The organism is Arthrobacter sp. Y3222053, from assembly GCF_059092805.1.
In genome coordinates this window covers 782764-836104 of the sequence record NZ_JBNHIA010000001.1, presented here as the reverse complement: position 1 = coordinate 836104, position 53341 = coordinate 782764, and the positions used below count along the sequence as shown (strand labels likewise).

The window sequence follows — 53341 nt, the reverse complement described above, 5'->3', positions numbered from 1 at the left end:
CTGGAACCCGGAAACGTACCGGCAAACGCTGGCCCGGTTCACTCCGGAGCAGGCCGCTGCGTTGCCGCATCCGGTGACCGGGTCCGGCTCGCCGTTTCCCTTCCGCCTCTGGGTCCTGGATGCCGAGGTTCCGCTGCCGATCATGTTGCACCCGCATTGGGAGCAGGCTCTCGCGGGCTTTGTGCGGGAACAGGCCCGCGGCGTGCCGCTGGGCGCCGGAAACCGCAACTACAAGGACCGCGAGCCGAAGTGTGAGGTCGCCGTGGCCCTCACGCCCCTGCAGGTGCTTGCCGGGGAACGGACCATGGAGGAGCTCCAGGCCATCGCCGACGGCTTGGAGCTGCCCTGGCTGCATTCCTACCTCCGCTTCCGCCATGAGACGGCCGTCCACTCCGTGCTCCGCATGTCGCCGGGCGAACTGGCTGCCGCCCTGCGGGAAACCGCCGACGCCGTGGAGCGGGCCCAGGGTCTTGACGGACCTGCCGCGGAGGCGGCGGCCGTGGTGCGCCGGCTGCAGCAGCTCTTCCCCCGGGACCGCGGCATCCTGCTGGCCGTCTGCATGCAGCTGATCCAGCTCGATCCCGGCCACGCAGCCGTGATTCCTCCGGGATGCCTGCACACGTATCTCTCCGGCCAGGCCGTGCTGGTGATGGGCACCTCGGAGAATGCGCTGAAGGCCGGCCTGACCAAGGAGTACGTGGACCTCTGTGAACTCCAGCAGCTGACCGGCGGCGGACAGCCGAACCCTTCCCCCCTGCCCGTGCCCGACGTCGGCGACGGCGAACAGCGCATCCCTCTCTGGAGCGGCGGCCTGGACCTGCGGAGGGTGGTCGTGGCCGAGGATCCCAAGCAGGTGCGGGTAGGACCGTTCAGCGTCCTGCTGGCGGCGACGGCGCCCGCCGGAGTCACCGTCCACGGGGCCGCCGCGGACCTGGAGCCCGAAGCGAAGGTCCTCTACGTCGGAGAACCCGCGACGGCCACCTTCACCGGGCCGTCCCAGGTTTTCGTGGCCTCGACGCTCTGATCAGCGGGAAACCTCCGCGAGCCGGAACCGCGCGCCGCGGTGGGTCGCCGGCAGCTTGTCCCCCGCGCCGAAGAGCTTGTGCCGGAGCGTGCCCGGCTCATACGCCGTCCGGTACGCGCCGCGCTTCTGCAGCTCCGGCACCACGAATTCGACGATGTCCTCGAACGTGCCCGGAGTGATGGCGTAGGCCAGGTTGAACCCGTCCACGTCGGTGTCCTCCACCCAGCGGATCAGCTCCTCGGCCACCTCGGCGCCGGAGCCCACCAGGCGCGGGCCCAGTCCGCCGATGCCGGCCGCGGCGGCGATGTCGCGCACCGTCCACGGTTCCGCGCCGTCGTCGCCGGTTTGGAAGTTCGCGACGGCGGACTGGATGGCGTTGGACTGCACGTCACCGATGGGGGCGTCCAGGTCGAATTGTGACAGGTCGATGCCCATCCACCCCGACAGCAGCGCGAGCGCGCCCTCGGTGCTGGCGTAACGCTGGTACTCCTCGTGCTTGGCGGCGGCGGCCTCCGCGGTGGCGTCGGTGATCACGGTCAGCAGCGTGTAGATCTTCACGTCGTACCGGTTCCGGCCGGCGGCCTCCACCGCGTCGCGGATCCGCTGCACGGTGGCCTTGAGCTTCGCTTTGCTGTGCGCGCCGACGAACACCGCCTCGGCGTTCTCGGCGGCGAACGCGACGCCGCGCGGCGAGGCTCCGGCCTGGTAGATCACCGGGGTGCGCTGCGGCGAGGGTTCGGTGATCGCGATGCCCGGCACCGTGAAGTACTTGCCCTCATGGCGGATCGGATGCACCTTCGCCGGGTCGGTGAACACGCCGGTTTCCGGATCGCGGACGACGGCGTCGTCCTCCCAGGAGCCTTCGAGCAGCTTGTAGACCACCTCGAGGTATTCGTCGGCGTGGTTGTAGCGCTCGTCGTGTTCGAGCTGGTCCGTCTGGCCCATGTTCCGCGCCGCGGAGGGCAGGTAGCCGGTGACGACGTTCCAGCCCACCCGGCCGCGGGTCAGGTGGTCCAGGGTGGCCAGGCGCCGGGCGAAGGGGTACGGGTGCTCGTAGGCGGTGCCGGCGGTGACGCCGAAGCCCAGGTGCTCGGTTACATGCGCCATGGCCGAGACGGTCAGCAGCGGATCGTTGACCGGCACCTGCGTGCCCTGGCGCAGGGTCGCGTCGTTGGAGGCGCCGTACACGTCGTAGGTGCCCAGCACGTCGGCGATGAACAGGCCGTCGAACAGGCCCTTCTCCAGGGTCTGCGCCAGGTCCGTCCAGTAGCCCAGGTCCGTGTAGCTGGCCGAGCGGTCCTGCGGATGCCGCCACAGGCCGGGCGACTGGTGGCCCACGCAGTTCATGTCGAAGGCGTTGAAACGGATCTGGCGGCGCGCGGAAGCAGGCATGAGATTCCTCCATCGGTCCTGGCAGTAGCACCGTCCCTGCGGAACAGGGGGTTGCTGCGGCGTCGACGAGCCAGGTCTCTCGGCCGCTCCGGATGGGTACGCGTCCCATCGTGGGCCGATCCCGGCCCGGCTGGCAAACGTTCCGGGTCACAGGCCGTAATGCCCGACGCCGGGCAGCACTCCTCTGCGCCGGAACGACGGCCGGCACCGGGCCGGGCAGGTGCAGGAAATGTTACGACCGGACTTGCCGGATCCCGGGGCGGGGGCGTTTAGTGGTCTCTTGACCATCCCGAGCGGCTGAGAGACCTGGCTCCGTGACGCCGCAGCAACCCTGGTCGCCGTGCTTCCTCCTTGAGGCGCGGTGATAACGAGGAGACCGCCGCAGGAGGCCCGCACTGCGGGTCCAGGGCGATCTCCGTAGGGTGCTACTGCCAGGATCGATGGAGAAATCTATGACACCTGTGCTGGCATCCCAGTCCCCTGCCGCCGCCGAGACCCGGCGCGGCTCCGCCCTTCCCGTCACCTTCAGCGCCCTGGAACGGACCTTCGGCTCCGGGCCCCAGGCGCACACCGTGCTCCGCGACGTCGACTTCGAGGTCCGCGCCGGTGAGGTGCTCGCCATCCTCGGCGCCTCCGGCTGCGGCAAGTCCACCCTGCTGCGCGCCGCCGCAGGCCTGGACCACCCCACCCGCGGCTCCGTCCTGATCGACGGCACCCCGGTCTCCGGCATCGACGAACGCTGCGCCGTCGCCTTCCAGGAACCGCGGCTGCTGCCGTGGCAGACCCTGCAGGCGAACATCGCCATGGGCCTGCCCCGCGGCATCAGCGCCAGCGCCGGCAAGGCCAAGGTGGCCGAACTGCTGGAGCTGGTGGAGCTCGGCCGGTTCGCCAAGCACCGCCCGACGGCGGTCTCCGGCGGCATGGCCCAGCGCGCCTCCCTGGCCCGTGCACTCGCCCGCACCCCCGGCGTCCTGCTCCTCGACGAGCCGTTCGGCGCCCTGGACGCGCTGACCCGGCTGAAGATGCAGGACCTCCTGCTCGACATCCACCGGGCGACCCCCGCCACCGTGCTGCTCGTAACCCACGACGTCGACGAGGCACTGCAGCTCGCGGACCGGATCATCGTCCTGGGCCGCGACGGCGGGGCACCCGGCGCCACCATCACCCGGGTCATCGACGTACCCGGCGAGCGCCCGCGGGACCGCGCCTCGGCCGAGCTGGCCCGAATGCGTGTCGAGCTGCTCGAAAGCCTCGGCGTCGAACGCCGCTAGGCCCCCGACGCCACCGGATCCCTCCGCTTCCCCTTCCTTCCGTCCCGCCGTCGTCCTCCCGACGCCGGCTCCGGGACCTTCGTGTCCCGACCCCAGCTTCAGCACGTTCCCAGCAAAGGACTCCCATGAACAGCCGTTCCCTCCGCCGCCCGATCACCCTGCTGGCCGCCGCGGCCGCCGCCGTCTCCCTGGCCCTGACCGGCTGCGTGGCCGGCGAGGACGCCGCCGATCCCGCCGCCGCGGGCACCGGCGACGGCGGCACCCTGAACATCGACTTCGCCACCTACAACCCGCTGTCCCTGGTCATCAAGGACCAGGGCTGGCTGGAGGAGACCCTGGCCGAGGACGGCGTCGAGGTGAACTGGGTGCAGTCCGCCGGCTCCAACAAAGCCAACGAGGCGCTGCGCGCCGGGGCGATCGACGTCGGCTCCACCGCCGGCTCGGCCGCCCTGCTGGCCCGCTCCAACGGCTCCCCGATTAGGACCATCAGCATCTACTCCCAGCCGGAATGGGCAGCCCTGCTGGTGGCCCCCGACTCCGGGATCACCTCGGTGGCGGACCTGGCCGGCAAATCCGTGGCCGCGACCAAGGGCACCGACCCGTACTTCTTCCTCGTCCAGGCGCTGGAGGAGGCCGGGCTGGAAACCTCCGACGTCACCGTGCAGAACCTGCAGCACGCGGACGGGCGCACCGCCCTGGAGAACGGCTCCGTGGACGCCTGGGCCGGGCTGGACCCGATCATGGCCGGCGCCGAGCACGCCGGCGCCGAACTGTTCTACCGCAACCTGGACTTCAACACCTACGGGTTCCTGAACGCCACCGAGTCCTTCCTCGAAGAACAGCCCGAGGTCGCGCAGGCCGTGGTGAACGCGTACGAGAAGGCCCGCGCCTGGGCTGCCGAGAACCCGGAGGAAACCGCGCAGATCCTGGCCGACGTCGCCGGCCTGGACCTGGAGGTGGCCCGCACCGTGATCCTCGAACGCAGCAACCTCGACGTCGACCCCGCCCCGGGCGAGGCGCAGCGCACCGTCCTGGAGAAGGTCGGCCCGAGCTTCGTGGAGACCGGCGACGTCGCAGACCAGGCCGCCATCGACGAGGCCATCGCCACCCTGCTCGATGACTCCTTCGTGCAGAAGGCCGATCCGGCCGCGGTCAAGGACTCCTGATGGCGCAGATCGGCAACCCCTACCTGACCGGCGACAGCACGGCACCGGCTTCAGCGGCCGGGACAGTGGACGGCCGGCCTGACTCAGCGCAGCCCGCCGTCGCCCGCCGCGCTCCCGGTGCCGGCCTCCTCGGCAGCCGGTGGGCCCGGCTGGGCCTCGGCCTGCTGGTGCCCGCCCTGATCCTCGCCGCCTGGCAGGCCGTCACCGCCGCCGGGCTGTTCAGCCCGGTGCAGCTGCCCTCCCCGACGGCCGTCGCCACCGCCGCCTCCGACCTCATCTCCCGCGGCGAGCTGGGCCTGCACGTGGCGATCTCCACCCAGCGGGTCCTGATCGGCTTCGCGATCGGCGCCGCCCTCGGCCTGGTGCTCGGCGCCCTGCTCGGCCTGTCCCGGCTGGCGGACGTGCTGCTCGGCCCGGCGATCGGCGCGCTGCGGGCGGTGCCGTCGCTGGCCTGGGTGCCGCTGCTGATCCTCTGGATGAAGATCGGCGAGGACTCGAAGATCACCCTGATCGCGATCGGCGCGTTCTTTCCGGTGTTCACCACCGTCTCGCTGGCCCTGCGCCATGTGGACGCGAAGCTGGTGGAGGCCGCCCGCGCCTTCGGCCTGAACGGGCTGCGGCTGCTGCGCACGGTGCAGCTGCCCGCCGTCGTGCCCTCGGTCTTCTCCGGCCTGCGGCTGGCCCTGGCCCAGGCCTGGCTGTTCCTGGTGGCCGCGGAGCTGATCGCCTCATCGATGGGGCTGGGCTTCCTGCTGACCGATTCGCAGAACAACGGGCGGACCGACCGGCTGCTGCTGGCCATCGTGCTGCTGGCCGTGATCGGCAAGGCCACCGATGCGCTGCTGGGCATCGTCGAGCGGTGGGCGGTGCGGCGATGGGCCTGAACCTCACCGATGCATTGCAGCCCGGCCACGCGGGCGTTCCGGCGGCCAGGCCCGACGGCGCCGGCGGCTTCGGCGGCTTCGGCGGCTTCGCCTCCGAGGCGGAGCGGATCGCGTTCTGGGAGGACGCCGCCCGCCGGCTGCAGTGGGAGACGCCCTGGCACACCACGCACACCTTTGACCGGCCGCGCCGGCTCTCCGGCCCGGAGGTTCCGGCGGCCGACGCCGAGTACACCGTGCCGACGATCGAATGGTTCGCCGGCGGCACCCTGAACGTGGCGGTGAACTGCGTGGACCGGCACGTGGCCGCCGGGCGCGGGGACAAGGTGGCCCTGCACTTCGAGGGCGAGCCCGGCGACCGCCGCACCGTCACCTACGCCGACCTGCAGCGGGAGGTGTCCCGGGCCGCCAACGCGATGCTGTCCTTGGGCATCGGCCGCGGCGACCGGGTGGTCATCTACCTGCCGGTCATCGTGGAAACCATCGTCATCACCCTGGCCTGCGCCCGGATCGGGGCCGTGCATTCCCTGGTCTTCGGCGGCTTCTCCGCCGAGGCGCTGAAGTTCCGGGTGGAGGACACCGGCGCCAAGCTGCTGGTCACCACCGACGGGCAGTTCCGCCGCGGCGCCGCCGTCCCGGTCAAGGCCAATGCCGACGAGGCGGTCTCCGGCGACAACGCCATTGAGCACGTGCTCGTGGTGCGCCGCACCGGCTCGGACATCGCTTGGACCGAGGGCCGGGACCTGTGGTGGCACGAGACCGTGGACACCGCCTCCGACGTCCACGTTCCCGAGGCGTTCGACGCCGAGACGCCGCTGTTCATCATGTACACCTCCGGCACCACGGGAAAGCCCAAGGGCCTGGTGCACACCATGGGCGGCTACCTCACCCAGGCCTCCTGGAGCCATGAGTACCTGTTCTCGCACCCCGGCCCCGCGCAACGGGACGCGGATGTGCACTGGTGCACCGCGGACCTGGCCTGGGTCACCGCGCACACCTATGAGATCTACGGGCCGCTGTCCAACGGCGTCACCCAGGTGATCTACGAGGGCACCCCGGCGGTGCCGCACCCGGGCCGGCATTTCGAGATCATCGAACGCTACAAGGTCACCAGCTACTACACCGCGCCCACCCTGGTCCGGTCCCTGATGGGCGCCTTTCCCGACGGCGTGCCGGACACCTGGGACCTGTCCTCGATCCGGCTGCTCGGCACGGTGGGCGAAGCGGTGAACCCGGAGGCGTGGCGCTGGCTGCGGCAGAACCTGGGCCGCGGCGAGGTGCCCATGGTGGACACCTGGTGGCAGTCCGAAACCGGGGCCACCATCCTCTCCCCCCGTCCCACGGACTCTTCGTTCAAGCCCGGCTGCGCCACCCGCGCCCTGCCCGGCGTCTCCACCCGGATCGTCGACGAGGCCGGCGCCACCGTCCCTGCGAACACCCAGGGCTTCATCGTGGTGGACCGGATCGGCCCCGCCATGGCACGCACGGTCTGGGGCAACCCGCAGCGCTACCTGGACTCCTACTGGCGCGCCTACGCCGAGCAGGGCTGGTTCCTGGCCGGCGACGGCGCGAAGTACGACGACGACGGCGACACCTGGATCCTCGGCCGGGTGGACGACGTGCTGAACGTGTCCGGGCACCGGCTGTCCACCATCGAGATCGAGTCCGCGCTGGTCTCCCATCCCTGGGTGATCGAGGCCGGCGTCTGCCCGGCCGCGGATCCGCTCACCGGGCATGCGGTCGTCGCGTTCGTGGTGCTGTCCGAGGACGCCGAGCCGGAGAACGCCACCACGGTGCTGCGCGCCCACGTCGCGAAGCTGATCGGCCCGATCGCCAAGCCCGCCGCCGTCGTGCCCGTGCCGGACGTGCCGAAGACCCGTTCCGGCAAGATCATGCGCCGGCTGCTCACCCAGCTGTTCGAAGGCAGCACGCTCGGCGACACCACGAGCCTGCAGAACGAGCCGTGCATCCCGGCGATCGCGCGGATCTGCGCGTCGCGGCGGGCCGGCGGGACGGCGGCCTAATGCCGGCGCGCCAAGGTCACCCGATCCATCACCACGGAGCCGCCGACGAGTTCCTGCACCCGCAGAAACTCCGTGGGCGAGACCTCCAGCACCATCGTGTCGGCCCGCGGCGGCAGCAGCTCCTCGTGCCCGCCCTCCATCAGTTCAAGCAGCAGCGCGGTGGCCTCCGCCTGCGGCATCGGATCGGTGAAGGTGATGGTGTGCGTGGCGGCGGCCCGGCGGTATCCGGTCTCAATCACGATCACGTACTCGTCCATTGCCGGTTCCCCTCGTCCGTGGTCCGTCCGCAGGGGCTGCGGCCCTGGCCGGCCCGGCCCCGTCCCCCATTCTTGGCCGCACCGGAGCAAGTTGCAACGCCTGCCCCGCCCGCAGCCGCCCAGTCCCCTCAGGAAGGAGCACTCTGCCATGAGTGACCGCCCATTTGGTTTCCGCACGCGCGCCCTGCACGCCGGCGGCACCCCGGACGCGGTGCACGGTGCCCGCGCCGTGCCCATCTACCAGTCCACCTCGTTCGTGTTCAAGGACACCGACGACGCCGCGAACCTCTTCTCGCTGCAGAAGTACGGCAACATCTACTCGCGGATCGGCAACCCGACGGTCGCCGCGTTCGAGGAGCGCATCGCCGCCCTGGAGGGCGGGATCGGGGCGGTCGCGACGGCGTCGGGCATGTCCGCCGAGTTCGTCACCTTCGCCGCGCTCTGCTCCTCCGGGGACCACATCGTGGCGGCCTCCCAGCTGTACGGCGGTACGGTGACCCAGCTGGACGTGACCCTGCGCCGGTTCGGGATCGAGACCACGTTCGTGCCCGGCACCGATCCGGCCGACTACGCGGCGGCCATCCGGGAGAACACCAAGGCCGTGTACGCCGAGGTGGTGGCCAACCCCTCCGGCGAGGTCACCGACATTGAGGCCCTCGCGAAGGTGGCGCACGAGGCCGGGGTGCCGCTGATCCTCGACGCCACCCTGTCCACCCCGTACCTGGTGCGGCCCTTCGAGCACGGCGCGGACATCGTGATCCACTCCGCCACCAAGTTCCTGGGCGGGCACGGCACCACCTTGGGCGGCGTCGTCGTCGAATCCGGGCGGTTCAACTGGGGCAACGGCAAGTTCCCGGCGATGACCGAGCCGGTGCCCTCCTACGGCAACATTTCCTGGTGGGGCAACTTCGGTGAGTACGGGTTCCTGACCAAGCTGCGCTCGGAGCAGCTGCGCGACATCGGACCCACGCTCTCCGCGCAGTCGGCGTTCTCGCTGCTGCAGGGCGTGGAGACCCTCGCCCCGCGGATGGATGAGCACCTGGCCAACGCCCGTGCGGTGGCCGAGTGGCTGGAGGCCGACGAGCGGGTGGCGTGGGTGTCCTACGCCGGGCTGGAATCCCACCCGCATTACGAGCGGGCAAAGAAGTACCTGCCCAAGGGCCCCGGCTCGGTCTTCAGCTTCGGTGTGAAGGGCGGCCGGGCGGCCGGGCAGGTGTTCATCGAATCCCTGCTGCTGGCCTCGCACCTGGCCAACGTCGGCGACGCCCGCACCCTGGTGATCCATCCCGGGTCCACCACCCACCAGCAGCTGTCCCCCGAGCAGCTGGCCGCCGCCGGCGTGCCGGAGGACCTGGTGCGGATCTCCGTGGGGCTGGAGGACCTGGAGGACATCCTCTGGGACCTCGACCAGGCGCTGACCGCCGCCGCTGCCGCAGGTGCGGCTCCCGCCGTCTCCGCAGCCGATGCGCCGGCCGCCGCGGCGTCCTGCTCCCTGCCCGCCGCCGAGACCCAGGAGTCCGCCCATGTCTGAGAACACCGCCACCACGGAGCGCACCTGGACCGGCCCGAGCGCCCCGGAACGCCTGGCGCTGCTGCGCCGGGCGAAGTCCATCGCCATTGTCGGCGCCTCGGACAAGCCCTCCCGGGCGTCCTACTTCGTTGCCACGTATCTGCTCTCCTCCTCGCCGTACCGGGTGTATTTCGTGAACCCGGTGGCGAAGGAGATCCTCGGGCGGCCGGTCTACGCCTCGCTGGCGGACCTGCCCGAGGTCCCGGACATCGTTGACGTGTTCCGCCGCCATGACGACCTGCCCACCGTGCTGGCCGAGGCGAAGGCCGTGGGCGCCAAGGCGCTGTGGCTGCAGCTGGGTGCCTGGCACGAGGAGGTGGCGCGGGACGCCGAGGCCGCCGGCATGGACGTGGTGATGGACCGGTGCGTGAAGATCGAGCATGCCCGGTTCCACGGCGGCCTGAACCTGGCCGGCTTCAACACCGGGGTGATCTCCTCGAAACGGCAGCTCACCGCCTGAGCCGGCGGGCGGAGCGCCCGGGGATCAACGCCCCAGGCCGCTCCGGCCGCCGTAGACCGCGGCGGGCCCCTGAGACCCGTTCTCCGACTGGCGGACGCCGCCCCGGTTCTCCTGGGGACTCCGGCCCCCCGGGGCTGCACCCGGTTCCGCCCACGAGGCGCCGGGGCCCTGCCGGTGGTCGGCGTCCCGGCTTCCGGGCCGTCCCGCGTTGCCGCGGTCGGCAGCGTGGTCGGGCCGTTGTCCGGCGCCGGGATTCCGTTCCGGGCCGTACGGCCGGCCGCCGCCGGGCTGCGCCGGTTGACCGCCGCCCTCGCCCCGACCGCTCCTGTCCGGGCCCTGGCCGGCTCCGCCCGGACGGTTCGCCGGGCCTTGACCGGCTCCGCCGGGGCGGAACGACGTGCCGTGGCCCGGTTCGCCGGCTGCGGGTGCGGGTGCCGGCCCGGTTGTCTCGGGCGTTTCCTGCGCCGGCTGAGCCGGTGCCGTCTCCACGGGAGCGGGTGCCGGCTGGGAGCCGGTCTCCTCGGCCTCGCCCGCGGAGGCGGAGGCTCCGGGAGCTGCGGAGGCGTCTGCAACGGAGGTCCCCGCGGCCTCGCCCGCACCCGCGGCCTGTTCAGCCCCGGGCACCTGTTCCATCGGCGGGAGCTGGGAGGCGGTGTCCGCGACGTCGGCGGTGACCTGGTGGTCCCGGAGGGTCGCCGCGACCCCGGAGGTCCCGGCAGCCATGGCCCCGATCAGGGCCGCGGTGAGCAGGAAACCGCGCCGCGGCCTGCGCTGGCTTGGACGTTTCGGCCCGTCAACGGAGCGCAGCCGGGGCGGGCGGCCCAGCAGCTCGGCGAGTTCACCCTGCGGCTCCGGCGCCTTTCCGGTGTCGGCCTCCTGGAGCCGGCGCAGGGCATCGAGCAGTTCGGGGGACGGGTCCACACCGCTTTCGGCCAGCAGGCGGCGAAGGTCGTTACGGGCTTCGTTGCCGCTCATTCCACCGCCTCCTTCCGGGTCAGCTGTTCCCTCAGTGCCAGCAGCGCCCGGCGCTGCAGTGTCTTGACCGAACCGCTGGTGCGGCCCATGATCCTTGCCGTCTCCTCCACCGACTGATCCGCCAGGACCCGCAGCAGGAGAACCTCACGCTGGGGGTCCGGCAGCCCTTCCAGCAGCGCCGCCACTGCCGCGGCCCCCATCAGGGTGTCCTCCGCGGAGGCCGTGCTCCTGCGGTCGGCATCCGGATCGTACGGTGCGGGCACGGGCTGCCGCTGGCGGCGGCGGATGTCATCGACCATCCGGGCATGGGCCACGGAATACGCGAAGGTCCGCAGCCCCTGGGTGCCGCCCCGGAGCTCCGGCAGCTTGGTAAACAGGGTCAGGAGCACGTCCTGGGTCAGCGCTTCCGGATCGTCGCAGCCCTTGGCCGTGAGATAGGCCAGCACCCCGGGCGCCACGGCGTCGTATACCCGGCGCAGCGCGTCAGGATCCCGGGAACGCGCTTGGCCGAGCGTGTGCTCGGTCAGCGAAGTCTCCACGGAAGGCGCCTTTGGGTTCGAGGGGGGGATCAAGCAAATCCTACCCGTCCGCCACTCCCGGCGCATAAGCAACGGCCGCACCGATGCCCGTTGGGGGGATAGGCCTCGGCGCGGCCGTTGCACAGGGGTAATCGTACGGTGTCTGCCAAAAGTTTCATTCAGGCGCATATTTTTTTCTCAACGCTTCCCCGGAACCGCCGCTGTCCCTCTCCGCAGCCCGGCGGCGGACCGGCGGACCGGCTGCCCTACACTGGCGCCCATGAAGGAAATCACGGGCCCGCATAACCTGGCCCTGCCCCGGGGGACGCTCAATCCGGCCGCGGTGGGATTCACCCGCCGTCCGCTGCACCTGACGTCCCTGCCCGCCGGGCCGCGCCACGGCTGGCGGACCAAGCGCTGGGAGTACTGGGGCGTGATGACCGGTGACCTGGTCCTCGGAATGACCATCGCCGGGCTCGACTACGCGGCGGTGCTGCAGCTGTATGTCTACGAGCGCTCCACCGGCCGGGAGATCAGCGTCGATCCCCTGAAGCTGCTGCCCTCGGGAACGGACCTCCGGCTCCCGGACTCCCTGCCGCCGCTGGAGGCCCGCGCCGCCGCCGGAGGCCTACGTCTGGGTTTCCGGGATGACGGCGGCGGCACCCGCCTGAGCGCCGAGTCGGACCGGGTCCAGGTTCAGCTGTACGCGCCGGCCGGCGGCGACAGCCTCGGCGTCGTCGTGCCCTGGTCCCGGACCCGGTTCCAGTACACGCTCAAGGATGTCGCCCGCGCCGTCTCCGGGACGGTCACGGTGGAGGGACGGCGGTACGACGTCGGCCCCGGCGCCTTCGCGGTACTGGACCGCGGGCGCGGCCGCTGGCCGTACGCGAAGCGCTGGAACTGGGGGGTGGGTTTCGGCGAGGTGGACGGCACGCAGCTGGGCCTGCAGATCGGCGGCGGCTGGACCGCCGGCACGGGCTCCACGGAGAACGCCCTGATCGTGGACGGCCGGCTGCACCATTACGACGGCGAGCTGGACTTCAGCTACGACCTCTCGGCGCCGCTGTCCCCCTGGCATGTGCGCGGGCCCTGGCTGGACGCGGTGCTCACCCCGTTCCACCGCCGCCATGCACGTACCAATGCCCTCGTCGTCGCCTCGCAGACCTGGCAGGCGTTCGGCTCCTGGTCCGGCCGGGCCCGGACCCCGGACGGCGCCTGGCGTCGGCTGGAGGGGCTGCAGGGCTGGATCGAGGAGGCCCGGAACCGCTGGTAGCCGCCCTGGAGAAGGCTGATCAGCCCCGGCCGGTGGGCAGGTCCTGCGGCAGGAGCAGCGTCGGCTCCGGCACCGGAACCGGCGTGATCTCCGGCACCGGCGGCTCGGAACCGCCGCGCAGGAAATCCGGAGCGGGCAGCTGGCCGAGGCCGTCCAGCCAGTCCCCGCCGCCGGTGCCGCCCATCAGCACGACGGCCCCGATCACCACCATGACCAGCGGGCACACCAGGGCGAAGTTGATGAAGTTGTCTCCCGAAATGAGGACCCGCCGGCCGGCCCGGACCGCCAGGCGTTCCCGTACCCCGCGCCGGGCGTCCTGCGCCGGTGCCGCGGCCAGCAGGAGGAAGAGGGTGTGGAGGCCGCGGGCAAGGAGCAGGACGCCCGCCGTGACCGCGGCGGCGCCCTCCAGCGGCGAAAGGTCCCGCAGCTGCGTCAGCATCGGCAGCAGCGCCAGGACTGCACCGCCGAGGAGGTACCAGACCGGCCGGGCATATATGCCCACGCGCCACTTCCGGTAGTCGGCGAAACCGGGGCTGCCGCGGCGGGGCACCGATCCCCGCTCCGCACCCTCCAGCAGGTGGACCGCGGCGGCGGACGGGACCGCCGTCGCCATCAGCAGGAACAGCCCGGGGCCCGCACCGCCGTCGGCCGCGGTCCACAGCGTGCCCGCGGTGGCGAGCGCGAAGGCCGCCAGGGCTGCCGCTGCACCCGCCCACGCCCGCCGGTTCCGTCCAAGCAGGTCCCGGGCATAGCCCGGCGGGAAGCGCCTGAGGTGCGCGGCCGCGCGTACGGCAGCCACGAGGAACAGCACGACGGACAGGGCCAGTGCCGCCGCGGCGCTGACCTCCGGGCCGGGATCAACCACGTGCGGGAGGACGGCCAGGATTCCCAGGCCGGCCAGGCCCGCGGCGGCGCCGCCGACTGCGCGCAGGTTGCCCTCTAACAGGGTTCCGGCCTGTCCGGGAGCCAGCCGGCGCGCCTGCCGCAGCCGCTGCACGAATCCCACGGCGAGGAGCAGGCCCAGCAGGACCAGCGCCACGGTCGGGCTGACGCCGCCGCCGAGGGAGCTGGCCAGCAGCCCGAAGAACAGCACCTGCAGCCACGGAATGAAGGCCAGGCTGATCAGCCGCTGGAAGAACTCGGAGCGCAGGGACCGGTGCGCGTCGTCGTCCAGCGGATTGACGGCCAGCAGCGAGGCGAACAGCTCCGCGCGGTCCGGGCCGGTGGGTGCGTCCCCCAGCGCCGCGCCGGCGAGAATCAGGCCCCGATGGCCGGGATCCAGGGCCAGCCCGTCCTCCAGGTAGCGCCGTCCCAGGGAGACGGGTCCCCCGACGGCCAGGTTCGCGTAGACGGCCACGACGTAGTGGTCGGGGTCGTGCGGATTCAGCTTCAGGGCGTGCCGGATGTGCCGCCAGCCTTCGGCGGCCTCCTCGTCGGTGCCGGACACGATGAGGATGGCGGCCGCAATGCGGTGCGCGACGTCGTCGTCGGGATACAGCGCGACCGCCTCCGCTGCCGCCTCCTGCGCATCGGCGAAGCGTTCGCTGCCCTTCAGGGCCAGGGCAAGCAGGAGCAGCGCGTCACGCCCGCCGGGTTCCAGCGCCAGCGCCTGCCGGGCGGCCCGCTCGGCGTCCTCGGGGCGGTCCAGGCGCAGGTACTGCTGGGCCAGGTCCGTGTACAGCCAGGACTCGTCAAGGTGAACTGGCGCCTGCTCCTCGAGCAGGGTGGCCGCTTCGGCGCTGCGTCCGGTGGCGGCCAGCACCTCGACGCGGGCCCGCAGCGCGTCCCGGGTGAGGTCGGCGCTCACAGCAGCTTCCGCGAGCGCAGGTAGTCGGCCAGGTCGTTGTAGCGTCCGTCCCGGTTGGCGAAGCGAACGACGTTGCGCGACTGGTCCAGCCAGGATCGGGTGGAGGCGGAGACCTCGGCCAGGGCGGCGTTGATGTGCTCCATGCTGATCGGGCGCAGCTCGCCGCCGCTGATGGATTCGGTCATCGCCTTCTCCGCCGCGGTGACGCAGATATGCTCCAGGTCCGCGCCGGAGAAGCCGTCGGTGCGGTGCACGATGGCGGGGACGTCGATGCCCGCGATGGGCCGGTTGGCCAGGTGATAGCGCAGGATCGCGTCACGGGCCGCGGGGTCCGGCGGGGTGACCAGCACCATCCGGTCCAGCCGGCCGGGGCGCAGCAGCGCGTCATCCAGGTCCCAGGGGTGATTGGTGGCGGCGAGGACGTAGAGCCCGTCGTTGTTCCCGGCCGTCGAGTCCATTTCGAGCAGCAGCTGGTTGACCATCTGCCGCAGCCAGGCCGATCCGCCGCTGAGGCTGCTGCGGCGCAGACCGAGGGCGTCCACCTCGTCCAGGAAGAGCACGGCCGGCGCCCGCCGTCGGGCCGCCATGAAGACCTCGTGCAGGTTCTTTTCGGTACCGCCCACAAAGGAATCGAGCACGTCGGTCATGGTGACGTTGACGAAGGAGGCGCCCAGCTCTCCGGCCACGGCCCGGGCCAGGAAGGTCTTGCCGCAGCCCGGCGGCCCGTAGAGCAGCAGGCCGCCGCGCAGCGACTTTCCGAAGGCGCGGGCCACCTCGGCGTGCCGCATCGGCTGCAGGAAGGACTCGTTGAGCCGCTTCTTCACCGCTTCGAGGCCGCCGACGTCGGCCAGCGTCACGGGCGGGCCCGCGGGCTCCAGGGGCGGCGCGGCGTCGGCGCCGGGGCCGGGGTCGCCAATCCTCAGCTCGGCCTCGAGGAACGGGGGCGGCACGTCGGCGCCGAGGTCGGCTTCGGCGCGCTCCCAGTCGAAACCGGCGGCTCGTCCGGGGTCCCCAGCGGGCTGCCCGTCCTCCCCCGGAAGCGGGCCTGCCGCCGGCGTCCCGTCGGCCAAGGCCGGATCTGCCGGAAGCGGGTCGTCGCACTCCGCTGCGGGTTCCCCGGGTTCAGGGGACACAGCCGGTGCGGCGGTCGTTCCGGCCGAGGCGGGTCCGGCGGTGGGCGCGGCGGGGTTGAGTGCGGCCGCGGTGCGGCTGAGCAGGGCCAGCGCGGCGATGTTGCCGGGCTCGGCCGTGAGCGCTGCGTTGACCTCGCCCAACGCCTCCACGGCCCGGTTCGCGTTGAGCAGCAGCTCCGCCAGGTGCAGCCTTAAGGCGATGTCCTCCGGGCTGGCCGCAACGGCGCGTTGCAGGCTGGCGACGAGCTCTTCACTGATTCCCCCCATGCCGAAAATCCTAATCCCGCTGCGGGCCGGCCGCGCACGGATTAAGTCCGAGACAGAGGGTTGGCTACGCTGGCTCCATGCGTGCGCTTCGTTTGGCCTTTTCCGCCGCCGCCCTGCTGGCGGCCACCGCCTGCTCGTCCGGGGACGGCGCCGCCGACCCGGTGCTAGGCAACCACGGCCTGGAGGGGGCCGACGCCCGCCAGGTCGTCGAGCAGCTGGACCGCACCAATGAGGACCGCGCTTCCGGCCTGGCCGCGTCGGTCACCTATGACGAGGTGACGCTGACCGATGAGGACGGCGAAGCCGTCCTGCCGCTGGACGAGTTCTACCTGGCCGTCGCGCCCTTCTCCACCACGACTCATGACTGCTTCCACCACAGCCTCTCCGGCTGCCAGGGCGAACTCGTGAACGAGCCGCTGCAGGTGCGGATCACGGACGAGGCCGGCGACGTGCTGGTCGACGAGGCGGTCAGCACCTATGACAACGGGTTTGTCGGTTTCTGGCTGCCCAAGGACATCACGGGAACCCTCGAGGTCAGCTCCGAGCGGGGTACCGCGGCCCAGGACTTCAGCACCTCCGCCGACAGCCCGACCTGCCTGACCACCCTGCGCCTGGCCTGAACCCCCACGCGGGCGCCTCCGCCGGCGTGGGAACCTTTCTCCTGCGGCGTCGAAACCGGCTGCCGGCCCTGCCCGCCGCCTCCGGAGCCGGCGCATACTGGGCCGATGAAGGGACTGACCTTCCTGGGCATCGCACTGATGGTGGCCGGCCTGGTGGGCTGCGGGTTCTGCTTCATCTTCTGGGCGAACACCCCCTCGCTGCAGCCGCCGCCGGGCATCGTCACCCTGTACGTGCTGGCCTCCGCCGCGTCGGTGGCCTGCATCGTTGCGTCGCTGGTGATCCGGCGTCGGCTCCGCTCCGGGGCGGGCTGACGCCGGACCTTCCGCCGCCCCTGTCGCCGCCGCTGCCCTGATTGCACCCGCCTCGGCCCCACGAGGGCACACGTTGACGGCGCGTCTGCGGCGCTGTTAGCTTCGGGCAACGCTTTTCCCGCCCAGTCAGGAGTTCCGCCATGCCCAGTGCCATTTCCTCGATCGCCCTCGACGCCGTCGACCCGCCCCGGCTGGCGGAATTCTGGACGCAGGCCCTGGGCTACCGGATCGCGGAGACGGACGAGGACGGCGTGGTGTCCCTGATCCCGGCCGACGGCGGATCCGGCCCGGACATCGACATCATTCCGGTGCCCGAGGAGAAGACGCTCAAGAACCGGCTGCACCTGGACCTGCGGTCCTCCGGCGGCAGCACCCAGCAGGAGGAAGTGGACCGGCTGCTGGCCCTGGGCGCGGTCCACGCCGACGTCGGGCAGGGACCCGACGTGACCTGGGTGGTGCTGGCCGACCCGGAGGGCAACGAGTTCTGCATCCTCCAGCGCTCGGCCGAGCAGGCCGCCCTGGAGGACGGCCGGGCCCCGCAGCGGCTCGCCTAGCCCGGAAACCGTCGGAGGCCAGCACCCGCTTCCGGACGCGGAAAGGCCCCGCAGCCGTACCGGCTGCGGGGCCTTTGCCCGTGGTGGAGCTTTACTCGCTGATCAGGTCGCGGACCACGATGGTCTGGTCCCGGTCCGGGCCGACGCCGATGGCGGAGAACCGGGTGCCGGACATCTTCTCGAGAGCCAGCACGTAGTCGCGGGCGTTCTCAGGCAGGTCGTCCAGCGTCTTGGCGCCGGTGATGTCCTCGGTCCAGCCGTCGAAGTACTCGAAGATCGGCTTCGCGTGGTGGAAGTCGGTCTGCGTCATCGGCATCTCGTCGAACCGCACGCCGTCGACGTCGTAGGCCACGCAGACCGGGATCTTCTCAATGCCGGTCAGCACGTCGAGCTTGGTCACGAAGTAGTCGGTGAAGCCGTTGACGCGGGAGGCGTGGCGGGCCAGCACGGCGTCGTACCAGCCGCAGCGGCGCGGCCGGCCGGTGTTCACGCCGAACTCGCCGCCGGTCTTCTGCAGGTAGAGGCCCATGTCGTCGAACAGTTCGGTGGGGAACGGTCCGGCTCCCACGCGGGTGGTGTAGGCCTTGATGATGCCCACGGAGCGGGTGATGCGGGTGGGGCCGATGCCGGAGCCCACGGACGCGCCGCCCGCCGTCGGGTTGGAGGAGGTGACGAACGGGTAGGTGCCGTGGTCGACGTCGAGGAAGGTGGCCTGGCCGCCCTCCATGAGGATGACCTTGTCCTCGTCGAGCGCCTTGTTCAGCTCGTACGTGGAGTCGATGACCATCGGGCGCAGTCGGTCGGCGTAGGCGAGGAAGTACTGGACCGTGTCCTCGATGTCGACGTCGCGCCGGTTGTAGACCTTCACCAGCAGCTGGTTCTTCTGCTTCAGGGACCCTTCGACCTTCTGGCGGAGGATCGACTCGTCGAAGATGTCCTGGACGCGGATGCCCAGCCGGGCGACCTTGTCCATGTAGGCCGGGCCGATGCCGCGGCCGGTGGTGCCGATGGCGCGCTTACCGAGGAAGCGTTCGGTGACCTTGTCCATCACCTGGTGGAACGGGGCGACCAGGTGGGCGTTGGCGGAGATGCGCAGCTTGGAGGTGTCGGCGCCGCGGGCTTCGAGGCCGTCGATTTCGGCGAACAGGGCCTCGAGGTTCACCACGCAGCCGTTGCCGATCACCGGGATCGCGTTGGGGCTGAGGATGCCGGCGGGCAGCAGCTTGAGCTCGTACTTTTCACCGCCGACGACGACGGTGTGGCCGGCGTTGTTGCCGCCGTTGGGCTTGACGACGTAGTCGACGCGGCCGCCGAGCAGGTCGGTGGCCTTACCTTTGCCTTCGTCGCCCCACTGGGCTCCGACGATCACGATTGCTGGCATGGGATCCTCCCCCACTTCGATACGGAGCCAGCTGCGCCGCCCTGGCGCATTACCGCTGCCGTGCATGAGAACGCCCTGCACGTTCCGTTCCGAACGGGTCGGAGCGGTGGTGCGGGGCTCTTACCTGTCAAGTTTAGCCGATCCGGGTTTTCAGCGCTCCGTGGGGCGTGCCGCCGATCATACGCCTGGACGTACGGTGGAACGCATGGACCGTTTCCGCGGCTACATCGCCGGGGTGGGCGCCGCCTCGGGCACCCGCCTGGTGGTCGGCCACTGGCCTGAATCCCCGCTGGGCCCCTTCACGGATGTGATGGTGGAGAACCCCTTCGGTTCCCGGCTCCTGCTGGCGCCGAGCGACGCCGTGGCCGAGTATGTGTCCGCCACCTACTCCTTTGACGCCGTGGACGTCGTGCCGCTCAGCGGCCGGCTGGACGACGGCGTGCTGAGCGTGGCCGGCGGACCCCTTGAACTGCGCGCCGAACTGGGGCAGGTGACGCTGCTCGGCCGGATGCTGGAACTGGTGCCGCCGGCGGTGGCCGTCTCCCCCACCTGGCTGCGGCTGATCAGCCCGCTGGCCGGGCTGTTCGTCCGCGGCGTGCGCACCGCCGGCCGTTCCGGCGGCAAGCTGGAGGTCTACGGAATCCGCTCCATCCGCGCCATCACGTCCGCCCGATGTTCGTGGAACGGCCAGGACCTTGGGGACCTGGCTCCGGTGCGGCCGCCGGTCCGTTTCGGGTTTTCCTCGGTACCGGCCCGCCCCCAGATCCTGGCCGTCACCACCACCATCCTGGACGACCCGCGGGCCCGCCGCCGGACTCGCCGGAGCTGAACCCCAGGGGCTGAACGAGCCGGGGCTGAACCCGCCGCAGCCGCCGAAGGCGGATTATTTGGGGTGCAACTGATTCAAAAACACTCTTGACAAGTCCAGCCCACCTCACTCCGTGGCTACTGTTCTGTCCGTCCGGCTCCGCCGGGCACCCTCCACACCCCCAAGAGAAGAGGGACACCATGAACAAGCGCATTGCAGGCCTATCCCTGGCGGCAGCTGCCGGCTTTACCGTTCTGTCGGCCGCTCCGGCACTTGCAGCCGATGTACCGGCCCTTTCGTATCCGGCACCCTTCGAGAACTGTGACGCTGCAGCGGCGGCCGGTTTCTACAACATCCCATCCAACCATCCCAGCTACGGCACGCACCTGGATCGCGACATGGACGGCCTCGGCTGCGACGATCCCAGCCAGCCCACAATCCAGTGGCCACCGGCAGAACCGACACCGCCCACGGTTCCTCCAACTCCCCACGTGAGCAAGGTTCCCACCGGCGGGGCCGGCACCGGCATCACGGAGGAACCGCAGCAGGCCGGCGCCGGGGTCATCGCCCTCGGCGGAGGGCTGGTCCTGGCCACTGCGGCCGGTGGAACGTATGCCGTCCGTCGACACCGCGCCCTGCAGGGTTGAGGCGCGCTGTGAACGGACAGCGATGAGCGGAGTCACCAGCCGCTGCAGCCGTCTTTCGGCGGCTGCAGCGGCTGCCTTCCTGCTCCTCGCCGGATGTGCGGGCCCGGGGGCAGTCAGTGGCGCCCCGACGGCGGGAGCCACCACCTACGCCCCCTCACAGGGTGCCGGGGCGGAAAGCGGCGGCGGACAGGAGACGCCGCCCCCGGTGACTGAGCCTGCCGACCCTGCCGGACCGGCTTTGCCCGCCCCGCTGCCGGAGTCGGATCCTGTGTCGCTGAACCTGCCCACGCTCGGAGTGCGCAGCGACCTGCTGCGGCTCGGCCTGACGGCGGAACGCACGCTGGAGGTGCCGCCCGGGGACCCAGGCTCACCGGCCGGCTGGTACCTCCATTCGCCGACGCCGGGTGAAACGGGGCCGGCGGTCCTGCTGGGCCATGTGAACGCCATCGGCGGCGGCCCGGGCGTCTTCGCGGACCTGCGCCGGCTGCAGGCCGGTGACGCCGTGGAAGTGCTCCGGGAGGACGGAAGCACAGCGGTCTTTACGGTGCAGCGCGCGGAACAGTATGCGAAGGACGAATTTCCCACCGCAGCCGTCTACGGCAATACCGCCGGCCCCGAACTGCGGCTGATCACCTGTGACGGCTTCGACCGGAACAGCGGAGAGTTCCGGGACAACTACGTCGTCTATGCGACGCTGGCCGCCTCGAGCGCAGGCTGACCGGACCGGGGACGGTGATTCCGCCGGAGGTGAAGGCGCCGGCCGGAGGCCGATCAGGAGGGAAAGGAGTGCCCGCGGCCGGCGCTTCGCTGGACACCGTAGGAGGATGACCCGGCGCGTCGCCAGCGCTCCGGGCAAAATCAGGCGAATTACCGCAGGAAAGACAAATCCGGCGGGCAGGAAATAATTACACCGATGTCAGTAACCGCGTTTACCTGCCCCCTTTTCCCGGCCCGGGCCGGCGCATTTCGGGCCCGGTTCGCAGGCCGTGGGAACCGACAAGCGTAGCAGCGACCCAACAGCATGAGTAGCGTGCGCTGTTTTTTTGGTCGATTCGGCCGAAACTGCACCGATCAGGACCCGTGACCCTTGCTTGGCGATCGCAATCTGGAATATACAAGCCTGAGCCGTCCGCTACCTCATTGCACCCCAGCCACACTCACCCCTTGCAAGGAGCGACATGAGCCTGACAACGCACGCACAAGTCCGCGGTGGAAGGATCTCCGATGGTGGAGAGGTGACGCGCACCGTCATCACGACCCGCGTCCCGGGGGATACGGAGGCGGACCGCGCCTGCTCGCTGCTGCTGACTCCCCTGGCCGCCCAGGCCCGGCAGTGGCAGTCCCACTGCTGGCATTTCTCCAGGCGCCCCCAGCGCCAGGGGGTGGTCCTGGAAACCCAGTTCGCCGGCACCCGGGACTCCGGCCGCCGGCTCACCGGCTTCCTCGCCGCCCTGCTGGACCAGACCGACGCCGAGCTCGGCCGGCCGGAGACGGCGGTCAAGACCTATCAGGGTGCCCCCGGCACGGTTGCCGCCGAGTCCTCCGGCGATGAGGCGGCCCTGCTCTTCAGGCTCGGCGGGCCCGACGGGCTGGCCCTGGCCGAGGAGGTCTTCGAACTCTCCTCAGACCTCTCGCTGTGGGCCGTGGGGCGGTTCACCACCCCCGCCACGCGGCGCGCCCTGCTGGCGCTGCTGATGTTCGACGCGGCGGAAGCCATGATGCGCGGCCCACGGTCCACCGCCTGGCCCGATCGGCGCCGGGTGTCTTGGGACTTCTTCTGGGACACCCACCTGGACGCCGCGCTGCGGCGGGTGGCGCCGACCAGCGGGCATGCCAGCCGCATCTTCCACCGCAACATCGCCTCCCAGCTGAACCAGGACCACGCGGTGATGCTGGCCGCTGCGTCGGAGCGATCCGTCTACAACTGGCGACGCCGGTGGCAGCGGGCCATCGACCGTTACCTCTACCGCGCGGACAAGTCCGGGGTCAGCCGCTGCGCCCAGCACCTGACCCTGCACCAGATCCACGAAACAGCCGGCCGCATGGGGCTCGGCCCGCATGCTGAGGCTGCCGCAGGAATCCAGGCAAGGCACTGGGCCGTCGAACGGGAGCGCACCCTGCAGCTTTAGCCGTTCGTCCGCAGCAGGCGGATAAAACATGAAATTAACAATAGATGAAATCACAACACGTGCGATGAGCAGCCAATGATCAAGAGCCGCAACTTTTGGTGAACACCGGAAAACGGAACTTCGGGAAATTACATTGCGGATAGAGGCGTCGGAAAACCGAGCCGGCCCACGCAGATGCAGGCCAAACCCACTTCAGCACAAGGCCGAAAAGGAAAACGCCTCACACCGCCCGGCTGTCGGGCGCCGCATATTCACGCGGAGACGAAAGGGAAGAGCCGGGCGGGACGCGAAAGGGGGCCGACGGGCTGTTGCCCGCGGCCCCCTTATGCGTCTGAAGACCTAGCCTTCGCCGTTCTCGATCGCGGCCTTCGCCTGCGGATCGGATTCGTTGAGGAAGGTGCGGATGCGCTCGACCTCGTCGGCCTCGCCGATCGCGCCGGCGGCCCGGCCGAGGGCGTACAGCGAGCGGAGGAACCCGCGGTTGGGCACGTGCTCCCAGGGGATCGGTCCGGCGCCGCGCCACCCGGCACGGCGCAGGGCATCCAGTCCGCGGTGGTAGCCCACGCGTGCATAGGCGTAGGACTCCACGTTGCGTCCCTCTTCAAAGGCCTCGTCCGCCAGGGCGGCCCAGATCTGGGAGGAGGTGGGGTGCTTCGCGGCCAGGTCGACCGGCTCGTCGCCTGCTGCCAGCCGGGCGACGACCTCGGGTTCCTCGGGCAGGTAGGTGGGCTCGGGGCCGAGCAGGTTGGTGCGGAAGGCGTCAGACATCCCTAGACGGCCTTTCCGGCGGAACCGAGTCGCTCGGCGGCCTCAACGACGCGGGCAGCCATGCCCTTTTCGGCGGAGGCGCCCCAGACGCGCGGGTCGTACTGCTTCTTGTTGCCGACCTCCCCGTCAACCTTCAGGACGCCGTCGTAGTTGCGGAACATGTGGTCCGCCACCGGGCGGGTGTAGGCGTACTGGGTGTCGGTGTCGATGTTCATCTTGATCACGCCGTAGGACACGGCGTCGGCGATCTCCTGCGCGGAGGAGCCGGAGCCGCCGTGGAAGACCAGGTCGAACGGGCGCTCCTTGCCGATCCGCTGCCCGACGGCGTCCTGGATGTCCTTGAGGATCTCGGGGCGCAGCTTCACGCCGCCCGGCTTGTATACGCCGTGCACGTTGCCGAAGGTCAGGGCGGTGATGTAGCGGCCCTCGCTGCCGTCGCCCAGGGCCTCGATGGTGGCCATCGCGTCCTGCTCGGTGGTGTAGAGCTTGTCGTTGATCGCGTTCTCCACGCCGTCCTCTTCACCGCCGACGGTGCCGATCTCCACCTCGAGGATCATCTTCGCGGCGGAGGTGCGGGCCAGCAGGTCCTTGGCGATGCGCAGGTTCTCCTGCAGGGTTTCGGCGGAGCCGTCCCACATGTGGGAGTTGAACAGCGGATCCTCGCCGCGCTTGACGGCCTCTTCGGAGGCGGCCAGCAGCGGCAGCACGAAGTCGTCCAGCTTGTCCTTGGGGCAGTGGTCGGTGTGCAGCGCGATGTTCACGTTGTAGCTCTTGGCCACTTCCTTCGCGTAGGCGGCGAAGGCCAGCGAGCCGGTGACCATGTTCTTGACCCCGGCGCCGGACCAGTAGGCGGCGCCGCCGGTGGAGACCTGCACGATGCCGTCGGATCCGGCGTCGGCGAAGCCCTGCAGCGCGGCGTTGAGGGTCTGCGAGGAGGTGACGTTCACGGCCGGATAGGCGAAACCGCCGGCCTTTGCCTTGTCGATCATCTCGGCATAGATCTCAGGGGTTGCAATAGGCATGCTGACTCCTCATTGAAGGTCGGTATCCGGCGGGCGTGTGCCCTGAACAACTCCTCCCATCCTAGCCATATGTGACCTCCGCACAGCAGGGAGTGCTGCGCTCAGCCGCCGGTCTTCTGCCCGAACACGTGGCGGCGGACCCAGGCATGCATGGCGACGGCGGCCGCGGACCCGGCGTTGATGGAACGGGTGGAGCCGAACTGCGCAATGGACAGCGTGGCCTCGGCCGCCGCGTGCACCTCCGGGCTGAGCCCGGGACCCTCCTGGCCGAACACCAGGACGCAGTTTTCGGGCAGCTCGTAGGTTTCCAGCGGCACCGAATCGGGGAAGTTGTCGATGCCGATCACGGTCAGGCCCTCGCTGCGGGCCCAGGCGGTGAAGTCCTCCACGCTCGGGTGGTGGCGCACGTGCTGGTAGCGGTCGGTGACCATCGCCCCGCGCCGGTTCCACCGGCGTCGTCCGATGATGTGCACCTCCTTGGCCAGGAAGGCGTTGGCGGTGCGGACCACGGTGCCGATGTTGAAGTCGTGCTGCCAGTTTTCGATCGCCACATGGAAGGGATGCCGGCGGGTGTCCAGGTCGGCGACGATCGCGTCATGCTTCCAGTACCGGTACTGATCGGCCACGTTGCGGCTGTCGCCGCCGGCCAGCAGCTCCGGGTCCCAGTGGTCGCCTTCGGGCCAGGGCCCCTCCCAGGGCCCCACCCCGACCGGCGCGGACGGCACGGCGGAGGCACCGGCGTCGGGCTCCACGGGCTCGACAGGTTCGGCTGCGGAAGCCGCAGGCTGGGGGGCAGGTGCACGTTCGGTCACCGTTCCAGCCTAAGCTGTGAAGCACCGGCGCAGCGCGCCGCTGTGAAGGCCAACACCTGTCGAGGAAAGGGTCGGACATGGGCGAAAACGAAGGCATCGAATGCTGGCTGACGGACATGGACGGCGTCCTGGTCCATGAGAATCATCCGATTCCGGGCGCCGCGGAACTCATTGAACGCTGGGTGGCGACCTCCAAGCGGTTCCTGGTTCTGACCAACAACTCCATTTACACGCCGCGGGACCTCGCGGCCCGGCTGCGGGCCAGCGGGCTGGAGGTGCCGGAGGAGAACCTGTGGACGTCGGCGCTCGCCACGGCGGAGTTCCTGAAGGACCAGCTGGCCGGCTCCCCCACGCCCGGGCGTGCCTTTGTGGTCGGTGAGGCGGGGCTGACGACGGCGCTGCATGAGGCGGGGCTGATCCTCACCGACACCAACCCCGACTACGTGGTGCTCGGCGAGACCCGCACCTATTCGTTCGGCACCATCACCAAGGCCATCCGGCTGATCCTGGACGGCGCCCGCTTCATCTCCACGAACCCCGACGTCACCGGCCCGTCCGCGGAGGGGCCGCTGCCGGCCACCGGGGCCATCGCCGCGCTGATCACCGCCGCGACGAAGCGCGAGCCCTACGTCATCGGCAAGCCGAACCCGATGATGTTCCGTTCGGCGATGAAGAAGATCGACGCGCACTCGGACACCACCGCGATGATCGGTGACCGGATGGACACCGACATCATCGCCGGCATCGAGGCGGGCCTGCGCACGGTCCTGGTGCTGACCGGCATCACGCAGCGCGAGGACGTGAACGCCTATTCGTTCCGGCCCACGCAGATCGTGGACTCGGTGGCGGACCTGATCCCGACGATCTAGTACACGACCTTCCGGCCGCCGCCGAGCGGCGCCGGGGAGAACCGGCGCAGCACCTCCGAGACCGTGCGCTGGTAGATCCGCGGGTTCCACTGCGGGCTGGCGTGGGCGGGCCGGGCCCCCTCGGTGACGAGGTCGTTGCTGACCAGGTTCTGCGGAAACAGGTCCTTCCAGCGGTTGCGGGCCTCGGCGTAGTTCACCGTTTCGTCGTCCGGGTTGCCGATGAACGCCATCCGGGTCTCCCCCAGCCCTCCGTTGAACCGCAGCGGATCGAAGTGGTAGATGTACGAGGACTCCGACTGGATCAGCACGCTGGAGGGGGCGAGCGGAGACAGCTGCTCGAGGGTCTGGTCCAGCACGGTCTGCCAGGAGCGTTCATTGCGGTTCACGATCCGCTCGCCCAGCTCATAGCCGCCGCGCAGCACGCTGGGAATCCGGTAGCCGGCGTCGTACAGGAAGACCACGCCCTCGAACATCCGCCGGTCCAGCACGTCCTGCCGGGTGCACGGGGAGGAGTCGAGCAGGATGAACTCCACCGCCACGCCGCGCTCGCGCAGGGCCGCGGCCACCTGCACGGCCAGCATCCCGCCGAAGCTGTGCCCGTAAAAGTAGACGCGGCGCAGCTGGTGGTTGCGGATGTACCGGTAGACGGCGGCGGTGATCTCCGCCGGGTCCAGGCCGCGGTTGGAGTAGCCGACGGCGGCCATCCGGCCCCTGGCGGCCAGGGCCGGGCGCAGCGAGTTGAGGATCCAGACCGCTTCCTCCCAGCTGGTCTTGTAGCCGGGGAAGAGGAACCAGCCGGCGGCGGGGAAGCGGCGCTCCGCGGCGTCGTCGCGCACCCGCAGGATCTCCATTTCGTCCCGCTGGCGCTGGATGAGCCGGGTGACGCCGAGGTCGGCGGCCAGGGCCGCGCCCAGCACGGAGCCCGCGAGGAACTGCCGCCGGGAGAACCGCTTGAGGTCAGCGGCCCGACGCAGGTACTCGGCTGGGTCGTGGGTCATGGCTTCCCCGTGCCGGGCCGCCGTCCGGCGGGAGGGTGCGTCGGCGGCTGCGGGCTAGTCGAGCCCGAGTTCGTCCTTGCCGAACAGGGCCAGGTACGGCACGCCTGCTTCGGCTTCGATGCGTTCCTTGGCTCCGGTGTCCCGGTCCACGATGACCGCCACCGCGCGCACGTCGCCGCCGGCGTTCCGCACGCCCTCGACGGCGGTCAGCGCCGATCCGCCGGTGGTGGAGGTGTCCTCCAGGACCACCACGGGACGGCCGGCGACGTCGGGGCCCTCCACCTGGCGGCCCATGCCGTAGGACTTCTGCGCCTTGCGGACAACGAACGCGTCAACGGCCCGGCCGGAGCGGTGCGCGGCGTGCATGACGGCGGTGCCCACCGGGTCCGCGCCCATGGTCAGCCCGCCCGCGGCGGCGAACTCGATCCCTGCGTCGTCGAGCATTTCGAGCATGGCCTCGCCGACCAGGGCCGAGGCCTCATGGTGCAGGGTGACCCGGCGCAGGTCGATGTAATAGTCGGCCTCCGCGCCGCTGGACAGGGTCACCTTTCCGCGGACCACGGCAAGGTCTCCGATCAGTTCCAGCAGGCGGGCGCGGGTGGCGGTACGGCTCGGCGTCGTCATGCTTCAATCCTAGCCGCGGCGGGCCGGGCGGACCGGGCCGGGGCGCCTGTGTGACTGCCCCGCCGTCGTCGTCCGCGGTCTCCGTTGTCCCCCATGGTGTCCCTGCCGCGGAAATACTGCTCCGCAGCTGCGGGCCGGTTGGATAGGGTGGGCCACATGCGCGAACTACAAGCCGAAATCACAGCTGAAATGGGCGTCAGCCCCGAGATCGACGCCGCCGCGGAGGTTCGCCGCCGGGTGGAGTTCCTGAAGGAGTACCTGCTCGCCTCGCACACCAAGGGCTTTGTGCTGGGCATCAGCGGCGGGCTGGATTCGACGCTGGCCGGCAAGCTGGCCCAGCTGGCGGCCGAGGAGCTGCGGGAGGTGGGGCACGAGGCCGAGTTCGTGGCGCTGCGCCTGCCCTACCGGACCCAGCACGATGAGGAGGACGCCCAGGCGGCGCTGGAATTCATCGGCCCCGACGTCTCCTGGGTCTACAACGTCGGTCCGGCGGTGGACGGCTTCGAAGACGCCTACCGTGAGATGGCCGGCGGGAAGATCAGCGACTTCAACAAGGGCAACATCAAGGCCCGGGTGCGCATGACTGCCCAGTACGCGGTCGCCGGTGAACGCAACCTGCTCGTCGTCGGCACCGACCACGGCGCGGAGTCCGTGACCGGTTTCTTCACCAAATACGGCGACGGCGGCGCGGACATCCTGCCGCTCTTCGGCCTGGACAAGCGGCAGAACCGGCAGCTGCTCGCCGAGCTGGGCGCGCCCGAGCGCCTGGTGTCGAAGGCCCCGACCGCGGACCTGCTGGACGAGAACCCCGGCCAGACCGACGAGACCGAACTGGGCATCAGCTACGACCGGATCGACGACTACGTCGAAGGCCGCGAGGTGCCCGAAGAGGCCGCAGAGGCCATCGAGAAGCGGTTCCTGATGACCCGGCACAAGCGCACCACCCCGGTCACCATCACCGACACCTGGTGGAAGCAGGCCTGAGCCGCCCGCCGCTGGCGGCAACACGGATTCGGCCGGGCGCAGGCGCCGTAGGAGTGCCCGGCCGAATTCGGTAACGTAGCAAGGGTGAAGATTGCTACCTGGAATGTGAACTCGATCCGTGCCCGTGCCGACCGGGTGGAGGCGTGGCTGCGCCGCTCCGACGTCGACGTGCTGGCCATCCAGGAAACCAAGGCGAAGGACGAGAACTTCCCCTGGGAGCTGTTCGAAAACAACGGCTACGAAGTGGCGCACTTCGGGCTCAGCCAGTGGAACGGCGTCGCGATCGCCTCCCGGGTGGGGCTGGACGACGTCGAGCGCACCTTCCCCAACCAGCCGCACTTCGGCAAGACCGAGGCGACCACGGCTGCGGAGGCCCGCGCCATCGGCGCGACCTGCGGCGGGGTGCGGGTCTGGAGCCTGTACGTGCCCAACGGCCGCGCGGTGGGCGATCCGCACATGCCGTACAAGCTGGAGTGGCTGAAGGTCCTCAAGGAGGAGGCGTCCGCCTGGGTGGCCGCCGATCCGTCGCTGAAGCTGGCGCTGATGGGTGACTGGAACATTGCCCCGCAGGACGAGGACGTCTGGGACATCGACTGGTTCCGCGCCCAGAACGCCACCCACATCACCGAGCCGGAACGCGCCGCCTTCCAGGCCTTCCTCGACGCCGGGTTCACCGACGTCGTGCGCCCGTACACCCCCGGTCCGGGCGTTTACACCTACTGGGACTACACCCAGCTGCGCTTCCCCAAGCGGGAGGGCATGCGCATCGACTTCGTGCTGGGCTCCCCGGCCCTGGCCGAATCGGTCACCGGGGCGGTGATCGACCGTGAGGAGCGCAAGGGCAAGGGCGCCTCCGACCACGCGCCGGTGATCGTGGAGCTGGACTAGCCGATGGCCGGCCCGCAGCCCGCAGCCGCGATCCGCACGTTTCCGTACGTCTCGCATCTGCGGGTCTACGAGCCGCTTGACGCGTTCGACGACGACCAGCAGCTGGCCATCCTCGAGCAGCGCTCCCGCGCCCGCCACGAGACCGAGGACCTGGAACGCACCGGGGCGATGCGGCGGCTCGTGCGCACCGTGTCCGATCCCTTCCCGCATGGCGGCACCGACCTGGTGCGGGTACTGAACCATCCCGGGCCCGACGGCGTCCCGCAGCGGCTGTACTGCCCCAACCAGCTGGCGGTGCGCACCTCGCTGGCGGCGGAGTCCCTGGGCGAGACAATCCGGGGGCCGCTGGTGGACGTGCTGGTCCCGGAAGTGGCGCGGCAGGCGCACGCGGACCGCATGGACCCGGACCGGTTCGCGGATTCCCTCGCGAAGCTGCATACCCGCTCCGCCACGTGGGGCGTGCCCTTCGGCTGGTTCGTGCTGCTGCACGAGGAGGACCACACCGAAGTGGTGGAGGACGACGGCCGGGTGCTGACGGTACGGATCAGCGCACCCATCCAGCAGGCCGTACACCGTGCCCGGCAGACCGCCGCGGCCCTGGCACTGGCAGCCCCGGAGCTGGACCTGCTCGACGAGCTGACCGAGCTGGCGACCTGGCTGGAGGTGTTCTCCCCGCGCGCCGTCGTCGAACTGGATTATGGCCCGGTGGCGGACCTGGTGTTCCCCGACGACTCGCCGTCCGACGTGCGGATGGGCATCGAGGCGCTGGCCGACGGCGACATGACGGGCGCCGCTGCGGCCTACCGGCGGCTGGCCGGACGGTGGATTCCCATCCGGCAGCTCGCGCGGGCGTCCTAGGCACGGCCGGCGGGGGCCGCCAGCGGCCGGGACCGGCGGGGCGGCGGCAGCGCCGCTCCGGCAGCTGCCGGTCAGATACCTGGTTTCGGGTCTTAACCACTTATGTGGACAGTCCCCGGAACGGGCCAAAAGTGTCAGTGGCGGGGCATGGAATTAAGCCATGGAAAAGCCTCCCGAATACCCTCCCGATGGCCCCGGGCCGCTCGGACGCGGCGGCGTCCCCGGCTCCTGGCCTGCTCCCGATCTCCGTGAGCTTCCCTGGCCCGTTGCGGCTTGCGCCAGCGTGGCGGGAATGGTGGCCGCCGATGCCTCCACCGTCACGCTGGACCAGTCCCTGGCCGGCCTCGCCGCCCTGGCGCGGCTCGAAGCCTGGGCCTCGGCCCAACAGATGCACCTGGTGTACCGAACCTCGTGCAGCCTGCTCGGATCCATCCGCCGCGGCCGCCCTGCCCCCGAGGGGGAGGCCCCGGCACGCCGCAGCCAGCTGGATGAAGCCAGCCGCCGACTGACCGCAGAACGGCTCTGCGCCGCGGAGATCGGCGCGCTGCTCCGTGTCCCCGAGGTGACCGCACTCGCCCTGGTCCGCGACGCCGAAGCCCTCCACGGACGATGCACCGCCACGCTGCAGGCCCTCGAAAACGGCCGCTTCAGCTTCCGGCACGCCCAGGTCGTCACCGAGTTCACCGAGGGACTGGAGTCACCGGTCGCGCGGGAGCTGGAAGCCAGGCTGATTCCTGCTGCCGAGGAAAAGACGGTTGCCCAGCTTCGCCGCCTGGCCAGACGGCTGCGGGAGGAAGCCGACCCTTGTACCGCCGAGCAGCGCCATCAGGAACGGTTGGTCAAACGAGGCGTTTTCCTCGATCCGGCCCCGCACGGCATGTGCATGCTCTCCGCCTACCTGGCGGCGGACCAGGGCACAGGCATCTTTGACGCACTGACAGTCGCGGCCCGCGGAGAACAGCAGGCCGGCGACCCCCGTCTCCTAAACCAGCTCCGGGCGGACATTCTGGTCTCGCTCCTAGCGGGGACCCCTGTCCACGCGCCGGGGACTCCTGTCCACGCCCCCGGCGCAGCAGCAGCCTCCGGCGGGCCGGGCAGGCCGGAAATGCCGGGCAGGCCGGATACCGCGGCCGGCGGTCTCAGGACCGAGGTGATGGTCCTGATCAGCGCCGATACGCTGGCCGGGCTGGACGAGAACCCGGCGGAGCTGAACGGATACGGCCCCATCAGCGCGCAGACGGCCCGCAGGCTTGTTGCGGAGGCAGCGGGAATCACCGGACTCGCGCTGGACCGGTCGGGCGCTGTCGCTGACGTCCGACGACGCCGAAAGGTACCCGCCGAACTCAAGCGGTGGCTGCAGGCCAGAGACGGCACCTGCCGTTTCCCCGGATGCAGCCGTTCGGCCAGGAGCTCGGAGATCGACCACACCCACCCCTGGGCTGCGGGAGGGCTCACCGAAGAGGCCAACCTGGCCCATCTGTGCCGCAGCCATCACCGCCTCAAGACTCTGGGGTACTGGCGGGCGGCCCAGGCAGGCGGCGGCACCATCCGGTGGACCAGCCCGGCCGGACGCACCTACGTCACAAGCCCCCAGCTCCGTCCTTCACAATCTGCCGTCGATTCACAATCCGCCGTCGATGCGGTCGCTGCCCTGGGAAGGGGCTGGCCGGGAATGGATGAAGAGCCGGGGGCGGATAAAGAGAGGGCGAACGAGGACCCGATGGCGGGCTGCCCCTTCTGACCAGCACAAACCCAGCCGGGGCGCTTCCCGGGCGGCCGCCGACACGGCCGCGCAGCGCTGCTGTCAGCGGACGCGGTCCTCGCGTCCGAGCCGGAAGCGCGAACCCGCCTCGATGCTGACCAAAACGGGTTGCCGGCTGCCGCCCAGGGTAAGGTCCAGCGCCTCCACCAAATGGGTGGCATCGGCGGCCACGAGGTGCGGGGCCGCGCCCTGCCGCGGTTGGATCCGCACCTTGAGGGCGGTGCCTCCGCCCGGCATGCTCCACGTGCTCACTGCTGCACCCACGACGTCCGGGTCCTGCAGCAGCGCCTCACGCAGCGCCTGCTCGGCCACCGCACCGCTGATGCTCACCCGGCCCGGGGCCCCCTCGTCCACGCTGTACACAGAGACGAGAGTGCCTGTGCGGCCGCGGCCCTGCAGCGACATCCAAACCGCCAGCAGCACGATGACGCCCAGCATCAGCAGCACCAGCAGCGCCCAGAGCCAGCTTGGCCCCTCACCCGGCATACTCGTCCCGGCAAAAACACGTTCCAGGCCTGACAGGACATTCCCGGTCGCCCGGCGCCAGGCCTCGGCAGCGGCACTGGACGTGCTGATCAGCACCAGCACCGCACCGGCGGCCAGCAGCAGGAGACCCAGCAGGGCCAGCAGCGTCCGGTTCAGCGCCCGCGGAGTCTGATTCACGCTTTCCTCCTCGCTGGCTGTCCCGCCGCCATGTGCCGCCCCGTGCCCGTGTGCCGTCCCGTCGTGCCCGTGTGCCGCCCCGTGCTCAGCTGTCGTCCCGTCATTGCCCGATCGCCCCGATCGCGGCCACCTGCACGGTGACCTGCGGCTGGGGTTCCAGGTTCGTCAGCAGCAGCTCATCCTTCACGGCCCGGCGGACGGCGCCGGCATCCACCGGAATACCCGACGTCGGGCGGATGGAGACCTCGACGGTCCCGCGTCCGACCGTCACGAGGACCTGTTCCTGGCTGACCCCGGCCGTGATCCGGGCACGCCGGGCCAACGACGCCGCCAGCACTTCCGCATCGACGACGACGGCGGCGCGCGGGTTGGGCAGCGCGTAGCGGGCCCGGTGGCCCGGCAGCAGGCCCTGCAGCAGGAACCAGATTCCCAGGATCACGGCGATCACTCCGACCAGGCCCACGACCAGCGGGTCGGCCGACGGCAGGTCCGCCAGCCACTGTCCGATGGCGGGCGGGTCCAGGAGCCACTCGTCCTGTCCCAGCGCCTGGAGCATCGCTTCAAGGAGCACATACAGGCAGAACAACAGTCCAAGGACAGCGGCGACGATCGACGCCGCAGTTCGCGGCGAGTGCGTCTCCCGCCGGACGATGCGGGCCGTCAGCGCCGAAGTCTGCGCATCCAGAGGCGGGTCTTCAGATCCGGCGGCAACTCCCAGCTCTGCGGACAGCCCGGAAGCGGAATGATCTGCGGAAGCGGGACGCGCCTCGGTCATCGGACCCGTGCTCCTTCCTGCACCCTGACGCCGGTAATGCGGATATCCACCCGGGAGACGATCGAACCGGTCAGCTCCGTGACCCGGCTCCGCAGGACGGGCTTGGCGGCGCTTGCCCGTTCCAGCACCGTTTGTCCGGGCCCGGCGAGGTCCGGGCGGCGGACCAGCTTCTGCAGCGGCTGTACAGGAATCGGCAGGGAGATCGACAACGCCAGCAGGCCCCGGTCGTCGGACCAGGTCACCCGGATCAGCTGCGGGGCCACTCCAAAGAACTCAGCGGCGGCAGCGGCCGCCGTACTCGACAAAGCCTGCGTGCTGATGCGGGTGCGGCCGGCCAGGGGCGGCAGGGTCACGGCGGCCCGCGGCGGAGCCACGGCGGTCATGACGAGGAGCGCCGTCCGGTCAGCGCGTCCCGGACCACGCGAAAGTCGACCTTGCCTTCGGCGGCACGACCGAGCAGGGCGCCGACGGCCAGGAAGAGGGCCATCAGAAGGAAGCCACGGAAATCGAACACCAGGGCCGTGAAGGCCAGCACGGCGCCGGTCAGCATTCCCACAATCGTCGGGCTCATGGTTCGCCGCCTCACTTCCACTTCGTTTCGGGCCACATGCGCTCCTGCCAATCTATCCCCCGGGCCCGTTCCGGACGGCATCGCGCTACCCGTCCTGCTCGACGGCGGTCGCCCCGGCGGGACGCTCGGGCCTGGATTCCGTCGTGTCGGGCAGGTGCACGTCCGCCACCGTGACGTTGACTTCCACGACGCTCAGTCCGGCGACCTGCTCGACGGCGGCGTAGACCGCTGCCCGCACCTCGTCCGCGACCCGGAGCAGGGACACTCCGTACACCGCTACGAGCGTGACGTCGATCGCCGCCTCCGTTTCTCCCACCTCGGCGGAAACACCCTGCGTGCCCCCCGAGCCGCCCACCGCTTCCCGAACCGCGCCCAGCGCCCGTGAGCCACCGGACCCGAGAGCATAGACCCCGTCGACCGACCGTGCCGCGACTGCCGCCACCCGGGCGACGGCCTGCTCACCGATGACAGTCCTGCCGCCGATGTCGTCCGGACTGATATCCAGCACAACATGGATGGGCGGCGCGGGGGCCGGCGTCGCGCCCGCAGGTGCGGCCGCCTCAACAGGCACGCCGGTTCCGCTTCCCGGAGTCCCGGCGGCGGAGGGGCCGGGACGGCCCTGTGAGCGGCCGGCCATGCCCTGGCCGGCGGCAGGCTGCCCTCCGGTGGCCTCGGGCCGGTTGGCCGCCGGCCCGGGCTGCCGGCCGGCATGGGGATCAGGGACGCTGGGGGTGCTTGGCTGGTCCATACGGCCAGCCTAGCCGTTGCGGCCCACGCTGGGCAGGGCGGTTGGGGCAGTACGGTCAGGGTCGGCCAACGCGCCGGCCGCTGATGGTCCGGGGGTCAATCCCGACGAAGACGTCGCGGCGGCCGCCGCCCCACGGCTCCGCCATCCGGCGCCCCCACAGCTGGGTCAGCAGCAGTTCATCGGCAACCCGGCCGGCCTGTCCGCTCACCAGGACGGACCAGCCGGCCATCTGGTCGCTGTCGTGCCCGTCGATCTGGAACGACGCGTTGCGCGGCGCGGCCCCCGCCGCCCCGAGGAAGCCGTCCTCCGAAGTGCGGAAATAGACCGCGTTCCCGTGCACAACGTAGTTGACGGGGAACACCATGACCCGCCCATCGTCCAGGAACGCCACGCGTCCGGTGCTCCTGTCCCGCAGCAGCGACCAGCATTGGGCTTCGCTCAGGTCCTCGCTGGTGTGCGGGCGGGCGTTCTCCCACTCGTACTGCTCTTCGGCCGTCATCATTGACCTCCCCTTCGCTTGCCTCCACATGGTTCCCTATGGAGGCGGCGGGGAAAAGAGTGCGGGAGGCAGCCCGGCCGGGCAGTACGGACAAAGAAAAACCCCGGACCCATGGGTCCGGGGTTCCTAGCTGGTGGCTCCGACCGGCGTCGATCCGGTGACCTTTCGATTTTCAGTCGAACGCTCTACCAACTGAGCTACAGAGCCTTGGCATCATCAATGATGATCACCGAGATCTTCCAAATCGCTTCGGAAAACCGAGCGACCCTGACGGGACTTGAACCCGCGACCTCCGCCGTGACAGGGCGGCGCGCTAACCAACTGCGCTACAGGGCCTTGCTTTTCACGAGTATCAACTCTACCAGACATTCTCCGGTGTGATTACCACTCGTTGTACCCCCAACGGGATTCGAACCCGTGCCGCCGCCGTGAAAGGGCGGTGTCCTAGGCCGCTAGACGATGGGGGCCCGAACACACTGGACGATCCGGATCCGGGCTCGCACCCGTTCGTTTCGCTCCGTTGTGGACTCTAAAACTATAGAGGGTACTTTCGCGAATTCCAAAATCCGTCCGCAAACCACACGCCCGATGCTTCCCGACGGGCCCGCCGTAGAGTGGAAGCGTGCCCATAGAACTGGACGAAGACGCCTTCGAGGCCGCCGTCACCGACGCCCTGGACTCCATCCCGCCGGACCTGGCGCAGGCCATGGACAACGTAGCCGTCTTCATCGAAGACGAGTACGTCCCCGCGCCGCATGAAGACCCGGAAACGGAACTGCTCGGCCTCTACGAAGGCACCCCGCTGACCGAGCGGGACGGCTGGCGGGACGCCGGGTCCCTGCCGGACCGGATCATCATCTTCCGCGGCCCGCTGCAGCGTCTCTGCGAAAGCCGCGAGGAGCTCGTCGCCGAAATCCGCATCACCGTCATCCACGAGGTCGCGCACCACTTCGGCATCGACGATGCGCGTCTTCATGAACTCGGCTGGGCCTAGCTAGCCTTAAGCCATGGGTGCTCACCACGGACACAACCACGGCCTGCCGGCGGCCGGAACAGCCACCGGCCGGCATCGCCGCCGCCTGCTGGCGGTCTTCGTCATCACCCTCTCCGTGGTGTTCATCCAGGTCGCCGGGGCGCTGCTGTCCGGCTCACTGGCACTGCTGGCCGACGCCGGACACATGCTGTCCGACGCCGCCGGCGTCTCGATCGCCCTGCTCGCCTCCTGGATCGCCACCCGCCCCGCCAACACCCGCCGCACCTACGGCTACCAACGGGCGGAAGTCCTCGCGGCGCTGGCGAACGCGGTCATCCTGATCGTCATCGCCGTGGTGATCTTCGTGGAAGCGGTCCGGCGGCTGGGCTCGGAGCCCGAGGTGGGCACCGGTCTCATGCTCGCCGCCGCGATCGTCGGCGGGCTGGCGAACCTGGTCTCCCTGATGATCCTGCACTCCGGCCGGCGGGAGAGCCTGAATGTCCGCGGCGCCTATCTTGAGGTGCTCGGAGACCTGCTGGGCTCCGCCGCGGTGGTGGTGGCCGCCGTCGTCATCATGCTCACCGGCTGGCACGCCGCCGACTCCTGGGCCTCGATCGTGATCGCGCTGATGATCCTGCCGCGCGCCTGGTCGCTGCTCAAGGAGGTCATCGACGTGCTGCTGCAGGCCACGCCGCAGGGCGTGGAGGTGGAAACCATCCGGGAACACATCATGCGGGTGCCCGGCGTAGTCGACGCGCATGACATCCACATCTGGACCATGACCTCCGGCATGCCGGTCTTCTCCGCGCACGTGGTGGTCGATGAGGACCTGCTGCACGCCGACGGACTGGACCGGGTGCTGGACCGCCTCACCGGCTGCCTGAGCAGCCACTTCGACACCGAGCACAGCACCTTCCAGATCGAACCGCTCCGGCACGCCAGCCACGAAGGCCACCAGCACGCCTGAGCGCGGCCGGCCGGGCGGGACAGGTCCTGCGCGCCTACTCGTCCATCATGGAGCCGAACGTGGCCCGGTCCTCCAGCCGCGGGTCGTGCCGGTCGGGAACGACCAGCACCGGGCCGCGGGCGTGGTGGAGCACGTTCTGGCTGGTGGAGCCCAGCAGCATCCCGGCGAAGCCGCCGCGCCCGCGGGTGCCCAACACCATCAGCTCAACGGCGCCGGACCGCTGGATCAGCACCTCGGAGGGCACGCCGTCGACCAGTTCGACGGTCATCTCCACGTCCGGGAAGTGGCTCTTCAGCCAGGCCCGCCCCGCGCGCAGCGAGGCGTTGATGTCCGCATGCAGCGCCTCCACGTCCATGGGCGCGGGAACCCAGGCCAGCGAGCCGCTCAGCGGCGCCAGCGCACAGAGGATATGCAGGGGCAGGCCCATCCGCCGGGCCTCCTCGGCCGCGGCCAGGGACGCCGCGCGGCCCTGCTCGGAACCGTCGACGCCGACCAGCACCACCTGCTCCACGTCCCGCGGGTCGCTGGACCCGGGAGGGGCGGCGACGCCGCAGTCCTGCAGCCGCCCCGCCGTCCGGAGCGGGATTACGACCGTGGGGCACTTGGCGTGCGCGGGCAGGGCGCTGGACACCGAGCCCAGCAGCCGGCCCACGAAGCCCCCGCGCCCGCGCGAACCCACGACCATCAGCTCCGCCTCCTCCGAGAGCTCCAGCAGCACGGCGGAGGCGTCGCCGGTCTCCAACCGCGGCACTACCTCGATGCCGTAGGAGGAAACCCTATCGACCGCGGCGTCGAGCACCTTCTGCGCGCCCTCACGCACCACCTCGTCATCGAAGGTGGTGTAGCCGGCATCCATGGAGGAGGCGGCGAAAATCGGAATCGTGTAGGCCGTCACGATGTGCAGCGGCGTCCGCCGGCGCTGCGCTTCCCGGGCGGCCCACACCAGGGCGCAGATGCTTTGGTCGGAGCCGTCAACTCCCACCACGATGCCGGCCGGTTCAAGTTCACCGGCGTGGTCTTCCCAGCGTTCCTGGCCCATCGTTCCTGCCTCCCGCCATCGGGTCCGGTCCGCGCTGCGCGGCCTGCATGTTCAGCGTACTCCCGAACCCCGGGCCGGTTCCGGGACTGTTACAAAGCCGGAATGCCCGGCAGCCACGGCCGGTCGGCGCCGCGGGCCGGATACCCTCGGTCAGCTGCCGCCCGGTCCGCGGACCCGGCGGCGGACCAGCAACGCGACAACCACCAGGCCTGCCGCCACGACCACACCGATAATCCCCAGAATCCAGCCGCCCGGCCCGGTACCCGGGGCCTCCTCGGCCGCGCCGTCGTCGGCAACGCCGCCATTGGCGACGCCATCGCCGGCGGCGCCCTCGTCCGCGACGCCGCTATCGGCCGTCCCCTCAACTGCCCCGCCGTCGCCGCCAGTACCGTCGCCGGGGGCCGACGTCGCGCCGGAGCCCACGGTGAAGCTGAAATTCCCCTCGATCGGATGGGCGTCGGAGGAGACCACGCGCCACTGAACCGTATATTCCCCGTCAGGCATACCCGTCCGCAGCTGCTGCGTGGCCACGTTGTTCAGCACCTCGACGTCCCCGTCTGCCCACTCGGCGCCGTCGGGCCCGGTGACCCGCACCTGTGAGCCGATGGCCGCGGGGTTGTTGCTGAAGGTCAGCTCCACCCGGGCCGGCGCCTCGGCCAGGACCTCACCGTCCGCAGGGGTGCTGCCAGTCAGCTCGTCGTGGGCCTGCGCAGCCGGTGCACCGGCAAGGCCGGCGCACAGCACCGCCCCCAGGAGCATCAGAAGCGCCACCCACGGCCGGGCGGACGAAACAGCGGGGACACGGGTGCGGGACGCTTTGTTACTCACCCGGCCAGCCTAACCGGCGGGTGACCTGCCGGGAGGCGTCATTCTGCAGGGCCGGGCAGCGCGGCGGGTTTAAGATCGAAAAGGCGAAGTGTCCCGCCGCGCCCCCGCCTGACGATCGCAAGAGGAAGCACCATGCTCAAACAGGGTTCCAAGCTGGACCGATACTTCGAGATATCCAAGCGGGGCTCCTCAGTCTCCACCGAAATCCGCGGCGGCCTGGCCACCTTCTTCGCCATGAGCTACATCGTGGTCCTGAACCCGCTGATCCTCGGCGGCGAGGACTCGATGGGCAACACCATGCCCGGCCCCGCCATCGCCGCCGCCACCGCCCTCGTGGCCGGCGTGCTGACCATCATCATGGGCGTCTGGGCCAAGCACCCGTTCGCCATCGCCACCGGACTCGGCGTCAACGCCTTCGTCGCCGTAACCGCTGCCGCGAACGACGGTCTGACCTGGCCCGACGTGATGGGCCTGGTGGTCGTCGCCGGCCTCGCCATGGTCATCCTGGTGCTGACCGGCTTCCGCACCGCTGTTTTCCGTGCGGTGCCGGCCAGCCTGAAGATGGCCATCGTGGTGGGCATCGGTCTGTTCGTCACCATCGTCGGCCTGGTGAATGCAGGTTTCGTGCGCCGCACGCCCGATACCGCGAACTCCACCGTCCCCGTCCAGCTGGGCATCAACGGCGACCTGATCGGCTGGCCCACTGTGGTCTTCCTCTTCGGCCTGCTGCTGACCATCGTGCTGATGTCCCGCAAGGTCCGCGGCGCCATCCTCATCGGCATCGCCGCCGCCACCGCGCTGTCCCTGGCCATCGAAGCCCTCTTCCACCCGGGAACGCAGGGCGCCGGCGTGGCCACCGGCTGGTCGCTGGTCACCCCGAGCCTGCCGGACTGGACCTGGCCGGACCTGTCCCTGATCGGCCAGGCCAACGTGTTTGGAGCGTTCCAGACGCTCGGCGGCGTCGCCGCGTCGCTGCTGGCCTTCGTGATCCTGCTGAGCATCTTCTTCGACGCGATGGGCACCATGGTTGGCCTGGCCACCGGAGCCGGATCCATTGACAAGGACGGCAACATCCCCAACGTGGAGCGTGTGCTGCTGGTTGACGCCGCGGGCGCGGTGGCCGGCGGCGGCTCCGGCGTCTCCTCCAACCAGATCTTCGTGGAGTCCGGCACCGGCATCGGTGAGGGCGCCCGGACCGGCCTGGCCTCCGTGGTCACCGGCCTGCTGTTCATCGCGGCGATGTTCCTGACGCCGCTGATCTACCTGGTGCCGTTCGAAGCCGTGGCCCCCGCCCTGGTGGTCGTCGGCTACCTGATGTTCACGCAGGTCTCGAAGATCGAGTGGGGCGACATCGGGCTGGCCCTTCCCGCGTTCCTGACCATCACGGTCATGCCGTTCACCTACTCCATTGCCAACGGCCTCGGCGCCGGCTTCATCGCCTACGTCGTGATCCGCACCGCCCAGGGCCGGGCGCGGGAGATCCACCCGCTGATGTGGGTGGTGGCCGCGGCCTTCGTGGTGTTCTTCTCCGCGGGTGCGATCACCGAGCTGCTCGCCTAGGCGTCTTCCCCGCTGCTGCTGCACGGTGCCGCTTCGGCGTCGCGCAGCACAGCGGCGCCTGCCGCGAAGCGGCGCACCTGCGCGTCGTCCCACAGCTGCGCCGGTACCCCGCCACCCAGCAGGGTGCGGGGCAGGCCCGGTGCCAGCGCGAACGGCCGGTCACTGCCGGCCAGGATGATGTTGCCGCGCCGCCGGCCCTTGAGCATGGCCGGATCCGCGATGGCCGCGGTGTAGCGGAACGCCGCACCGATCGTCGCCGCCTCCCGCCGTGCCGTGCGCAGCTGCGGCCCGTCGCCGCAGTTCACGACGTAGATCCCGCCGTCGTCGAGCACCCGGGACGCCTGCGCCATGAACTCGCCGGTGGTCAGGGGCACCGGCGTCCGATCCCCCGCGAACACGTCCCGGATGATCAGGTCCCGGGTGTTGTCCGTGAGCGATTCCGTCACTTCGCGGGCCTCCCCCACCCGCAGCCGCAGCAGCGGGGCACGCGGCAGATCGAACCAGCCGCGCACCAGCTCCGCCAGCCGGCCGTCCAGCTCGACGACGACCTGCCGGGCGTTCGGATAGGTGGCAGCGAAGGCCCGGGCCAGCGAGCAGGCCCCGCCGCCCAGGTGCAGGGCGCGCAGCCGGGTCTCCGGCGGCCACTCCGACTCCACCAGGGCGGCGATCCACCGCATGTACTCGAACTCGAGCAGCTTCGGGGCGGACAGATCGATGTGCGAGCTGTGGACGCCGTTGATCATCAGCACCCAGCCGTTGGTGTTGAACCGGTCCGGCACCAGCTCGCAGGTGCCGGTGTCGATCTCATAGGTTCCGGCGACCGGCCCGGACTGCGGCTCCGCAGCCGGTTCCTGCCGTCCGGACCGCCCCGTGCGCTGCCGGCCCATCAGCGCCGTCCCGCCTCGGCGGCATCGTCGACGGAGCAGCAGGTGCGGAGGGCGCCGACGCTGCCGGCACGGCGAATCGGCAGGGGAAGGATCATGGTTCCAGCGTAGGCCAGCGCGGCGCCGTCGGGCCGCGGGCCGGTGCAGGCTGGGGTGCGGGTGGGGGCGGGCTCAGCGGCGCACCATCCGAATCTGCCGCGCGCCCTGCCACTCGGGGCCCTGCGCCAGCGCGGCACCGTCGGGCCGGAAGCCGTTGCGTTCGTAGAAGGCGCGGGCCCGGGGATTGTCCTCCAGCACCCAGAGCACGGCCGGACGGCCGCCGAGCGCCTCGTCCAGCAGCGCCTGTCCGGCGCCGCCGCCCTGCGCCCGCGCCAGCAGATAGAGGGCGTACAGCTCCTCCTCGGGGAGCGGCCCCTCCGGGTCGGGCGCCCGCTGCCCGGGGGCGCTCCTGGGGTGCTCGGGGCGGGCCGGCCCCGCTGCGGCGAAGCCGATCATCCGGTTCCGGTCATCGAAGGCGACCCAGTCCGCGGTGCGCCCCTCGGCGGTGGTCTCCGCGATCCTGCCGGCAACCCGCAGTGCATGGGCCTCGATGTCGGCCGCCATGGCGGCGAGGAACTCCGGGGCCAGCAGGTGCCCGTAGGTCTCCTGCCAGCCCTGGTGGCGGACCCGGATGATGGAGGCGGCGTCGGCGGGGACGGCAGGGCGGACGGTGAAATTCATGCCCGCAGTGTAAGCCCGTGCCCTCTGCTTCGCGCTGACACCCTGCCCGGGCCGGCCCGGTGCGCCGGGGTGCTACTGCCGGTCCAGCGCCGCCTCGAGCCGCTCGATCTTGCCGGTCAGCTCGCCTTCGTGGCCGGGCCGGATGTCGGCCTTCAGCACCAGGGAGACCCGGCTGCCGTATTGTCCGACGGCTTCGGTGGCCCGGCGGACGACATCCATGCACTCCTCCCAGCTGCCCTCGACGGTGGTGAACATGGCGTCGGTGCGGTTGGGCAGTCCGGATTCCCGGACGACCCGGACGGCGGCGGCCACGGCGTCGTGCACCGAGGCGTCGTCCCCGCCGCCCGACGGGCTGAGCGGACCGGTTCCGGACGGGGCAACGGAAAACGCGACGAGCATTCCTATCCTTCCGTGGTGGGCCCGGCCTCGTGCGCACCGCGCACCGAGGCGAACTTTTCGTTCAGCCGGGAATGGCGCTGGCCGTAGGCGAAGTAGAGGACGAATCCGGCCACGAGCCAGAACGCGAAGTAGATCCAGGTCTCCACGGCCAGGTTGGTCATCAGGTACAGGCAGAGCACGGCGGACAGCACCGGCAGCACCGGCCCGAAGGGCACCCGGAACGCCGGCTTCAGGTCCGGACGCTTCCGCCGCAGCACCAGCACGCCCAGGCTCACCACCACGAACGCTGACAGCGTGCCGATGTTGATCATTTCCTCCAGCACGTCCACCTGGGTGAAGCCCGCGGTCAGGGCCACCAGGACGCCGAGCAGGATCTGCAGCCGGGCCGGAGTGGCGTGCTTGTCGGAGGTGCGGGACAGGGCGCGGGGCAGCAGCCCGTCGCGGGACATGGCCAGCACCACCCGGGCCAGGCCCATCAGCAGCACCATGATCACGGTGGTCAGGCCGATCAGGGAGCCGACGGCGATCACCGACGCCGCGCCCTCGTTGCCGACCAGCGCAAACGCGGTGGCCAGGTTCGGGTCCTCGGCCTCGGCCAGCGCGGTGTAGGGAACCATGCCGGTCAGCGCCAGCGAGACGCCGATGTAGAGCAGGGTGACGGCGGCGAGGCCGGCGAAGATGCCGCGCGGAAGGGTCTTGCCCGGATCCTTGACCTCCTCCGCGGAGGTCGCGACGACGTCGAACCCGATAAACGCGAAGAACACGATCGCGGCGCCGGCGAAGACGCCGAACAGGCCGTATTGGGCCGGGGCCGCGCCGGTGAGGAAGGAGAACAGGGACTGCTGCAGCACTCCCGAACCGGTGTCGGTGGACGTGGGCACCGGGTCCGGGATGAACGGCGAATAGTTCTCCGCCTTCACGTAGAAGAACCCGGCCACGATCACGAACAGCACCACGCCCACCTTGATGATGGTGAAGACGTTGCCGACCCGGGCGGACAGCTTGGTGCCCATCACGAGCAGGAAGGTGAACACCGCGACGATCAGGAACGGACCCCAGGTCAGCGTCAGCGCGCCAAGGTCGAGGGTCGCGGGGATGTCCCAGCCGATCAGGCCGAAGACTTCGCTGAGGTAGATGCCCCAGTACTTGGCGATCACGGCCGCGGCGGTGAAGAGCTCGAGGATGAGGTTCCAGCCGATGATCCACGCCACCAGCTCGCCCATTGTGGCGTAGGTGAAGACGTAGGCGGAGCCGGCCACCGGAATCGCGGTGGCGAACTCGGCGTAACACATGATGGCCAGCGCGCAGGTGACCGCAGCCAGGAGAAAGGAGACCGTGACCGCCGGCCCGGCGAACTGGCCGGCCGCGCGGGCACCGACGGAGAAGATCCCGGCGCCCACGGCCACCGCGACACCCATGATCATCAGGTCCCAGGTGGTCAGCGTCCGCTTCAGGCGGCGTCCGGGTTCGTCGGCGTCAGCCAGCGAATTCTCAATGGGCTTGGTTCGGAACAGGTTCACGGTCGTCCTCGGTTGGAGCTCGGGATCGTTGGCCGGCCGTCCCCTGCGGGAGGCGTGCGTTCAAGCTTAGCCGACCCTGTGGCCCCTGCCACTGACGCACCCCGGACCATTGGTGTCGGGGGCGCACCTGCTGACAAGCCCGGCCCGGTTTGCCACTATGGGAGGACTCCGGCTCCGGCCGGCGTCCGGACTTGCCGCTACGGAGGGAACACCCATGGCCCGCGGAATCTATATCAGCGCCATGACGCCCGCTTCCGGCAAGTCCCTGATCAGCCTGGGACTGGCGGACATGCTGCACCGGCACGCGGACCGCATCGGGTTCTTCCGCCCCATCGTGGAGGGCAGCGAACCGGCGGAGGACCCGATGGTCCGGCTGATGCAGCGCCGCTTCGACCTCGACCCCGGACACTGCCGCGGCGGGCTGACGCGCCGGCAGCTGCGGTCCCTGCTGGTGGCCGGCGAACGCGGCGAGGTCGACGCGCGCTGCATGGCCGTCTACAACGAAATCGCGGCGGAGACCGACGTGGTGATCATTGAGGGCACCGACCTCAGCGGCCACGACGTCGCCCTCGAATTCGACCTCAACGCGCGGCTCGCCAACAACCTCGGCGCCGTCGTCCTCGCCGTCGTCAATGCCCGGGACACGAGCGTGGAGGAGACGGTGGACGCCGTCGACGTCGCCCGCCGCCAGCTCGCGGCGGCGCGGTGCGACCTGCTGGCCATGATGGTCAACCGGGCCGACGACGACGACGTCGAGGAGATCCGCACCGGCATGCGGCCCGGGGCCTCCGGGCGGCCGGTCTACGTCATTCCGGAGCTGGACATCATCTCGCAGCCGTCCGTTTCCGAGGTCGCCAGGGCACTGGAGGCCCGCCATGTTGCCGGCAGCGCCTCCATGGAACGTGACGTGAGCGGCGCGAAGGTCGGCGCGATGACGGTGGGGCACTTCCTTGGGCAGCTGCGCGACGGGAACCTGGTGATCGCTCCCGCCGACCGTTCCGACATCATGGTGGGGGCCCTGGCGTCCTCCTTTTCCCCCGAGTTCCCCGTGCCCAGCTCCATGTTCCTCACCGGCGGCCTGGAGATCGATCCGCACATGCTCTCCCTGCTGGCGCAGGCACCCTTCCCCGTCTTCACCGTGGAGCAGGACACGTACGCGACCGCCCGCCGGATCAGCCAGGTCCGCGGGGAGATCTCCTCCGGGCAGCGACGCAAGGTGGCGGCGGCGCTGGGCGTCTGGACCCGATCCGTGGATGAGGCCGAACTCCTGGAACGCCTGGCGCTGCCGCGGCCGGAAAAGACGACCCCGCTGCGCTTCCTGAACGAGCTGATCGTCCGGGCGCGCGCCCGCCGCCGGCACATCGTGCTGCCGGAGGGACTGGACGTGCGCATCCTGCGCGCCGCGGAGATCCTGCACCGCCGCGACGTATGCGCCCTGACCCTGCTCGGTCCGGAGAGCCAGGTGCGTGAGCTGGCCGCCAGCGAAGGCATCGACCTGACCGGGACCGCCATCATCAACCCGGCCACCAGCGGCCTCCGGGACGAGTTCGCCCGGGAGTACGTGCAGCTCCGGGCCAAGAAGGGCGTGAGCCTGGAGGACGCGCACGAACGTATGCTGCACGGGGCATATTTCGGCACGATGATGGTCCAGCTGGGCCGCGTGGACGGCATGGTCTCCGGAGCGGCCCACACCACGGCCAACACCATCCGGCCCGCCCTGGAGTTCATCCGCACCCGGGAAGGCGTGGACATCGTTTCCTCCGTCTTCCTGATGCTGCTGCAGGACCGGGTGCTGGTGTACGGAGACTGCGCGGTGAACCTGGACCCCGACGCCGAGCAGCTGGCCGACATCGCCGTCGCCTCCGCCCGCACCGCGGAGCAGTTCGGCGTGAGCCCGCGGGTGGCGATGCTCTCCTACTCCACCGGGGCCTCGGGCCACGGCGAGTCGGTGGACAAGGTCCGCCGCGCCACCGAGCTGGTCCGCCGGCTCCACCCGGACCTTCCGGTGGAGGGTCCCATCCAGTACGACGCCGCCGTGGACGCCTCGGTCGCCGCCTCGAAGGCGCCGGGATCCTCGGTGGCGGGGCAGGCCACGGTCTTCATCTTTCCGGACCTGAACACCGGCAACAACACCTACAAGGCGGTACAGCAGTCCGCCGGAGCCGTGGCCGTGGGCCCGGTCCTGCAGGGACTGCGCAAGCCGGTCAACGACCTGTCCCGGGGGTGCACCGTGGAGGACATTGTCAACACCGTGGCCATTACCGCCGTCCAGGCACAGGAGGAGGGCTGATGCTGGTCCTGGTGATCAACTCCGGCTCCTCCTCCCTGAAGTATCAGCTCAGGGACACCGAGACGCATGACCTGCTGGCCAAGGGCAACGTGGAACGGATCGGCAGCGAGCAGGTCCCGGACCATGCCGCCGCCTTCGACGTGCTGCGCCGGGAGCTGGAGCCGGCCCTGCACGGGCAGCAGATCGACGCCGTCGGGCACCGGGTGGTGCACGGCGGCGAGCGCTTCAGCGGCCCGGTGCTGATCGACAATGAAATCACCCGCGCCATCGAGCGGCTCAGCCCGCTGGCGCCCCTGCACAACCCGGCGAGCGCCATGGGGATCCGCGCGGTCGAGAAACGCTGGCCCCGGATGCCCCAGGTCGCGGTGTTCGACACCGCCTTCCACCGCACGCTGCCGGAGGCCGCCTGGCGGTACGCCGTTCCGGACGATCTGTACCGCCGCTACGGCATCCGCCGCTACGGCTTCCACGGCACCAGCTACGGCTACGTGACCGGCAAGGCGGCCGGAATGCTGGGCATACCGCTGGAGGAGTTCAACGCCGTAATCGCCCACTTGGGCAACGGTGCGTCCGTCACCGCCATCCGGCACGGACGCAGCATCGACACCTCCATGGGCTTCACGCCGCTGGCGGGGCTGGTGATGGGCACCCGCAGCGGAGACATCGACCCGTCCGTGCTGATCTTCCTGCAGCGGCGGGGCTGGGACGCCGAGCAGCTGGATGACCTGCTGAACCGCGAATCGGGACTGCTCGCCCTGTCGGGCGAATCGGACATGCGCAACATCGAGGCCGCCGCCGGGGAGGGCAGCGAGCGTGCCGCCCTGACCCTGGACCTCGCCGCCTACCGGCTGGCGAAGTACATCGGCGGCTACCATGTGGCGGTCGGCGGGGCCCGTGCCGTGGCCTTCACAGCCGGCATCGGCGAGCGCTCCCCCGCGTTTCGGGAACGGACCGTCCGGCTCCTGGAACCCCTGGGAATCACACTGGACGACGCCGCCAACCGGGCCGCCGGATCGGAGCCGGCGGTGATCAGCACCGCCGAATCGGCGATTCCGGTCCTCGTGGTGCCCACCGACGAGGAGGAAGCGATCGCCCTGGCCACCGCCGAGCTGGCCTCCCGCTCCGTCGGCGAAGGGTCCGGTGCGGGATCCGGCGAAAAGGCCGGCTAGCGGTCCCCGGGGGGACTGCGGGCAACGGATCCACAACTGCCGCCAAGGCGCTGACAGGCGCACGGCGGCGCTGCTAGCCTCGACAGGCAAGGTCAAGCAGCGGCCTGTCGTCTACGCGCCAGCGGAGTCCGTCATGGAACACAGCCTGCGTGTCCTGGTCCGGGTCGATACGGCCAAGGCAAGCGCCGCGATCGAAGTCCGCGGCTGCCTCACCCCCGAGACCTATCCCTCCCTCGTGAACATCCTCCGGCATACCGCCACCCTGGGCGCCGTCATGGCCGTGAACCTGCTTCGGGCCCGGCACATCGACGGCGAAGCCCTGCGCGCGCTGCTGGACCTCACCGGCTCCCGGATCGCCGGAGGAGCGGCGTCCGACGGGCCGGCCGGCATCCCGGCGTCCGTGGAGGTGCCGGAAGCGCTGCCGGCCTGTGCCCCGCGCGGCCTGCTGGAGCGCGGCGGCCCGGCATCGGCCGTCACGCCGGGCGTCACGCCCGACCCAGCGACTGCCGCTGGGACCACTGCTGGGCCCGCTACGCCGGAACGGCGTCCGCTGAGCAACGAGGAAGCCTTCGCCCGGGCCTTCCTGCTGCATGACTCTTCCGTCCTGCGGACCCCGCAGGAACGGCCGCAGAGCGGTCCGCGGCCGGTCTCGGGGTTCGGCTAACCCGCCAGGCCGATTGGGCCAGCTAAGCGGGTCCGGTTCAGGCCGCGCCGGCCAGCCGGGCCAGGGCTGCAGCGGCTGCGCCCGCCACGACCACCGCCAGGAACGGGGCGCGCAGCGCCAGCGCGACGGCGGCCGCAGCGAGGGCGGCAAGCCGCGCATCCAGCACCACTTCCTGGCCGCTGGCGGCGGCATTCATTGCCGTAAGGCCCGCGAGGAGCCCTATGGTCAACGCTCCCGCGGTGCGGGTCACCCACGGCCTCTCCAGCCAGCGCACCGGCACGAGGTAACCGGCCAGCTTGGTCAGGTAGCCGACCGCGCAGGCGGCCACGATCCACAGCCACAGGCTCATCGGGTCTCTCCTTCCGGAGCCGGGGACGCGCCGTCGGAACCGCGCCCGAGCAGCAGCTGCGCTCCCACCGCCACCGCCCCGGCCACGAGGATCGGCAGGCCTGGAGGGATCAGCGGCACGGTCAGGATGGTCGCCGCTGCGGCGGCGACCGCCACAGCCACGGCGTCGCCGCTCTTCAGGCGGGGCCAGAGCAGGGCCAGGAAGGCGGCAACGGCGGCACCGTCCAGGCCCCAGGCACGGGGGTCGCCCATGGCTTCGCCGGCCAGGGCGCCCACGGCCGTGAAAAGGTTCCAGAGGATGAAGATCCCCAGTCCGGCCGTCCAGAATCCGCGCCGCTGCTCGTCCGGGTCCGTCTGGCCGCTGGCCACGGCGGTCGACTCGTCGATCGTCACATGCGCCGCCAGCGCCCGGCGGGACCGCGGCGGCCGCAGCAGGGCGTTCAGCTGCATTCCGTAGATGCTGTTGCGCACGCCCAGCAGCGCGGAGGCCCCCAGGGCGGCGGCTCCGCTGCCCCCGCCGGCCAGGACGCCCACGAAAGCGAACTGGGATCCGCCGCTGAACAGCAGCGCGCTCAGCGCCACCGCCTGCCAGAAGGAAAGGCCTGCTGCCACCGCGAGCGCCCCGAAGGAGACGCCGTAGAGGCCGGTGCCTACGGCGATGGCCATTCCGATCCGCACCGCCGGCGTCATCCCTGCTCTCACCCTGCCACGGTAGCGCGAGTTGCACGGGGGCTATTTGTCAGCACCCTTACTATTTGGCAGGATGGAGCTCAACGTCCCATCCATGAACGCCACAGGAGGCAACAGATGAAGGCAGTTACCTGGCAGGGCAAGCGCAGGATCGGCGTCGAGCAGGTCCCGGATCCGGTGATCCAGGAGCCCACCGATGCGATCATCAGAGTCACCTCCACCGCCATCTGCGGCTCGGACCTGCACCTCTACGAGGTTCTCGGCCCGTACATGAAGTCCGGCGACATCCTGGGCCACGAACCGATGGGCGTCGTGGAGGAGGTCGGCGCCGCGGTGACCAACCTGAAGCCCGGAGACCGGGTGGTCATTCCCTTCCAGATCGCCTGCGGCCACTGCTTCATGTGCCGCCAGGGCCTGCAGACCCAGTGCGAGACCACGCAGGTCCGGGAGAAGGGCTCCGGCGCCCCGCTCTTCGGCTACTCCGAGCTCTACGGCTCCGTGCCCGGCGGCCAGGCCGAGTACCTGCGGGTGCCGCACGCCGACTACGGCCCGATCGTCGTCGGGCAGGAACTGCCGGATGACCGCTACCTCTTCCTCTCCGACATCCTGCCCACCGCCTGGCAGGCCGTGGCTTACGCCGACGTTCCCGCCGGCGGCACCCTCGCGGTGTACGGCCTCGGCCCGGTGGGCCAGTTCAGCGCACGGATCGGCCGCCACCTCGGCTACCGCGTGCTCGCCGTCGACCCGGTTGCGGAACGCCGCGAGATGGCCGCACGCCACGGCGCGGAGGTGCTGGACCTGCACAGGAACGTCGCCGACGAGCTCCGGGACCTGACCGACGGCCGCGGGCCGGACTCCGTCGTTGACGCCGTCGGCATGGAGGCGCACGGCTCCCATGTCGGCGCCGCCGCCCAGCACGCCGTGGGACTGCTGCCGGACAAGCTCGCGCAGAAGGCAATGGAGACCGCCGGCACCGACCGCCTCTCCGCCCTGCACGGGGCCATCGACGCTGTCCGCCGCGGCGGCACCGTCTCGCTCTCCGGCGTCTACGGCGGCATGGCCAGCCCGATGCCGCTGATGAACATGTTCGACAAGCAGCTGAACCTGCGGATGGGACAGGCCAACGTCAAGCGCTGGGTGGATGACCTCCTGCCCCTGGTGGAGGACCCCTCGGACCCGCTGGCTGTCATGGACATGACCACCCACCGCGCCGGCCTGGACGAGGCGCCGGCCCTCTACGAGAAGTTCCAGAAGAAGGAAGACGGCTGCATCAAGGTGGTCCTGAACCCCTCCGCCTGACGCCGGACCGCCTGCCGGGGCCCGCACCTTCCCATCGGAGGCGCGGGCCCTTCTGCGTGTATGAACCGGGGATGTAACCGACTTCATAGCTGTAATTGCTCTCACAGCAATCCGGGCGTACTCTCGAAAAGTTCATTTTTCGAACTGTTGTTCAGTATGCGAACACGGTGACCGGGGGCGGCACCGCCGCCGCCCCCTATGAGTTAGGTAATGCCCATGGAAATCAAGGAACGCCTCGAGGCGGCTCCCATGAAGCGCACGCAGATCGGCATCGTCGCCATCTGCGTCGCCCTGAACATGATCGACGGCTTCGACGTGCTGGTGATGGCCTTCAGCGCCAACGCGATCAGCGAGCACTGGGACCTCAGCGGCTCCGAGCTGGGCCTGCTGCTCTCCGCCGCCCTCTTCGGCATGGCGGTCGGCTCCATCCTGCTGGCCCAGGTGGCCGATGTCATCGGCCGCCAGAAGACCATCCTGATCTGCGCCCTGGTCATCTCGGCCGGCATGCTGGCCTCGGCGTTCGCGCCCAGCTACCAGGTCCTGTTCGTGCTGCGCTTCATCACGGGCCTGGCCATCGGCACCATGCAGGCCAGCCTGAACGTCTACGTCTCCGAGTACTCCTCGGCCAAGCGCCGTTCCACCGCCATCAGCCTGTACAGCGCCGGCCAGCCCATCGGCGGCGCGCTCGGCGGCATCATCGCCGGCGTGCTCATCGCCCAGTTCAGCTGGCACGCCGCGTTCATCTTCGGTGGCCTGATCACGCTGGCCATGATTCCGTTCATCCTCAAGGTGCTGCCCGAGTCCCTGGACTACCTGATGGTCAAGCGCCCCGCCGGCGCCCTGGACAAGATGAACCGCATCCTCGCCCGGCTGGAGCAGCCTGCCGTCACTGAGGTGCCGCACGCACCGGCAGGCACCGCCGTGACCACCGGCGCCCGCTGGAAGGCGCTGTTCTCCAGCCGCTACGCCGCAACCACGCTGTTCCTGTCCGTGGCCTTCCTGATGCTCATGGCCTCCTTCTACTTCGCCAACTCGTGGACCCCGAAGCTGATCACCGAAACCGGTCACTCGGCGCAGGACGGCATCACGGCCGGCACCCTGTTCAGCCTGGGCGCGATCTTCGGCTCCATCGTGTTCGGCCTCATCGCCGCCCGCTGGAACCTCAAGTGGGTCCTGGTGGCGTTCTTCATCCTCGCCGCGGGCGGCTTCGCCCTGTACGCCGTCTCCACGGCCTCCACGGCGACAGCCCTGCCGGCCGCTGCGCTGCTCGGCTTCCTGGTCAATGCGGGCATTGCCGGCATGTTCTCGATCGGTCCGGTCTACTACTCCTCCGACGTGCGGGCCACGGCGATCGGCTTCATCACCGGCATGGGCCGGATCGGCGCCATCATCTCCCCGATCGTCGCCGGCGCCCTCATGGACGGCGGCTGGAAGCCGGGCAACCTGTACTTCCTGTTCATCGTGCCCATGGTGCTCGGCGGCCTGGCGATCGCCTCGCTGCGCAGCCGCGCGAAGACGGGCGCACCGGCGTCGGCCGCTGCCGCCCCGCAGCGGGAGACCGCGGGCGTCTAGGCAGCAGGCGGGCCGGACCTGCGCGGCGGAAGCCTCCGCAGGTCCGCCCGCACCGTCCCGCCGTCGATCTGCAGCTCCATGTAGGTGCAGAACGGCTGGCGGCGGCGGTCGGTGGGCGAGCCGGGATTGAGCAGGCGCAGGCCGCCGGGCGCGGTGGTGTCCCAGGGGATGTGGCTGTGCCCGAAGACCAAGAGGTCCGTCCCGGGGAAGGCACGCTCCATCCGGGCCTCCCGGCCCTTGGCCGCTCCGGTTTCATGCACGACGGCGATCCGCACGTCCTCGACGACGGCGCGGGCCACCTCGGGCAGCCGGGCCCGCAGGTCGGGTCCGTCGTTGTTTCCCCAGCAGCCGAGCAGGGACCGGGAACGGGCCTCGAGCTCGTCGAGCAGGTCGACGCTGACCCAGTCCCCGGCATGGATGACCAGGTCCGCGGCCTCGACCGCGGTCCACACCTCCTCCGGCAGCACCTTGGCCCGGCGCGGCAGGTGCGTGTCGGCCAGCAGCAGCACTCGCGTGGGCATCAGCGGCGCAGGCTCCAGGCCCAGCGGATCAGCGGAAGCTGCAGCGGCAGGCGCAGCGAGTGGATGATCCGGGCCTGTCGGCTGCCGCGGGGCGAGAACGCCCGCTCCAATGCGCTGATGTGCCCGGCGATGAATCCGACGTACATCGCGGCCGTCGCCGTCGCCGCGGCCCTCCGCGTGGCCGGCAGCAGCAGCGCCGCCGCGGCGGCAAACTCAAGCACCCCGCTCAGATGGACCCACTGCCGGCGGGTCAGCACGCCGAAGCGGCCCTGCGTATCGGTGCAGATGCTGCGCGGCACCACTTGGTTGTAGAACCGCGGATTGCGGAAATGGTTCACCGCACTCACCGAGAGCAGTGCAGCCATCGCTGCGGCGGAAAGCGTCCTGCCGTTCATCCCTGATGCCTCCGGGCGTCTCGTCCACGCCCGTGTCGGGCACGGGCCCAGCCTAACCCTCGGTTCCGGCCCGCTCCGCCCGGACGGCCGACACGCCCCGGCCCAGCAGGGCCAGCATTTCGGCCGGATGGTTGGTGGTGATCTCCTGGACGCCCAGATCCTGCAGGAAGGCCAGGTCATCGGCGGAGTCCAC

57 protein-coding genes, 3 tRNA genes and 2 riboswitches (2 of these 62 running past the window's edge) are annotated in these 53341 nt (G+C 70.5%); of the genes, 28 read left to right on the top strand and 32 right to left on the bottom strand.

Features of this window, described 5'->3' with window-relative positions:
• On the top strand, positions 1 to 1024 hold the 3' portion of the coding sequence (locus AC5RUW_RS04020) for a type I phosphomannose isomerase catalytic subunit (RefSeq protein WP_494159491.1). It extends 83 nt beyond the left edge of the window; 1024 of the gene's 1107 nt are visible here — the last part of the coding sequence; the start codon falls outside the window, past its left edge; it ends in the stop codon at positions 1022 to 1024.
• On the opposite strand, the gene AC5RUW_RS04015 is transcribed toward AC5RUW_RS04020, so the two are convergent.
• Positions 1025 to 2416, bottom strand: coding sequence for an LLM class flavin-dependent oxidoreductase (locus AC5RUW_RS04015; RefSeq protein WP_494159490.1), 1392 nt, complete (start codon positions 2414 to 2416; stop codon positions 1025 to 1027).
• A 6-nt stretch (positions 2417 to 2422) separates the two neighbouring features.
• Positions 2423 to 2515: riboswitch (SAM riboswitch) on the bottom strand.
• A gap of 182 nt (positions 2516 to 2697) precedes the next feature.
• Positions 2698 to 2863, top strand: a riboswitch (SAM riboswitch).
• Positions 2864 to 2868: 5 nt separating this feature from the next.
• Between AC5RUW_RS04015 and AC5RUW_RS04010 the strand changes: the two genes are divergently transcribed.
• From AC5RUW_RS04010 to acs, 4 genes are all read left to right on the top strand, one after another.
• Entirely contained in the window at positions 2869 to 3687 is an 819-nt protein-coding gene (locus tag AC5RUW_RS04010; protein ID WP_494159489.1) for an ABC transporter ATP-binding protein, read from the top strand.
• 125 nt (positions 3688 to 3812) lie between these two features.
• Positions 3813 to 4853, top strand: coding sequence for an aliphatic sulfonate ABC transporter substrate-binding protein (locus tag AC5RUW_RS04005; protein WP_494159488.1), 1041 nt, complete (start codon positions 3813 to 3815; stop codon positions 4851 to 4853).
• Positions 4853 to 5737 carry an ABC transporter permease gene (locus AC5RUW_RS04000; protein ID WP_494159487.1) on the top strand — a complete coding sequence of 295 codons (885 nt, stop codon included), beginning with the start codon at positions 4853 to 4855 and terminating at the stop codon, positions 5735 to 5737. Before AC5RUW_RS04005 ends, AC5RUW_RS04000 begins: the two co-directional genes overlap by 1 nt.
• Positions 5728 to 7758: an acetate--CoA ligase gene (gene acs, locus AC5RUW_RS03995; RefSeq protein WP_494159563.1), complete on the top strand. Its 2031-nt coding sequence runs from the start codon at positions 5728 to 5730 to the stop codon at positions 7756 to 7758. Before AC5RUW_RS04000 ends, acs begins: the two co-directional genes overlap by 10 nt.
• Here acs and AC5RUW_RS03990 read toward each other — a convergent pair.
• Positions 7755 to 8015, bottom strand: coding sequence for a hypothetical protein (locus AC5RUW_RS03990; protein ID WP_494159486.1), 261 nt, complete (start codon positions 8013 to 8015; stop codon positions 7755 to 7757). The two genes, acs and AC5RUW_RS03990, sit on opposite strands and share 4 nt — an antisense overlap.
• A gap of 148 nt (positions 8016 to 8163) precedes the next feature.
• Here AC5RUW_RS03990 and AC5RUW_RS03985 point away from each other — a divergent pair, with 148 nt between their 5' ends.
• On the top strand, positions 8164 to 9546 hold the full coding sequence (locus AC5RUW_RS03985) for an O-acetylhomoserine aminocarboxypropyltransferase/cysteine synthase family protein (protein ID WP_494159485.1): 1383 nt from the start codon (positions 8164 to 8166) through the stop codon (positions 9544 to 9546).
• Positions 9539 to 10045, top strand: a complete 507-nt coding sequence (locus tag AC5RUW_RS03980) for a CoA-binding protein (protein ID WP_494159484.1) — start codon at positions 9539 to 9541, stop codon at positions 10043 to 10045. The genes AC5RUW_RS03985 and AC5RUW_RS03980 overlap by 8 nt, the downstream gene beginning before the upstream one ends.
• A gap of 24 nt (positions 10046 to 10069) precedes the next feature.
• On the opposite strand, the gene AC5RUW_RS03975 is transcribed toward AC5RUW_RS03980, so the two are convergent.
• Together AC5RUW_RS03975 and AC5RUW_RS03970 are read right to left on the bottom strand one after the other, a co-directional pair.
• Complete coding sequence (locus AC5RUW_RS03975) at positions 10070 to 11020, bottom strand: hypothetical protein (RefSeq protein ID WP_494159483.1); 951 nt, start codon at positions 11018 to 11020, stop codon at positions 10070 to 10072.
• Positions 11017 to 11559, bottom strand: a complete 543-nt coding sequence (locus AC5RUW_RS03970; protein WP_494159482.1) for an RNA polymerase sigma factor — start codon at positions 11557 to 11559, stop codon at positions 11017 to 11019. The genes AC5RUW_RS03975 and AC5RUW_RS03970 overlap by 4 nt, the downstream gene beginning before the upstream one ends.
• Before the next feature lie 259 nt (positions 11560 to 11818).
• On the opposite strand from AC5RUW_RS03970, the gene AC5RUW_RS03965 reads away from it, so the two are divergent.
• Positions 11819 to 12811 (top strand): DUF2804 domain-containing protein, encoded by a 993-nt coding sequence (locus AC5RUW_RS03965; RefSeq protein ID WP_494159481.1) that lies wholly within the window; start codon positions 11819 to 11821, stop codon positions 12809 to 12811.
• A 19-nt stretch (positions 12812 to 12830) separates the two neighbouring features.
• Here the strand turns inward: AC5RUW_RS03965 and AC5RUW_RS03960 are convergent, their stop codons facing one another.
• Both AC5RUW_RS03960 and AC5RUW_RS03955 read right to left on the bottom strand, forming a co-directional pair.
• Positions 12831 to 14618, bottom strand: coding sequence for a hypothetical protein (locus AC5RUW_RS03960; RefSeq protein ID WP_494159480.1), 1788 nt, complete (start codon positions 14616 to 14618; stop codon positions 12831 to 12833).
• Positions 14615 to 16018 (bottom strand): ATP-binding protein, encoded by a 1404-nt coding sequence (locus tag AC5RUW_RS03955; RefSeq protein ID WP_494159479.1) that lies wholly within the window; start codon positions 16016 to 16018, stop codon positions 14615 to 14617. The genes AC5RUW_RS03960 and AC5RUW_RS03955 overlap by 4 nt, the downstream gene beginning before the upstream one ends.
• A 77-nt stretch (positions 16019 to 16095) precedes the next feature.
• Here AC5RUW_RS03955 and AC5RUW_RS03950 point away from each other — a divergent pair, with 77 nt between their 5' ends.
• The 3 genes from AC5RUW_RS03950 (at position 16096) to AC5RUW_RS03940 (ending at position 17504) form a co-directional block, all read left to right on the top strand.
• A complete protein-coding gene (locus AC5RUW_RS03950) occupies positions 16096 to 16638 on the top strand; it encodes a CueP family metal-binding protein (protein WP_494159478.1) in 543 nt (180 codons plus the stop codon).
• Positions 16639 to 16743: 105 nt separating this feature from the next.
• The gene (locus AC5RUW_RS03945) at positions 16744 to 16950 is read left to right on the top strand and encodes a hypothetical protein (protein ID WP_494159477.1); all 207 of its coding nucleotides are present in this window, start codon (positions 16744 to 16746) and stop codon (positions 16948 to 16950) included.
• 140 nt (positions 16951 to 17090) lie between these two features.
• Positions 17091 to 17504: a VOC family protein gene (locus AC5RUW_RS03940; protein WP_494159476.1), complete on the top strand. Its 414-nt coding sequence runs from the start codon at positions 17091 to 17093 to the stop codon at positions 17502 to 17504.
• Positions 17505 to 17595: 91 nt separating this feature from the next.
• Here AC5RUW_RS03940 and AC5RUW_RS03935 read toward each other — a convergent pair whose 3' ends face one another.
• Positions 17596 to 18885: an adenylosuccinate synthase gene (locus AC5RUW_RS03935; RefSeq protein WP_494159475.1), complete on the bottom strand. Its 1290-nt coding sequence runs from the start codon at positions 18883 to 18885 to the stop codon at positions 17596 to 17598.
• A gap of 205 nt (positions 18886 to 19090) precedes the next feature.
• Between AC5RUW_RS03935 and AC5RUW_RS03930 the strand changes: the two genes are divergently transcribed.
• The 4 genes from AC5RUW_RS03930 to AC5RUW_RS03915 all read left to right on the top strand — a co-directional run bounded on the left by AC5RUW_RS03930 (position 19091) and on the right by AC5RUW_RS03915 (position 22469).
• The gene (locus AC5RUW_RS03930; protein ID WP_494159474.1) at positions 19091 to 19714 is read left to right on the top strand and encodes a hypothetical protein; all 624 of its coding nucleotides are present in this window, start codon (positions 19091 to 19093) and stop codon (positions 19712 to 19714) included.
• Between the two features lie 179 nt (positions 19715 to 19893).
• Positions 19894 to 20340, top strand: a complete 447-nt coding sequence (locus AC5RUW_RS03925) for an excalibur calcium-binding domain-containing protein (RefSeq protein ID WP_494159473.1) — start codon at positions 19894 to 19896, stop codon at positions 20338 to 20340.
• A gap of 205 nt (positions 20341 to 20545) precedes the next feature.
• The gene (locus tag AC5RUW_RS03920) at positions 20546 to 21058 is read left to right on the top strand and encodes a class F sortase (protein WP_494159472.1); all 513 of its coding nucleotides are present in this window, start codon (positions 20546 to 20548) and stop codon (positions 21056 to 21058) included.
• Positions 21059 to 21518: 460 nt separating this feature from the next.
• Complete coding sequence (locus tag AC5RUW_RS03915; RefSeq protein ID WP_494159471.1) at positions 21519 to 22469, top strand: lantibiotic dehydratase C-terminal domain-containing protein; 951 nt, start codon at positions 21519 to 21521, stop codon at positions 22467 to 22469.
• A gap of 339 nt (positions 22470 to 22808) precedes the next feature.
• Here the strand turns inward: AC5RUW_RS03915 and AC5RUW_RS03910 are convergent, their stop codons facing one another.
• From AC5RUW_RS03910 to AC5RUW_RS03900, 3 genes are all read right to left on the bottom strand, one after another.
• Positions 22809 to 23237: a DUF3151 domain-containing protein gene (locus tag AC5RUW_RS03910; protein WP_494159470.1), complete on the bottom strand. Its 429-nt coding sequence runs from the start codon at positions 23235 to 23237 to the stop codon at positions 22809 to 22811.
• A 2-nt stretch (positions 23238 to 23239) separates the two neighbouring features.
• Positions 23240 to 24259 (bottom strand): class II fructose-bisphosphate aldolase, encoded by a 1020-nt coding sequence (gene fbaA / locus AC5RUW_RS03905; protein WP_494159469.1) that lies wholly within the window; start codon positions 24257 to 24259, stop codon positions 23240 to 23242.
• 101 nt (positions 24260 to 24360) lie between these two features.
• On the bottom strand, positions 24361 to 25011 hold the full coding sequence (locus AC5RUW_RS03900; RefSeq protein ID WP_494159562.1) for a TrmH family RNA methyltransferase: 651 nt from the start codon (positions 25009 to 25011) through the stop codon (positions 24361 to 24363).
• Positions 25012 to 25148: 137 nt separating this feature from the next.
• Between AC5RUW_RS03900 and AC5RUW_RS03895 the strand changes: the two genes are divergently transcribed.
• Entirely contained in the window at positions 25149 to 25940 is a 792-nt protein-coding gene (locus AC5RUW_RS03895) for an HAD-IIA family hydrolase (protein WP_494159468.1), read from the top strand.
• Here the strand turns inward: AC5RUW_RS03895 and AC5RUW_RS03890 are convergent.
• Positions 25937 to 26938: an alpha/beta fold hydrolase gene (locus AC5RUW_RS03890; protein ID WP_494159467.1), complete on the bottom strand. Its 1002-nt coding sequence runs from the start codon at positions 26936 to 26938 to the stop codon at positions 25937 to 25939. The genes AC5RUW_RS03895 and AC5RUW_RS03890 overlap by 4 nt on opposite strands.
• Before the next feature lie 54 nt (positions 26939 to 26992).
• Positions 26993 to 27562, bottom strand: coding sequence for an orotate phosphoribosyltransferase (gene pyrE / locus AC5RUW_RS03885; RefSeq protein ID WP_494159466.1), 570 nt, complete (start codon positions 27560 to 27562; stop codon positions 26993 to 26995).
• A 156-nt stretch (positions 27563 to 27718) separates the two neighbouring features.
• On the opposite strand from pyrE, the gene nadE reads away from it, so the two are divergent.
• The 4 genes from nadE to AC5RUW_RS03865 all read left to right on the top strand — a co-directional run bounded on the left by nadE (position 27719) and on the right by AC5RUW_RS03865 (position 32033).
• Positions 27719 to 28546 (top strand): NAD(+) synthase, encoded by an 828-nt coding sequence (gene nadE / locus AC5RUW_RS03880; RefSeq protein WP_494159465.1) that lies wholly within the window; start codon positions 27719 to 27721, stop codon positions 28544 to 28546.
• A gap of 84 nt (positions 28547 to 28630) precedes the next feature.
• Complete coding sequence (locus tag AC5RUW_RS03875; RefSeq protein WP_494159464.1) at positions 28631 to 29434, top strand: exodeoxyribonuclease III; 804 nt, start codon at positions 28631 to 28633, stop codon at positions 29432 to 29434.
• Between the two features lie 3 nt (positions 29435 to 29437).
• On the top strand, positions 29438 to 30292 hold the full coding sequence (locus AC5RUW_RS03870) for a DUF8083 family protein (RefSeq protein WP_494159463.1): 855 nt from the start codon (positions 29438 to 29440) through the stop codon (positions 30290 to 30292).
• 292 nt (positions 30293 to 30584) lie between these two features.
• A complete protein-coding gene (locus AC5RUW_RS03865; protein ID WP_494159462.1) occupies positions 30585 to 32033 on the top strand; it encodes an HNH endonuclease signature motif containing protein in 1449 nt (482 codons plus the stop codon).
• A gap of 63 nt (positions 32034 to 32096) precedes the next feature.
• On the opposite strand, the gene AC5RUW_RS03860 is transcribed toward AC5RUW_RS03865, so the two are convergent.
• From AC5RUW_RS03860 to AC5RUW_RS03820, 9 genes are all read right to left on the bottom strand, one after another.
• Positions 32097 to 32717: a hypothetical protein gene (locus tag AC5RUW_RS03860; RefSeq protein ID WP_494159461.1), complete on the bottom strand. Its 621-nt coding sequence runs from the start codon at positions 32715 to 32717 to the stop codon at positions 32097 to 32099.
• A 100-nt stretch (positions 32718 to 32817) separates the two neighbouring features.
• Positions 32818 to 33492, bottom strand: coding sequence for a DUF6286 domain-containing protein (locus AC5RUW_RS03855; RefSeq protein ID WP_494159460.1), 675 nt, complete (start codon positions 33490 to 33492; stop codon positions 32818 to 32820).
• Positions 33489 to 33875: a hypothetical protein gene (locus AC5RUW_RS03850; protein WP_494159459.1), complete on the bottom strand. Its 387-nt coding sequence runs from the start codon at positions 33873 to 33875 to the stop codon at positions 33489 to 33491. Before AC5RUW_RS03850 ends, AC5RUW_RS03855 begins: the two co-directional genes overlap by 4 nt.
• Positions 33872 to 34063, bottom strand: coding sequence for a hypothetical protein (locus AC5RUW_RS03845; RefSeq protein ID WP_494006512.1), 192 nt, complete (start codon positions 34061 to 34063; stop codon positions 33872 to 33874). Before AC5RUW_RS03845 ends, AC5RUW_RS03850 begins: the two co-directional genes overlap by 4 nt.
• 85 nt (positions 34064 to 34148) lie before the next feature.
• Positions 34149 to 34811, bottom strand: coding sequence for an Asp23/Gls24 family envelope stress response protein (locus AC5RUW_RS03840; RefSeq protein ID WP_494159458.1), 663 nt, complete (start codon positions 34809 to 34811; stop codon positions 34149 to 34151).
• Between the two features lie 55 nt (positions 34812 to 34866).
• On the bottom strand, positions 34867 to 35313 hold the full coding sequence (locus AC5RUW_RS03835) for a pyridoxamine 5'-phosphate oxidase family protein (protein ID WP_494159457.1): 447 nt from the start codon (positions 35311 to 35313) through the stop codon (positions 34867 to 34869).
• A 128-nt stretch (positions 35314 to 35441) separates the two neighbouring features.
• Positions 35442 to 35517 (bottom strand) — tRNA-Phe (locus AC5RUW_RS03830).
• Between the two features lie 55 nt (positions 35518 to 35572).
• Positions 35573 to 35646, bottom strand: a tRNA-Asp gene (locus AC5RUW_RS03825).
• 58 nt (positions 35647 to 35704) lie between these two features.
• Positions 35705 to 35777, bottom strand: a tRNA-Glu gene (locus tag AC5RUW_RS03820).
• Between the two features lie 155 nt (positions 35778 to 35932).
• Here AC5RUW_RS03820 and AC5RUW_RS03815 point away from each other — a divergent pair.
• Together AC5RUW_RS03815 and AC5RUW_RS03810 are read left to right on the top strand one after the other, a co-directional pair.
• The gene (locus AC5RUW_RS03815) at positions 35933 to 36304 is read left to right on the top strand and encodes a metallopeptidase family protein (protein ID WP_494159456.1); all 372 of its coding nucleotides are present in this window, start codon (positions 35933 to 35935) and stop codon (positions 36302 to 36304) included.
• Positions 36305 to 36317: 13 nt separating this feature from the next.
• A complete protein-coding gene (locus tag AC5RUW_RS03810) occupies positions 36318 to 37250 on the top strand; it encodes a cation diffusion facilitator family transporter (RefSeq protein ID WP_494159455.1) in 933 nt (310 codons plus the stop codon).
• Positions 37251 to 37284: 34 nt separating this feature from the next.
• On the opposite strand, the gene AC5RUW_RS03805 is transcribed toward AC5RUW_RS03810, so the two are convergent.
• Together AC5RUW_RS03805 and AC5RUW_RS03800 are read right to left on the bottom strand one after the other, a co-directional pair.
• Positions 37285 to 38289 (bottom strand): universal stress protein, encoded by a 1005-nt coding sequence (locus AC5RUW_RS03805; protein ID WP_494159454.1) that lies wholly within the window; start codon positions 38287 to 38289, stop codon positions 37285 to 37287.
• 150 nt (positions 38290 to 38439) lie between these two features.
• Positions 38440 to 39117, bottom strand: coding sequence for a copper resistance CopC family protein (locus AC5RUW_RS03800; RefSeq protein WP_494159453.1), 678 nt, complete (start codon positions 39115 to 39117; stop codon positions 38440 to 38442).
• Between the two features lie 132 nt (positions 39118 to 39249).
• Between AC5RUW_RS03800 and AC5RUW_RS03795 the strand changes: the two genes are divergently transcribed.
• Positions 39250 to 40677 carry an NCS2 family permease gene (locus AC5RUW_RS03795; protein ID WP_494159452.1) on the top strand — a complete coding sequence of 476 codons (1428 nt, stop codon included), beginning with the start codon at positions 39250 to 39252 and terminating at the stop codon, positions 40675 to 40677.
• Here the strand turns inward: AC5RUW_RS03795 and AC5RUW_RS03790 are convergent.
• The 4 genes from AC5RUW_RS03790 to AC5RUW_RS03775 form a co-directional block, all read right to left on the bottom strand.
• The gene (locus AC5RUW_RS03790; RefSeq protein ID WP_494159451.1) at positions 40674 to 41564 is read right to left on the bottom strand and encodes a spermidine synthase; all 891 of its coding nucleotides are present in this window, start codon (positions 41562 to 41564) and stop codon (positions 40674 to 40676) included. The genes AC5RUW_RS03795 and AC5RUW_RS03790 overlap by 4 nt on opposite strands.
• A gap of 168 nt (positions 41565 to 41732) precedes the next feature.
• Complete coding sequence (locus tag AC5RUW_RS03785) at positions 41733 to 42281, bottom strand: GNAT family N-acetyltransferase (RefSeq protein ID WP_494159450.1); 549 nt, start codon at positions 42279 to 42281, stop codon at positions 41733 to 41735.
• A gap of 72 nt (positions 42282 to 42353) precedes the next feature.
• On the bottom strand, positions 42354 to 42680 hold the full coding sequence (locus AC5RUW_RS03780; protein WP_494159449.1) for a thiamine-binding protein: 327 nt from the start codon (positions 42678 to 42680) through the stop codon (positions 42354 to 42356).
• 2 nt (positions 42681 to 42682) lie between these two features.
• A complete protein-coding gene (locus AC5RUW_RS03775) occupies positions 42683 to 44200 on the bottom strand; it encodes an APC family permease (RefSeq protein ID WP_494159448.1) in 1518 nt (505 codons plus the stop codon).
• 214 nt (positions 44201 to 44414) lie between these two features.
• On the opposite strand from AC5RUW_RS03775, the gene pta reads away from it, so the two are divergent.
• The 3 genes from pta to AC5RUW_RS03760 all read left to right on the top strand — a co-directional run bounded on the left by pta (position 44415) and on the right by AC5RUW_RS03760 (position 48323).
• Positions 44415 to 46490: a phosphate acetyltransferase gene (gene pta, locus AC5RUW_RS03770; protein WP_494159447.1), complete on the top strand. Its 2076-nt coding sequence runs from the start codon at positions 44415 to 44417 to the stop codon at positions 46488 to 46490.
• Positions 46490 to 47659 (top strand): acetate/propionate family kinase, encoded by a 1170-nt coding sequence (locus AC5RUW_RS03765; protein WP_494159446.1) that lies wholly within the window; start codon positions 46490 to 46492, stop codon positions 47657 to 47659. Before pta ends, AC5RUW_RS03765 begins: the two co-directional genes overlap by 1 nt.
• A gap of 133 nt (positions 47660 to 47792) precedes the next feature.
• Entirely contained in the window at positions 47793 to 48323 is a 531-nt protein-coding gene (locus AC5RUW_RS03760; protein ID WP_494159445.1) for a hypothetical protein, read from the top strand.
• A gap of 37 nt (positions 48324 to 48360) precedes the next feature.
• Here the strand turns inward: AC5RUW_RS03760 and AC5RUW_RS03755 are convergent, their stop codons facing one another.
• A complete protein-coding gene (locus AC5RUW_RS03755; RefSeq protein ID WP_494159444.1) occupies positions 48361 to 48672 on the bottom strand; it encodes an AzlD domain-containing protein in 312 nt (103 codons plus the stop codon).
• Positions 48669 to 49361 (bottom strand): AzlC family ABC transporter permease, encoded by a 693-nt coding sequence (locus AC5RUW_RS03750; RefSeq protein ID WP_494159561.1) that lies wholly within the window; start codon positions 49359 to 49361, stop codon positions 48669 to 48671. Before AC5RUW_RS03750 ends, AC5RUW_RS03755 begins: the two co-directional genes overlap by 4 nt.
• A 117-nt stretch (positions 49362 to 49478) precedes the next feature.
• Between AC5RUW_RS03750 and AC5RUW_RS03745 the strand changes: the two genes are divergently transcribed.
• Both AC5RUW_RS03745 and AC5RUW_RS03740 read left to right on the top strand, forming a co-directional pair.
• Positions 49479 to 50660, top strand: coding sequence for a zinc-dependent alcohol dehydrogenase (locus AC5RUW_RS03745; RefSeq protein WP_494159443.1), 1182 nt, complete (start codon positions 49479 to 49481; stop codon positions 50658 to 50660).
• 216 nt (positions 50661 to 50876) lie between these two features.
• Positions 50877 to 52232 (top strand): MFS transporter, encoded by a 1356-nt coding sequence (locus tag AC5RUW_RS03740; RefSeq protein WP_494159442.1) that lies wholly within the window; start codon positions 50877 to 50879, stop codon positions 52230 to 52232.
• Here the strand turns inward: AC5RUW_RS03740 and AC5RUW_RS03735 are convergent.
• The 3 genes in view from AC5RUW_RS03735 to AC5RUW_RS03725 are tightly spaced (at most 52 nt apart) and all read right to left on the bottom strand, a layout consistent with a single transcriptional unit that may run on beyond the window.
• On the bottom strand, positions 52229 to 52753 hold the full coding sequence (locus tag AC5RUW_RS03735) for a metallophosphoesterase family protein (protein ID WP_494159441.1): 525 nt from the start codon (positions 52751 to 52753) through the stop codon (positions 52229 to 52231). The genes AC5RUW_RS03740 and AC5RUW_RS03735 overlap by 4 nt on opposite strands.
• On the bottom strand, positions 52753 to 53148 hold the full coding sequence (locus AC5RUW_RS03730) for a DoxX-related protein (protein WP_494159440.1): 396 nt from the start codon (positions 53146 to 53148) through the stop codon (positions 52753 to 52755). The genes AC5RUW_RS03735 and AC5RUW_RS03730 overlap by 1 nt, the downstream gene beginning before the upstream one ends.
• Positions 53149 to 53200: 52 nt before the next feature.
• Positions 53201 to 53341 carry the 3' portion of a glycerophosphodiester phosphodiesterase gene (locus AC5RUW_RS03725; protein ID WP_494159439.1) on the bottom strand. It continues 759 nt past the right edge of the window, so 141 of the gene's 900 nt are visible here — the last part of the coding sequence; its start codon lies off the right edge, out of view — the gene reads right to left on this strand; it ends in the stop codon at positions 53201 to 53203.

Excerpts from the sequence above, each read along its gene's own strand:
- AC5RUW_RS04015 (WP_494159490.1), bottom strand. The coding sequence starts at position 2,416 with ATGCCTGCTTCCGCGCGCCGCCAGATCCGTTTCAACGCCTTCGACATG.
- AC5RUW_RS04010 (WP_494159489.1), top strand. The coding sequence starts at position 2,869 with ATGACACCTGTGCTGGCATCCCAGTCCCCTGCCGCCGCCGAGACCCGG.
- AC5RUW_RS04005 (WP_494159488.1), top strand. The coding sequence starts at position 3,813 with ATGAACAGCCGTTCCCTCCGCCGCCCGATCACCCTGCTGGCCGCCGCG.
- AC5RUW_RS04000 (WP_494159487.1), top strand. The coding sequence starts at position 4,853 with ATGGCGCAGATCGGCAACCCCTACCTGACCGGCGACAGCACGGCACCG.
- acs (WP_494159563.1), top strand. The coding sequence starts at position 5,728 with ATGGGCCTGAACCTCACCGATGCATTGCAGCCCGGCCACGCGGGCGTT.
- AC5RUW_RS03990 (WP_494159486.1), bottom strand. The coding sequence starts at position 8,015 with ATGGACGAGTACGTGATCGTGATTGAGACCGGATACCGCCGGGCCGCC.
- AC5RUW_RS03985 (WP_494159485.1), top strand. The coding sequence starts at position 8,164 with ATGAGTGACCGCCCATTTGGTTTCCGCACGCGCGCCCTGCACGCCGGC.
- AC5RUW_RS03980 (WP_494159484.1), top strand. The coding sequence starts at position 9,539 with ATGTCTGAGAACACCGCCACCACGGAGCGCACCTGGACCGGCCCGAGC.
- AC5RUW_RS03975 (WP_494159483.1), bottom strand. The coding sequence starts at position 11,020 with ATGAGCGGCAACGAAGCCCGTAACGACCTTCGCCGCCTGCTGGCCGAA.
- AC5RUW_RS03965 (WP_494159481.1), top strand. The coding sequence starts at position 11,819 with ATGAAGGAAATCACGGGCCCGCATAACCTGGCCCTGCCCCGGGGGACG.
- AC5RUW_RS03955 (WP_494159479.1), bottom strand. The coding sequence starts at position 16,018 with ATGGGGGGAATCAGTGAAGAGCTCGTCGCCAGCCTGCAACGCGCCGTT.
- AC5RUW_RS03950 (WP_494159478.1), top strand. The coding sequence starts at position 16,096 with ATGCGTGCGCTTCGTTTGGCCTTTTCCGCCGCCGCCCTGCTGGCGGCC.
- AC5RUW_RS03945 (WP_494159477.1), top strand. The coding sequence starts at position 16,744 with ATGAAGGGACTGACCTTCCTGGGCATCGCACTGATGGTGGCCGGCCTG.
- AC5RUW_RS03940 (WP_494159476.1), top strand. The coding sequence starts at position 17,091 with ATGCCCAGTGCCATTTCCTCGATCGCCCTCGACGCCGTCGACCCGCCC.
- AC5RUW_RS03935 (WP_494159475.1), bottom strand. The coding sequence starts at position 18,885 with ATGCCAGCAATCGTGATCGTCGGAGCCCAGTGGGGCGACGAAGGCAAA.
- AC5RUW_RS03930 (WP_494159474.1), top strand. The coding sequence starts at position 19,091 with ATGGACCGTTTCCGCGGCTACATCGCCGGGGTGGGCGCCGCCTCGGGC.
- AC5RUW_RS03925 (WP_494159473.1), top strand. The coding sequence starts at position 19,894 with ATGAACAAGCGCATTGCAGGCCTATCCCTGGCGGCAGCTGCCGGCTTT.
- AC5RUW_RS03915 (WP_494159471.1), top strand. The coding sequence starts at position 21,519 with ATGAGCCTGACAACGCACGCACAAGTCCGCGGTGGAAGGATCTCCGAT.
- AC5RUW_RS03910 (WP_494159470.1), bottom strand. The coding sequence starts at position 23,237 with ATGTCTGACGCCTTCCGCACCAACCTGCTCGGCCCCGAGCCCACCTAC.
- fbaA (WP_494159469.1), bottom strand. The coding sequence starts at position 24,259 with ATGCCTATTGCAACCCCTGAGATCTATGCCGAGATGATCGACAAGGCA.
- AC5RUW_RS03895 (WP_494159468.1), top strand. The coding sequence starts at position 25,149 with ATGGGCGAAAACGAAGGCATCGAATGCTGGCTGACGGACATGGACGGC.
- AC5RUW_RS03890 (WP_494159467.1), bottom strand. The coding sequence starts at position 26,938 with ATGACCCACGACCCAGCCGAGTACCTGCGTCGGGCCGCTGACCTCAAG.
- pyrE (WP_494159466.1), bottom strand. The coding sequence starts at position 27,562 with ATGACGACGCCGAGCCGTACCGCCACCCGCGCCCGCCTGCTGGAACTG.
- nadE (WP_494159465.1), top strand. The coding sequence starts at position 27,719 with ATGCGCGAACTACAAGCCGAAATCACAGCTGAAATGGGCGTCAGCCCC.
- AC5RUW_RS03870 (WP_494159463.1), top strand. The coding sequence starts at position 29,438 with ATGGCCGGCCCGCAGCCCGCAGCCGCGATCCGCACGTTTCCGTACGTC.
- AC5RUW_RS03865 (WP_494159462.1), top strand. The coding sequence starts at position 30,585 with ATGGTGGCCGCCGATGCCTCCACCGTCACGCTGGACCAGTCCCTGGCC.
- AC5RUW_RS03855 (WP_494159460.1), bottom strand. The coding sequence starts at position 33,492 with ATGACCGAGGCGCGTCCCGCTTCCGCAGATCATTCCGCTTCCGGGCTG.
- AC5RUW_RS03850 (WP_494159459.1), bottom strand. The coding sequence starts at position 33,875 with ATGACCGCCGTGGCTCCGCCGCGGGCCGCCGTGACCCTGCCGCCCCTG.
- AC5RUW_RS03845 (WP_494006512.1), bottom strand. The coding sequence starts at position 34,063 with ATGAGCCCGACGATTGTGGGAATGCTGACCGGCGCCGTGCTGGCCTTC.
- AC5RUW_RS03840 (WP_494159458.1), bottom strand. The coding sequence starts at position 34,811 with ATGGACCAGCCAAGCACCCCCAGCGTCCCTGATCCCCATGCCGGCCGG.
- AC5RUW_RS03835 (WP_494159457.1), bottom strand. The coding sequence starts at position 35,313 with ATGATGACGGCCGAAGAGCAGTACGAGTGGGAGAACGCCCGCCCGCAC.
- AC5RUW_RS03810 (WP_494159455.1), top strand. The coding sequence starts at position 36,318 with ATGGGTGCTCACCACGGACACAACCACGGCCTGCCGGCGGCCGGAACA.
- AC5RUW_RS03805 (WP_494159454.1), bottom strand. The coding sequence starts at position 38,289 with ATGGGCCAGGAACGCTGGGAAGACCACGCCGGTGAACTTGAACCGGCC.
- AC5RUW_RS03795 (WP_494159452.1), top strand. The coding sequence starts at position 39,250 with ATGCTCAAACAGGGTTCCAAGCTGGACCGATACTTCGAGATATCCAAG.
- AC5RUW_RS03790 (WP_494159451.1), bottom strand. The coding sequence starts at position 41,564 with ATGGGCCGGCAGCGCACGGGGCGGTCCGGACGGCAGGAACCGGCTGCG.
- AC5RUW_RS03785 (WP_494159450.1), bottom strand. The coding sequence starts at position 42,281 with ATGAATTTCACCGTCCGCCCTGCCGTCCCCGCCGACGCCGCCTCCATC.
- AC5RUW_RS03780 (WP_494159449.1), bottom strand. The coding sequence starts at position 42,680 with ATGCTCGTCGCGTTTTCCGTTGCCCCGTCCGGAACCGGTCCGCTCAGC.
- pta (WP_494159447.1), top strand. The coding sequence starts at position 44,415 with ATGGCCCGCGGAATCTATATCAGCGCCATGACGCCCGCTTCCGGCAAG.
- AC5RUW_RS03765 (WP_494159446.1), top strand. The coding sequence starts at position 46,490 with ATGCTGGTCCTGGTGATCAACTCCGGCTCCTCCTCCCTGAAGTATCAG.
- AC5RUW_RS03760 (WP_494159445.1), top strand. The coding sequence starts at position 47,793 with ATGGAACACAGCCTGCGTGTCCTGGTCCGGGTCGATACGGCCAAGGCA.
- AC5RUW_RS03755 (WP_494159444.1), bottom strand. The coding sequence starts at position 48,672 with ATGAGCCTGTGGCTGTGGATCGTGGCCGCCTGCGCGGTCGGCTACCTG.
- AC5RUW_RS03750 (WP_494159561.1), bottom strand. The coding sequence starts at position 49,361 with ATGACGCCGGCGGTGCGGATCGGAATGGCCATCGCCGTAGGCACCGGC.
- AC5RUW_RS03745 (WP_494159443.1), top strand. The coding sequence starts at position 49,479 with ATGAAGGCAGTTACCTGGCAGGGCAAGCGCAGGATCGGCGTCGAGCAG.
- AC5RUW_RS03740 (WP_494159442.1), top strand. The coding sequence starts at position 50,877 with ATGGAAATCAAGGAACGCCTCGAGGCGGCTCCCATGAAGCGCACGCAG.
- AC5RUW_RS03735 (WP_494159441.1), bottom strand. The coding sequence starts at position 52,753 with ATGCCCACGCGAGTGCTGCTGCTGGCCGACACGCACCTGCCGCGCCGG.
- AC5RUW_RS03730 (WP_494159440.1), bottom strand. The coding sequence starts at position 53,148 with ATGAACGGCAGGACGCTTTCCGCCGCAGCGATGGCTGCACTGCTCTCG.